Origin of the sequence: Streptomyces sp. NPDC058052, from assembly GCF_042885515.1 — a bacterium.
Taxonomy (GTDB): Bacteria; Actinomycetota; Actinomycetes; order Streptomycetales; family Streptomycetaceae; genus Streptomyces.
The window spans coordinates 1-56,505 of sequence record NZ_JBHVRX010000019.1 but is presented as its reverse complement, the minus strand read 5'-3'; the positions used below and the strand labels follow the sequence as shown (position 1 = coordinate 56,505).

At 72.6% G+C, this 56,505-nt stretch carries 51 protein-coding genes and 2 pseudogenes (1 of these 53 only partly in view); 35 read left to right on the top strand and 18 right to left on the bottom strand.

The features are described 5' to 3' along the window. On the top strand, positions 1–144 hold the 3' end of the coding sequence (locus ACFVU3_RS24815) for a demethylmenaquinone methyltransferase (RefSeq protein ID WP_390069389.1). The gene continues 552 nt to the left of window position 1, outside the view; 144 of the gene's 696 nt are visible here — the last part of the coding sequence; its start codon lies off the left edge, out of view; its stop codon occupies positions 142–144. A 194-nt stretch (positions 145–338) separates the two neighbouring features. Next, entirely contained in the window at positions 339–1,625 is a 1,287-nt protein-coding gene (locus ACFVU3_RS24810) for a geranylgeranyl reductase family protein (RefSeq protein WP_390069387.1), read from the top strand. A gap of 78 nt (positions 1,626–1,703) precedes the next feature. Here ACFVU3_RS24810 and ACFVU3_RS24805 read toward each other — a convergent pair whose 3' ends face one another. Then, on the bottom strand, positions 1,704–2,621 hold the full coding sequence (locus tag ACFVU3_RS24805; protein WP_390069385.1) for a C40 family peptidase: 918 nt from the start codon (positions 2,619–2,621) through the stop codon (positions 1,704–1,706). A gap of 691 nt (positions 2,622–3,312) precedes the next feature. On the opposite strand from ACFVU3_RS24805, the gene ACFVU3_RS24800 reads away from it, so the two are divergent. From ACFVU3_RS24800 to ACFVU3_RS24725, 16 genes are all read left to right on the top strand, one after another. Continuing rightward, entirely contained in the window at positions 3,313–3,672 is a 360-nt protein-coding gene (locus ACFVU3_RS24800) for an NADH-quinone oxidoreductase subunit A (RefSeq protein ID WP_030494815.1), read from the top strand. A 17-nt stretch (positions 3,673–3,689) separates the two neighbouring features. Further along, the gene (locus tag ACFVU3_RS24795) at positions 3,690–4,244 is read left to right on the top strand and encodes an NADH-quinone oxidoreductase subunit B family protein (protein WP_043227783.1); all 555 of its coding nucleotides are present in this window, start codon (positions 3,690–3,692) and stop codon (positions 4,242–4,244) included. Beyond that, entirely contained in the window at positions 4,241–4,972 is a 732-nt protein-coding gene (locus ACFVU3_RS24790) for an NADH-quinone oxidoreductase subunit C (RefSeq protein WP_390069383.1), read from the top strand. The genes ACFVU3_RS24795 and ACFVU3_RS24790 overlap by 4 nt, the downstream gene beginning before the upstream one ends. Further along, on the top strand, positions 4,969–6,288 hold the full coding sequence (locus ACFVU3_RS24785) for an NADH-quinone oxidoreductase subunit D (RefSeq protein WP_390069381.1): 1,320 nt from the start codon (positions 4,969–4,971) through the stop codon (positions 6,286–6,288). The genes ACFVU3_RS24790 and ACFVU3_RS24785 overlap by 4 nt, the downstream gene beginning before the upstream one ends. Then, positions 6,285–7,025, top strand: coding sequence for an NADH-quinone oxidoreductase subunit NuoE (gene nuoE / locus ACFVU3_RS24780; protein ID WP_390069379.1), 741 nt, complete (start codon positions 6,285–6,287; stop codon positions 7,023–7,025). Before ACFVU3_RS24785 ends, nuoE begins: the two co-directional genes overlap by 4 nt. Then, on the top strand, positions 7,025–8,374 hold the full coding sequence (gene nuoF / locus ACFVU3_RS24775; protein WP_390069524.1) for an NADH-quinone oxidoreductase subunit NuoF: 1,350 nt from the start codon (positions 7,025–7,027) through the stop codon (positions 8,372–8,374). Before nuoE ends, nuoF begins: the two co-directional genes overlap by 1 nt. Further along, complete coding sequence (locus tag ACFVU3_RS24770) at positions 8,371–10,851, top strand: NADH-quinone oxidoreductase subunit G (protein ID WP_390069377.1); 2,481 nt, start codon at positions 8,371–8,373, stop codon at positions 10,849–10,851. Before nuoF ends, ACFVU3_RS24770 begins: the two co-directional genes overlap by 4 nt. Before the next feature lie 29 nt (positions 10,852–10,880). Further along, a complete protein-coding gene (gene nuoH / locus ACFVU3_RS24765; RefSeq protein WP_390069523.1) occupies positions 10,881–12,209 on the top strand; it encodes an NADH-quinone oxidoreductase subunit NuoH in 1,329 nt (442 codons plus the stop codon). Continuing rightward, entirely contained in the window at positions 12,202–12,780 is a 579-nt protein-coding gene (gene nuoI / locus ACFVU3_RS24760; protein ID WP_390069375.1) for an NADH-quinone oxidoreductase subunit NuoI, read from the top strand. Before nuoH ends, nuoI begins: the two co-directional genes overlap by 8 nt. Further along, on the top strand, positions 12,777–13,610 hold the full coding sequence (locus tag ACFVU3_RS24755; RefSeq protein WP_390069374.1) for an NADH-quinone oxidoreductase subunit J: 834 nt from the start codon (positions 12,777–12,779) through the stop codon (positions 13,608–13,610). The genes nuoI and ACFVU3_RS24755 overlap by 4 nt, the downstream gene beginning before the upstream one ends. Further along, positions 13,607–13,906, top strand: coding sequence for an NADH-quinone oxidoreductase subunit NuoK (nuoK, locus tag ACFVU3_RS24750; RefSeq protein WP_390069372.1), 300 nt, complete (start codon positions 13,607–13,609; stop codon positions 13,904–13,906). The genes ACFVU3_RS24755 and nuoK overlap by 4 nt, the downstream gene beginning before the upstream one ends. Before the next feature lie 11 nt (positions 13,907–13,917). Further along, positions 13,918–15,813 (top strand): NADH-quinone oxidoreductase subunit L, encoded by a 1,896-nt coding sequence (gene nuoL / locus ACFVU3_RS24745; RefSeq protein WP_390069370.1) that lies wholly within the window; start codon positions 13,918–13,920, stop codon positions 15,811–15,813. Between the two features lie 5 nt (positions 15,814–15,818). After that, the gene (locus ACFVU3_RS24740) at positions 15,819–17,405 is read left to right on the top strand and encodes an NADH-quinone oxidoreductase subunit M (RefSeq protein ID WP_390069368.1); all 1,587 of its coding nucleotides are present in this window, start codon (positions 15,819–15,821) and stop codon (positions 17,403–17,405) included. Next, positions 17,402–19,051: an NADH-quinone oxidoreductase subunit NuoN gene (gene nuoN / locus ACFVU3_RS24735; protein ID WP_390069366.1), complete on the top strand. Its 1,650-nt coding sequence runs from the start codon at positions 17,402–17,404 to the stop codon at positions 19,049–19,051. The genes ACFVU3_RS24740 and nuoN overlap by 4 nt, the downstream gene beginning before the upstream one ends. A 210-nt stretch (positions 19,052–19,261) precedes the next feature. Further along, complete coding sequence (locus ACFVU3_RS24730; protein ID WP_390069364.1) at positions 19,262–20,179, top strand: helix-turn-helix domain-containing protein; 918 nt, start codon at positions 19,262–19,264, stop codon at positions 20,177–20,179. Between the two features lie 40 nt (positions 20,180–20,219). Further along, the gene (locus ACFVU3_RS24725) at positions 20,220–21,041 is read left to right on the top strand and encodes a carbohydrate-binding protein (RefSeq protein WP_390069362.1); all 822 of its coding nucleotides are present in this window, start codon (positions 20,220–20,222) and stop codon (positions 21,039–21,041) included. Here the strand turns inward: ACFVU3_RS24725 and fahA are convergent, their stop codons facing one another. Further along, complete coding sequence (gene fahA / locus ACFVU3_RS24720; RefSeq protein ID WP_390069360.1) at positions 21,042–22,271, bottom strand: fumarylacetoacetase; 1,230 nt, start codon at positions 22,269–22,271, stop codon at positions 21,042–21,044. Between the two features lie 283 nt (positions 22,272–22,554). On the opposite strand from fahA, the gene ACFVU3_RS24715 reads away from it, so the two are divergent. Next, positions 22,555–23,904 carry a hypothetical protein gene (locus ACFVU3_RS24715; RefSeq protein ID WP_390069359.1) on the top strand — a complete coding sequence of 450 codons (1,350 nt, stop codon included), beginning with the start codon at positions 22,555–22,557 and terminating at the stop codon, positions 23,902–23,904. A gap of 41 nt (positions 23,905–23,945) precedes the next feature. Here the strand turns inward: ACFVU3_RS24715 and ACFVU3_RS24710 are convergent, their stop codons facing one another. Both ACFVU3_RS24710 and ACFVU3_RS24705 read right to left on the bottom strand, forming a co-directional pair. Beyond that, positions 23,946–25,952: a CocE/NonD family hydrolase gene (locus tag ACFVU3_RS24710; protein ID WP_390069357.1), complete on the bottom strand. Its 2,007-nt coding sequence runs from the start codon at positions 25,950–25,952 to the stop codon at positions 23,946–23,948. A 27-nt stretch (positions 25,953–25,979) separates the two neighbouring features. Next, positions 25,980–27,494, bottom strand: a complete 1,515-nt coding sequence (locus tag ACFVU3_RS24705; RefSeq protein ID WP_390069355.1) for a peptide MFS transporter — start codon at positions 27,492–27,494, stop codon at positions 25,980–25,982. Positions 27,495–27,712: 218 nt separating this feature from the next. On the opposite strand from ACFVU3_RS24705, the gene ACFVU3_RS24700 reads away from it, so the two are divergent. Continuing rightward, positions 27,713–28,723: a polyprenyl synthetase family protein gene (locus ACFVU3_RS24700; protein WP_390069354.1), complete on the top strand. Its 1,011-nt coding sequence runs from the start codon at positions 27,713–27,715 to the stop codon at positions 28,721–28,723. A gap of 166 nt (positions 28,724–28,889) precedes the next feature. Continuing rightward, on the top strand, positions 28,890–30,074 hold the full coding sequence (locus ACFVU3_RS24695) for an outer membrane lipoprotein carrier protein LolA (protein WP_390069352.1): 1,185 nt from the start codon (positions 28,890–28,892) through the stop codon (positions 30,072–30,074). 64 nt (positions 30,075–30,138) lie between these two features. Here ACFVU3_RS24695 and ACFVU3_RS24690 read toward each other — a convergent pair whose 3' ends face one another. From ACFVU3_RS24690 to ACFVU3_RS24675, 4 genes are all read right to left on the bottom strand, one after another. Next, a complete protein-coding gene (locus ACFVU3_RS24690) occupies positions 30,139–31,440 on the bottom strand; it encodes a M28 family metallopeptidase (RefSeq protein ID WP_390069350.1) in 1,302 nt (433 codons plus the stop codon). Positions 31,441–31,720: 280 nt separating this feature from the next. Next, on the bottom strand, positions 31,721–32,530 hold the full coding sequence (locus ACFVU3_RS24685) for a MerR family transcriptional regulator (protein WP_390069348.1): 810 nt from the start codon (positions 32,528–32,530) through the stop codon (positions 31,721–31,723). After that, complete coding sequence (locus ACFVU3_RS24680) at positions 32,523–33,056, bottom strand: VOC family protein (protein ID WP_390069345.1); 534 nt, start codon at positions 33,054–33,056, stop codon at positions 32,523–32,525. The genes ACFVU3_RS24685 and ACFVU3_RS24680 overlap by 8 nt, the downstream gene beginning before the upstream one ends. A gap of 18 nt (positions 33,057–33,074) precedes the next feature. Then, positions 33,075–33,902 carry a helix-turn-helix domain-containing protein gene (locus ACFVU3_RS24675; RefSeq protein ID WP_390069343.1) on the bottom strand — a complete coding sequence of 276 codons (828 nt, stop codon included), beginning with the start codon at positions 33,900–33,902 and terminating at the stop codon, positions 33,075–33,077. Between the two features lie 401 nt (positions 33,903–34,303). Between ACFVU3_RS24675 and ACFVU3_RS24670 the strand changes: the two genes are divergently transcribed. Then, on the top strand, positions 34,304–35,680 hold the full coding sequence (locus tag ACFVU3_RS24670; RefSeq protein WP_390069341.1) for a PQQ-binding-like beta-propeller repeat protein: 1,377 nt from the start codon (positions 34,304–34,306) through the stop codon (positions 35,678–35,680). A gap of 84 nt (positions 35,681–35,764) precedes the next feature. Here the strand turns inward: ACFVU3_RS24670 and pyrF are convergent, their stop codons facing one another. The 4 genes from pyrF to ACFVU3_RS24650 form a co-directional block, all read right to left on the bottom strand. Next, on the bottom strand, positions 35,765–36,466 hold the full coding sequence (pyrF, locus tag ACFVU3_RS24665) for an orotidine-5'-phosphate decarboxylase (RefSeq protein ID WP_390069339.1): 702 nt from the start codon (positions 36,464–36,466) through the stop codon (positions 35,765–35,767). Positions 36,467–36,525: 59 nt separating this feature from the next. Then, positions 36,526–37,161 carry a signal peptidase I gene (gene lepB / locus ACFVU3_RS24660; protein ID WP_390069338.1) on the bottom strand — a complete coding sequence of 212 codons (636 nt, stop codon included), beginning with the start codon at positions 37,159–37,161 and terminating at the stop codon, positions 36,526–36,528. A 68-nt stretch (positions 37,162–37,229) separates the two neighbouring features. After that, positions 37,230–37,694, bottom strand: coding sequence for a MarR family transcriptional regulator (locus tag ACFVU3_RS24655; RefSeq protein WP_390069337.1), 465 nt, complete (start codon positions 37,692–37,694; stop codon positions 37,230–37,232). A 70-nt stretch (positions 37,695–37,764) separates the two neighbouring features. Continuing rightward, on the bottom strand, positions 37,765–38,748 hold the full coding sequence (locus ACFVU3_RS24650; RefSeq protein ID WP_390069336.1) for a TetR/AcrR family transcriptional regulator C-terminal domain-containing protein: 984 nt from the start codon (positions 38,746–38,748) through the stop codon (positions 37,765–37,767). A 165-nt stretch (positions 38,749–38,913) separates the two neighbouring features. Here ACFVU3_RS24650 and ACFVU3_RS24645 point away from each other — a divergent pair, with 165 nt between their 5' ends. The 8 genes and pseudogenes from ACFVU3_RS24645 to ACFVU3_RS24610 all read left to right on the top strand — a co-directional run bounded on the left by ACFVU3_RS24645 (position 38,914) and on the right by ACFVU3_RS24610 (position 45,282). After that, positions 38,914–40,023, top strand: coding sequence for an FAD-dependent monooxygenase (locus ACFVU3_RS24645; RefSeq protein ID WP_390069335.1), 1,110 nt, complete (start codon positions 38,914–38,916; stop codon positions 40,021–40,023). 89 nt (positions 40,024–40,112) lie between these two features. Beyond that, the gene (locus tag ACFVU3_RS24640; RefSeq protein ID WP_390069334.1) at positions 40,113–40,796 is read left to right on the top strand and encodes an alpha/beta fold hydrolase; all 684 of its coding nucleotides are present in this window, start codon (positions 40,113–40,115) and stop codon (positions 40,794–40,796) included. Between the two features lie 37 nt (positions 40,797–40,833). Then, the gene (locus ACFVU3_RS24635; protein WP_390069333.1) at positions 40,834–41,937 is read left to right on the top strand and encodes a hypothetical protein; all 1,104 of its coding nucleotides are present in this window, start codon (positions 40,834–40,836) and stop codon (positions 41,935–41,937) included. A gap of 44 nt (positions 41,938–41,981) precedes the next feature. Next, a pseudogene (locus ACFVU3_RS24630) lies at positions 41,982–42,362 on the top strand (VOC family protein); the annotation flags it as partial. 106 nt (positions 42,363–42,468) lie between these two features. Then, positions 42,469–43,632, top strand: a complete 1,164-nt coding sequence (locus ACFVU3_RS24625) for an esterase-like activity of phytase family protein (RefSeq protein WP_390069332.1) — start codon at positions 42,469–42,471, stop codon at positions 43,630–43,632. 146 nt (positions 43,633–43,778) lie between these two features. Next, positions 43,779–44,270 (top strand): DUF1203 domain-containing protein, encoded by a 492-nt coding sequence (locus ACFVU3_RS24620; protein ID WP_390069331.1) that lies wholly within the window; start codon positions 43,779–43,781, stop codon positions 44,268–44,270. Between the two features lie 237 nt (positions 44,271–44,507). Continuing rightward, on the top strand, positions 44,508–44,852 hold the full coding sequence (locus ACFVU3_RS24615; protein ID WP_390069330.1) for an RNHCP domain-containing protein: 345 nt from the start codon (positions 44,508–44,510) through the stop codon (positions 44,850–44,852). Position 44,853: 1 nt separating this feature from the next. After that, positions 44,854–45,282, top strand: a complete 429-nt coding sequence (locus tag ACFVU3_RS24610; protein WP_390069328.1) for an RNHCP domain-containing protein — start codon at positions 44,854–44,856, stop codon at positions 45,280–45,282. Positions 45,283–45,324: 42 nt separating this feature from the next. Here ACFVU3_RS24610 and ACFVU3_RS24605 read toward each other — a convergent pair whose 3' ends face one another. Continuing rightward, a complete protein-coding gene (locus ACFVU3_RS24605; protein WP_390069327.1) occupies positions 45,325–45,792 on the bottom strand; it encodes a VOC family protein in 468 nt (155 codons plus the stop codon). 49 nt (positions 45,793–45,841) lie between these two features. Then, positions 45,842–46,330 carry a VOC family protein gene (locus ACFVU3_RS24600; RefSeq protein WP_390069325.1) on the bottom strand — a complete coding sequence of 163 codons (489 nt, stop codon included), beginning with the start codon at positions 46,328–46,330 and terminating at the stop codon, positions 45,842–45,844. A 98-nt stretch (positions 46,331–46,428) separates the two neighbouring features. On the opposite strand from ACFVU3_RS24600, the gene ACFVU3_RS24595 reads away from it, so the two are divergent. Continuing rightward, complete coding sequence (locus ACFVU3_RS24595) at positions 46,429–47,010, top strand: TetR/AcrR family transcriptional regulator (protein WP_390069323.1); 582 nt, start codon at positions 46,429–46,431, stop codon at positions 47,008–47,010. Between the two features lie 3 nt (positions 47,011–47,013). On the opposite strand, the gene ACFVU3_RS24590 is transcribed toward ACFVU3_RS24595, so the two are convergent. From ACFVU3_RS24590 to ACFVU3_RS24580, 3 genes are all read right to left on the bottom strand, one after another. Next, positions 47,014–47,631 (bottom strand): DUF4291 domain-containing protein, encoded by a 618-nt coding sequence (locus ACFVU3_RS24590; RefSeq protein ID WP_390069321.1) that lies wholly within the window; start codon positions 47,629–47,631, stop codon positions 47,014–47,016. 62 nt (positions 47,632–47,693) lie between these two features. Further along, the gene (gene rarD, locus ACFVU3_RS24585; RefSeq protein WP_390069319.1) at positions 47,694–48,719 is read right to left on the bottom strand and encodes an EamA family transporter RarD; all 1,026 of its coding nucleotides are present in this window, start codon (positions 48,717–48,719) and stop codon (positions 47,694–47,696) included. Between the two features lie 103 nt (positions 48,720–48,822). Beyond that, on the bottom strand, positions 48,823–49,698 hold the full coding sequence (locus ACFVU3_RS24580; RefSeq protein ID WP_390069318.1) for an NmrA family NAD(P)-binding protein: 876 nt from the start codon (positions 49,696–49,698) through the stop codon (positions 48,823–48,825). Positions 49,699–49,816: 118 nt separating this feature from the next. Here ACFVU3_RS24580 and ACFVU3_RS24575 point away from each other — a divergent pair, with 118 nt between their 5' ends. The 4 genes from ACFVU3_RS24575 (at position 49,817) to ACFVU3_RS24560 (ending at position 55,943) form a co-directional block, all read left to right on the top strand. Then, positions 49,817–50,224, top strand: a complete 408-nt coding sequence (locus tag ACFVU3_RS24575; RefSeq protein WP_390069317.1) for a winged helix-turn-helix transcriptional regulator — start codon at positions 49,817–49,819, stop codon at positions 50,222–50,224. 290 nt (positions 50,225–50,514) lie between these two features. Beyond that, entirely contained in the window at positions 50,515–51,177 is a 663-nt protein-coding gene (locus tag ACFVU3_RS24570) for a hypothetical protein (protein WP_390069315.1), read from the top strand. A 332-nt stretch (positions 51,178–51,509) separates the two neighbouring features. Next, positions 51,510–53,684 (top strand): bifunctional serine/threonine-protein kinase/ABC transporter substrate-binding protein, encoded by a 2,175-nt coding sequence (locus tag ACFVU3_RS24565; protein WP_390069521.1) that lies wholly within the window; start codon positions 51,510–51,512, stop codon positions 53,682–53,684. A 3-nt stretch (positions 53,685–53,687) separates the two neighbouring features. Further along, the gene (locus tag ACFVU3_RS24560; protein WP_390069314.1) at positions 53,688–55,943 is read left to right on the top strand and encodes a bifunctional serine/threonine-protein kinase/ABC transporter substrate-binding protein; all 2,256 of its coding nucleotides are present in this window, start codon (positions 53,688–53,690) and stop codon (positions 55,941–55,943) included. Positions 55,944–56,022: 79 nt separating this feature from the next. Here ACFVU3_RS24560 and ACFVU3_RS24555 read toward each other — a convergent pair. Further along, a pseudogene (locus tag ACFVU3_RS24555) lies at positions 56,023–56,505 on the bottom strand (2-oxoacid:ferredoxin oxidoreductase subunit beta); the annotation flags it as partial.

The window sequence follows — 56,505 nt, the reverse complement described above, 5'->3', positions numbered from 1 at the left end:
GTCTACCTCGCCGAGTCCATCCAGTCCTGGCCGGACCAGCCCTCCCTCGCCGCGCTGCTCCAGAAGGCGGGCTGGTCCAAGGTCGCCTGGCGCAACCTGACCGGCGGCATCGTCGCCCTCCACCGAGGCTTCAAGCACCCGTAGGGCCCCGCCGTTTCGTCGGGGGCGGTCGTTCCGCGCCGCCGCGCCGTCGTGGGCCGTCGTTCCGCCGGGGCGGACGACGGCCCACACGGAGGCGCGAGGAGCGCACCGGCCCAGCCCCCGCCCCTCCGGTCCCGTCCGCGGTGGCCGTCCTAGACTTCCCTACGACCCTTCGCCGACCTTTCGGGAGATTCGCCGTGACCGAGAAGCCCCTCTCCGAGCACAGCGCTGATGTGATCGTCGTCGGGGCGGGCCCGGCCGGATCCACCACCGCGTACTACCTGGCCAAGGCCGGTCTCGACGTGCTGCTCCTGGAGAAGACCGCGTTCCCGCGCGAGAAGGTCTGCGGCGACGGCCTCACCCCGCGCGCCACCAAGCAGCTCGTCTCCATGGGCATCGACATCTCCGAAGAGGCCGGCTGGCTGCGCAACAAGGGCCTGCGGATCATCGGCGGTGGCGTCCGGCTCCAGCTGGACTGGCCCGACCTCGCCTCGTACCCGGACTACGGTCTGGTCCGCAAGCGCGACGACTTCGACGAGATGCTGGCCCGGCAGGCGCAGAAGGCCGGCGCCCGCCTGTACGAGCGCTGCAACGTCGGCGCCCCGATCGTCGACGACCGCACCGGCCGCATCACCGGCGTGCACGCCAAGCTGGGCGAGGAGAAGACCGAGGTCACCTTCCACGCCCCGCTGGTCGTCGCCGCCGACGGCAACTCGACCCGCCTCTCCCTCGCCATGGGCCTGCACCGGCGCGAGGACCGCCCGATGGGCGTGGCCGTCCGCACCTACTTCACGACGCCCCGGCACGACGACGACTACCTGGAGTCGTGGCTGGAGCTGTGGGACAAGCGCGGCGCCGAGGACCGTCTCCTCCCCGGCTACGGCTGGATCTTCGGCATGGGCGACGGCACCTCCAACGTCGGCCTCGGCATCCTCAACTCCTCGTCCGCCTTCCGCGAGCTGGACTGGCGCGAGGTGCTGAAGGCGTGGTGCGCCTCGATGCCGGAGGACTGGGGCTTCACCCCCGACAACATGACGACCCCGATCCGCGGCGCGGCCCTCCCGATGGCCTTCAACCGCCAGCCGCACTACACGAAGGGCCTGCTGCTCGTCGGCGACGCGGGCGGCCTCGTCAACCCGTTCAACGGCGAGGGCATCGCCTACGCGATGGAGTCCGGCCAGATCGCCGCCGACGTCATCGTCCAGGCCCATGCCCGCGCCACCCCCGCCCAGCGCGAGCTGGCCCTGCGCAACTACCCGCAGATCCTCAAGGACACCTACGGCGGCTACTACACGCTGGGCCGCGCGTTCGTGAAGCTCATCGGCAACCCGAGGGTCATGAAGATCGCGACCCAGCGCGGCCTGACCCACCCGGTCCTGATGAAGTTCACCCTCAAGATGCTGGCGAACCTCACGGACCCGACGGGCGGCGACGCGATGGACCGCATCATCAACGGCCTCTCGAAGGTGGCGCCGAAGGCTTGAGGCCGGGCCCGGGAAACCCCGAAGGGCCGTCGCTCCCCCGAGGAGTGACGGCCCTTCGTGCGTCTGGATCGCGGGCGATCAGAGGATGCGCACGGCGCCCGACGGCGTGTCCCAGTCCAGGGAGCGCTCGACGACACCGGTGGAGGGGTTCTGCGCGCCGACGTACTTGCCGCCGCCGACGTAGACGGCGACGTGGTACGAGCCGCTGCGGCTGCCCCAGTAGAGGATGTCGCCCGGCTGCAGGTTGCTCAGGGAGACGGAGGTGCCCATGGAGGACTGCGAGCCGGAGACGCGGGGCAGGTCGATGCCGGCGGCGGCGTAGGCGGCCTGGACGAGGCCGGAGCAGTCCCACGAGTTGGGGCCGGTGCCGCCCATGACGTACGCGTCGCCGATCTGGGCGCGCGCGAACGCGACGATGGCGGCGGCGGTGCCGGAGGGGGCCTGGACCGAGTCGGAGGAGGACGAGCCGCTGTCGCTCGACGAGTCCGAGGAGGACGACGACGAGGACGACGACGACGAGTCGGACGCCGAGGTGGAGGTCAGCTGGGTGCGGGCGCTGTCGCGGGAGGCGCGGGCCTGGGCCTCGGCACGGGCCTCGGCCTCGGCGCGCTCGCGCTCGGCCTTCGCCTCGGCCTCCTGGCGGGCCTTCTCGGCGCGCTCGGCCTCGGCCTTGCGGTCGGCCTCGGCCTTGGCCTTCTTGGCCTCCTTGGCGGCCTTCTCCAGGGCGGCGGCCTCCTGGGCCTCCAGGCTCTGGCCGAGGGCCTCCTGCTGGGACGCCTCGGCGGAGGCGGCCACGGCGCTGGAGAGGTCAGTGCCGAGCGATCCCAGCGTGGGCATCTCGATGGTCTCGGTCACCGGCTCGGCATTCGCCGGTCCGGCAGCACCGGCCACCGCGATGGTGCTGAGGACGCCACCGGCAACTCCGGCGCGGAGCGCGAGCTTCGAGGCGCTGCGGCGGGGCTTCCGGTGGCTGGGTATGTGAGCGGTGTGGGACATGGGTACAACCGCTATCAGGGCTTCACGGTTCCCTTCAAGAAACGTGGGTTGCGCCACAGTTACGACCGGAACCACGTAATCCGCTTCCTTGGCGCCCTTATTGACGCCGTAACGGGCAAAACGGGCACGGCTCATTGCGCCCTTGATCACGGGTTTTCAATGAGATGCCCGAATTGCCCTTCGCTTACCACCTCTTGAAGCCGATGGCCAAGCCCCGTTCTTTCCGGGCTCCGGTGACGTGACGCAGGTCACACTTCCGTCTCGTGAATGCGCGCACACGGAGTCGAGACGTCCACTTCCGTCCCGCCGGCCCCCCGGACGGGCGACGCCGATGCCTATATCACCCGGATGCGTCCACTGCCAATTTGCTTGCACGGTCCATCTCTTGATAGAGCGCCACCCGCTCCGACCAGCGTTTTCCGGTCCGAATGTCACACCTGGTGATCACCTGGGCGCTTCACGCGACAAGATCACCGCTCATCCGGCTTCATGATCCTTCGTCAGGTGGTGGAGATCACAAATCCGTTGGTGACCCCCGTGTCGCAGATCACAGAGGGGCGGGCTTAAGATACGCGGACGTCGGGCTTGTGAACTGCCTCACATGTCGGCGATCTTCCTGGAGGTCGCCGCGGGGCTCCGCGAGCCGACAGTGCGGTCCAACGGTCAAGGACGACTGGAAGGAGCGAGGAGCGTGAATGCGTACGCGCCCATCCTCGTGCTCGGTGCCCTGGGTGCGGGGTTTGCGATCTTCTCCGTGGTCATGGCCACGCTAATCGGGCCAAAGCGGTACAACAGGGCAAAACTTGAGGCGTACGAGTGCGGCATCGAACCGACGCCCACTCCCGCCGGGGGAGGCCGCTTCCCCATCAAGTACTACCTGACGGCGATGCTCTTCATCGTCTTCGACATCGAGATCGTCTTCCTCTACCCCTGGGCGGTCACCTTCGACGCCCTGGGGCTTTTCGGGCTCGTGGAGATGCTGCTCTTCGTGCTCACCGTCTTCGTCGCCTACGCCTATGTGTGGCGGCGCGGCGGCCTGGAATGGGACTGAGGGGCTGAGGAGCACCCATGGGACTCGAAGAGAAGCTGCCCAGCGGTTTCCTGCTGACCACTGTCGAGCAGGCCGCGGGCTGGGTCCGGAAGGCATCCGTCTTCCCCGCGACCTTCGGCCTCGCCTGCTGCGCCATCGAGATGATGACGACCGGCGCCGGCCGCTACGACCTCGCCCGCTTCGGCATGGAGGTCTTCCGCGGCTCCCCGCGCCAGGCCGACCTGATGATCGTCGCCGGCCGGGTCAGCCAGAAGATGGCGCCCGTCCTGCGGCAGGTCTACGACCAGATGCCCAACCCCAAGTGGGTGATCTCCATGGGCGTCTGCGCCTCCTCCGGCGGCATGTTCAACAACTACGCCATCGTGCAGGGCGTCGACCACATCGTGCCGGTCGACATCTACCTGCCCGGCTGCCCGCCGCGCCCCGAGATGCTGGTGGACGCGATCCTCAAGCTCCACCAGAAGATCCAGACCTCCAAGCTCGGCGTGAACGCCGAGGAGGCGGCCCGCGAGGCGGAGGAGGCGGCGCTCAAGGCGCTGCCGACCATCGAGATGAAGGGTCTGCTCCGTTGAGCGACGAAACCCCGAACCCCGAGAAGGAGCTGTCCGAGCAGAACCTGCCCGGGCAGCGCGGAGACCACGGGGAGGAGGTACGGCTCCAGCGCGGCATGTTCGGCGCGAACAACGGCGGCGACACCTCCGGCTACGGCGGCCTCGTCCGCTCCATCCGTCTCCCCGGCGCGGCCGCCCGCCCCTACGGCGGCTGGTTCGACGAGGTCGCGGACGAACTGGAGGGCGCCCTGGAGGAGCAGGGGCTCGTCCCCGAGAACGCCATCGAGAAGACGGTCGTCGACCGGGGCGAGCTCACCTTCCACATCGAGCGCGAGCACCTCGTCCGCGTCGCCCGCACCCTGCGCGACGACCCGGCGCTCCGGTTCGAGCTCTGTACCGGCGTCTCCGGCGTCCACTACCCGGGCGACAAGGGCCGCGAGCTGCACGCCGTCTACCACCTGCGCTCGCTCACCCACGGACGGCTGGTCCGGCTGGAGGTCTCGGCCCCCGACCACGACCCGAGGATCCCCTCGCTCACCGCCGTCTACCCGACGAACGACTGGCACGAGCGCGAGACCTACGACTTCTTCGGAATCGTCTTCGAAGGCCACCCGGCCCTCACCCGGATCATGATGCCGGACGACTGGCAGGGCCACCCGCAGCGCAAGGACTATCCGCTCGGCGGCATCGCCGTCGAGTACAAGGGCGCCCAGATCCCGGCTCCGGACCAGCGGAGGTCGTACTCGTGAACACCGCATCAAGCCCCCGCGAAACGACCGAGGGCACCGTCTACACGGTCACCGGCGGCGACTGGGACGAGGTCGTCCGGTCCGCGGCCAAGGCCGACGACGAGCGGATCGTCGTCAACATGGGCCCCCAGCACCCGTCCACCCACGGCGTGCTCCGGCTCATCCTGGAGATCGACGGCGAGACCGTCACCGAGGCCCGCTGCGGCATCGGCTACCTCCACACCGGCATCGAGAAGAACCTCGAATACCGGACCTGGACGCAGGGCACCACCTTCGTCACGCGGATGGACTACCTGACTTCGTTCTACAACGAGACGGCGTACTGCCTCGGCGTGGAGAAGCTGCTCGGCATCACCGACCAGATCCCCGACCGGGCGAGCGTCATCCGGGTCCTCCTCATGGAGCTCAACCGGCTCTCCTCGCACCTGGTCTGCATCGCCACCGGCGGCATGGAGCTCGGCGCCACCACGATCATGATCTACGGCTTTCGGGACCGCGAGATGATCCTGGACCTGTACGAGCTGATCACCGGCCTGCGCATGAACCACGCCTACATCCGGCCCGGCGGCCTCGCCCAGGACCTCCCGCCCGGCGGCGTCGACGCCGTGCGCGAGTTCGTGAAGACCATGAAGAAGAACCTGCCGGAGTACGACAAGCTCGCCACCGGCAACCCCATCTTCAAGGCCCGCATGCAGGGCGTAGGCCACCTCGACCTCACCGGCTGCATGGCCCTCGGCGCCACCGGACCGATCCTCCGGTCGGCGGGCCTCCCGCACGACCTGCGGAAGACCGACCCGTACTGCGGCTACGAGGACTACGACTTCGAGGTCCCCACCGCCGACACCTGCGACTCCTACGGGCGCTTCCTCGTCCGCCTGGAGGAGATGCGCCAGTCGCTCCGGATCGTCGAGCAGTGCCTCGACCGCCTGGAGCCCGGCCCGGTCATGGTCGGCGACAAGAAGATCGCCTGGCCCGCCCAGCTCGCCCTCGGCCCCGACGGCCTCGGCAACTCCCTCGACCACATCAAGAAGATCATGGGCACCTCCATGGAGGCCCTGATCCACCACTTCAAGCTGGTCACCGAGGGCTTCCGGGTCCCGGCCGGCCAGGCGTACGCGGCGGTCGAGTCCCCCAAGGGCGAACTCGGCGTGCACGTCGTCTCCGACGGCGGCACCCGCCCCTTCCGGGTCCACTTCCGCGACCCGTCCTTCACCAACCTCCAGGCCATGGCCGCGATGTGCGAGGGCGGCCAGGTCGCCGACGTCATCGTCGCCGTCGCCTCCATCGACCCCGTGATGGGAGGCGTCGACCGATGACGGAGAACGTCAGCCTCGGGATGCCCCAGCTTCCCGCCCCCGCCTACCCGGACGACGTCCGGGCCCGGCTGGAGGAGGACGCCAGGGCGATCATCGACCGCTACCCCGGCTCCCGCTCCGCCCTCCTGCCGATGCTGCACCTCGTGCAGGCGGAGGAGGGCCACGTGACCCGTACCGGCATGGCCTTCTGCGCCGACATGCTCGGCCTGACCACCGCCGAGGTCACCGCGGTCGCCACCTTCTACACGATGTACCGCCGCAAGCCGTCCGGCGACTACCAGGTCGGCGTCTGCACCAACACGCTCTGCGCGGTCATGGGCGGCGACGCCATCTTCGAGGAGCTCAAGGAGCACCTCGGCGTCGGCAACAACGGCACCACCGACGACGGCAAGATCACGCTCGAACACATCGAGTGCAACGCGGCCTGCGACTTCGCCCCCGTCGTGATGGTCAACTGGGAGTTCTTCGACAACCAGACCCCCGAGTCGGCCAGGAAGATGGTCGACGACCTCCGCGAGGGCCGCACCGTCGAACCCACCCGCGGCGCCCCCCTCTGCACCTTCAAGGAGACCGCCCGGATCCTCGCCGGCTTCCCCGACGAGCGCCCCGGCGCCGTCGAGGCCACCGGCGGCGCCGGCCCCGCCTCCCTCGTCGGCCTCCGCCTGGCCAAGGGCGAGACCCCGCACACCCGAATCGTCCACCCGCGCGGCGAGGCAGCCGGTCAGGAGGGAGCGTGATGACGTTGGCGGCCGAGATCAACAGCAGCAGCCCCGAGAAGCTGCTCTCCCCGGTGCTCTCCGCCTTCTGGGACCAGCCGGACTCCTGGACCCTGGAGACGTACGAGCGCCACGACGGCTACCAGGGCCTGCGGCGCGCGCTCGCCATGAGCCCCGACGACCTCATCGCCTACGTGAAGGAATCCGGGCTCCGCGGACGCGGCGGCGCCGGCTTCCCCACCGGCATGAAGTGGCAGTTCATCCCGCAGGGCGACGGCAAGCCGCACTACCTCGTCGTCAACGCCGACGAGTCCGAGCCCGGCACCTGCAAGGACATCCCCCTCCTCTTCGCCAACCCGCACTCCCTCATCGAGGGCATCGTGATCGCCTGCTACGCGATCCGCTCCAGTCACGCCTTCATCTACCTGCGCGGCGAGGTCGTCCCCGTCCTGCGCCGCCTCCACGAGGCGGTCCGGGAGGCGTACCGGGCCGGCTACCTCGGCAAGGACGTCCTCGGCAGCGGGCTCGACGTCGAGCTCACCGTGCACGCCGGCGCCGGCGCGTACATCTGCGGCGAGGAGACCGCCCTCCTCGACTCGCTCGAAGGCCGCCGGGGCCAGCCCCGGCTGCGGCCCCCCTTCCCCGCGGTCGCCGGCCTCTACGCCTGCCCCACCGTGGTGAACAACGTCGAGTCCATCGCCTCCGTTCCCGCGATCCTCCACCGCGGCAAGGAATGGTTCACCTCGATGGGCAGCGAGAAGTCCCCCGGCTTCACGCTCTACTCGCTCAGCGGGCACGTCGCCTCGCCCGGCCAGTACGAGGCCCCCCTCGGCATCACCCTGCGCCAGCTCCTCGACATGAGCGGCGGGATGCGCCCCGGGCACCGGCTCAAGTTCTGGACCCCCGGCGGCTCCTCCACCCCCATGTTCACCGACGAGCACCTCGACGTGCCGCTCGACTACGAGGGCGTCGGCGCCGCCGGCTCCATGCTCGGCACCAAGGCCCTCCAGTGCTTCGACGAGACCACCTGCGTCGTCCGGGCCGTCACCCGCTGGACCGAGTTCTACGCCCACGAGTCCTGCGGCAAGTGCACCCCCTGCCGCGAGGGCACCTACTGGCTCGTCCAGCTCCTCCGCGACATCGAGGCCGGCGAAGGGGAGATGGCCGACCTCGACAAGCTCAACGACATCGCCGACAACATCAACGGCAAGTCGTTCTGCGCCCTCGGCGACGGCGCCGCCTCGCCGATCTTCTCCTCGCTGAAGTACTTCCGCGAGGAGTACGAGCAGCACATCACCGGCCGGGGCTGCCCCTTCGACCCGGCCAAGTCGACCGCCTGGGCGGACAATCACAAGGAGGTGACCGCATGACCGTCACCGCGTCCACCCCCGCGGGCGGCGGAAGCCCGGCCGTACCGCCGGAGGACCTCGTCACGCTGACGATCGACGGCGCCGAGATCTCCGTCCCCAAGGGGACCCTGGTCATCCGCGCCGCCGAACAGCTCGGCATCGAGATCCCCCGCTTCTGCGACCACCCCCTCCTCGACCCCGCCGGCGCCTGCCGCCAGTGCATCGTCGAGGTCGAGGGCCAGCGCAAGCCGATGGCCTCCTGCACCATCACCTGCACCGACGGCATGGTCGTCAGGTCGCAGCTGACGTCGCCGGTCGCCGAGAAGGCCCAGCACGGCGTGATGGAGCTGCTGCTCATCAACCACCCGCTGGACTGCCCGGTCTGCGACAAGGGCGGCGAGTGCCCCCTGCAGAACCAGGCCATGTCCCACGGACAGGCCGAGTCCCGCTTCGAAGGCGTCAAGCGCACCTACGAGAAGCCGGTCCCGATCTCCACCCAGGTGCTGCTCGACCGCGAACGCTGCGTGCTCTGCGCCCGCTGCACCCGCTTCTCGAACCAGATCGCCGGCGACCCGATGATCGAGCTCGTCGAGCGCGGCGCCCTCCAGCAGGTCGGCACCGGCGAGGGCGACCCCTTCGAGTCGTACTTCTCCGGCAACACCATCCAGATCTGCCCGGTCGGCGCCCTCACCTCCGCCGCCTACCGCTTCCGCTCCCGCCCCTTCGACCTCGTGTCGTCGCCGTCGGTGTGCGAGCACTGCGCCGGCGGCTGCGCCACCCGCACCGACCACCGGCGCGGCAAGGTCATGCGCCGCCTCGCGCAGAACGACCCCGAGGTCAACGAGGAGTGGATCTGCGACAAGGGCCGGTTCGCCTTCCGGTACGCGCAGCAGCGCGACCGGCTGACGACCCCCCTCGTGCGGAACGAGGACGGCGTCCTCGAACCGGCCTCCTGGCCCGAGGCCCTGGAGGCGGCCGCCCGCGGCCTCGTCCGCGGCCGCACCGGCGTCCTCGCCGGCGGCCGGCTGACCGTCGAGGACGCCTACGCCTACGCCAAGTTCGCCCGCGTCGCCCTCGACACCAACGACGTCGACTTCCGGGCCCGGGTCCACTCCGGCGAGGAGGCCGACTTCCTCGCCTCGTACGTCGCGGGCCGCGGACGCGACCTGGACGGGTCGGGGGTCACCTACACGACCCTCGAAGCCGCGCCGATGGTGCTGCTCGCCGGCCTGGAGTCCGAGGAGGAGGCTCCCGGCGTCTTCCTGCGGCTCCGCAAGGCATGGCGCAAGCACGGGCAGAAGACGTACGCGGTCGCCACCCACGCCACCCGCGGCCTGGAGAAGGCCGGCGGCACCCTGCTGCCCGCCGCCCCCGGAACCGAGACCGAGTGGCTCGACGCCCTCACCTCCCGGGTCGGCCTCGACTCCACCGGCTGGGCGGCCTCCGAGGCCCTCCGCCAGGAGGGCGCCGTCATCGCCGTCGGCGAGCGGCTCGCCGCGGTGCCCGGCGCGCTGACCGCCGCCCTCCGCGCCTCCGCCGCCACCGGCGCGAAGCTCGTGTGGATCCCGCGGCGCGCCGGCGAGCGCGGCGCGGTCGAGGCCGGCGCGCTGCCGAGCCTGCTGCCCGGCGGCCGGCCCGCGACCGACCCCCGCGCGCGGGAGGAGGTCGCCGCCGCCTGGGGCGTCCGCGAACTCCCGCACGGCTACGGCCGCGACACCGGCCAGATGATCGAGGCGGCCGCCTCCGGCGAACTCGCCGGACTCCTCGTCGGCGGCGTCGGCGTCGACGACCTGCCCGACCCGGCGCGCGCGCGGGAGGCCCTCGACGCGGCCTTCGTCGTCTCCCTCGAACTGCGCCCCGGCGCCGTCACCGAGCACGCCGACGTCGTCCTGCCGGTCGCCGCGGTCGCCGAGAAGGCCGGCACCTTCCTCAACTGGGAGGGCCGGGTCCGGATGTTCGAGGCCGCGCTCAAGCCCGAGCAGATGACCCGCCCGCTCGCCCCGGCCGACGCGCGCGTGCTCCACATGCTCGCCGACGCCATGGACGCCCACCTGGCCCTGCCCGACCTGAAGGCGGCCCGGCGCGAGCTGGACCGGCTCGGCCGCTGGACCGAGGAGCGGGCCTCCGAGCCCACCGCGCACGCCGTCCCGGCGCCCCGGCCCGGCGACGACGAGGCCGTCCTCGCCGGCCACCGGCTCCTGCTCGACCTGGGCCGCCTCCAGGAGGGCGACACGGCCCTGGCCGGCACCCGCCACGCGGCGGTCGCCCGGCTCTCCGCCGCCACCGCCGCCGACACCGGCGTCAAGGACGGCGACCTCCTTGAGGTGACCGGCCCCGCCGGCGCGGTCGCCTTCCCGCTCCAGGTCACCGAGATGCCCGACCGGGTCGTCTGGCTGCCGCTCAACTCGGCCGGCCACGGCGTCCTCGCCGACACCGGCGCCCGCCCCGGCGACCTGGTCCGCATCGGCCCGGCGACCCCGAAGGAGGCGCAGGCGTGAACACGCTCCTCGCAGCCGAAGACCTCTCCATGTTCGGGACGGACCCCTGGTGGCTCGTCCTGATCAAGGCCGTCTTCTGCTTCGCGTTCCTGATGGTGACCGTGCTCTTCTCCATCGTGTGGGAGCGCAAGGTCGTCGCCTGGATGCAGCTGCGCATCGGCCCCAACCGGCACGGCCCCTGGGGCCTCCTCCAGTCCCTCGCGGACGGCATCAAGCTGATGCTGAAGGAGGACGTGATCGTCAAGCGGGCCGACAAGGTCGTCTACGTCCTGGCCCCGATCGTCGCCGCCATCCCCGCCTTCATGGCCATCGCCGTGATCCCCTTCGGGCCGGCCGGCAACGAGGTGTCGATCTTCGGCCAGCGCACCACGATGCAGCTCACCGACCTTCCGATCGCGATGCTCTACATCCTCGCGGTCGCCTCCGTCGGCATCTACGGCATCGTGCTTGCCGGCTGGTCGTCCGGCTCCACGTACCCGCTCCTCGGCGGCCTCCGCTCCTGCGCGCAGATGATCTCGTACGAGATCGCCATGGGCGCCGCCTTCGCCTCCGTCTTCCTCTACTCGGGGTCGATGTCGACGTCGGCGATCGTCGAGGCCCAGCAGGACCGCTGGTTCGTGATCCTGCTGCCGGTGTCGTTCCTCATCTACATCGTGACGATGGTCGGCGAGACCAACCGCGCGCCCTTCGACATGCCGGAGTCCGAGGGCGACCTCGTCGGCGGCTTCAACACCGAGTACTCGTCCATCAAGTTCGCGATGTTCATGCTCGCCGAGTACGTGAACATGGTGACGGTCTCCGCGGTGTCGGTGACCCTCTTCCTGGGCGGCTGGCGGGCCCCGTACCCGGTCTCCACCTTCTGGGAGGGCGCCAACCACGGCTGGTGGCCGATGCTGTGGTTCGTCCTCAAGGTGCAGCTGCTGCTCTTCTTCTTCATCTGGCTCCGCGGCACCCTGCCCCGCGTCCGCTACGACCAGCTGATGAAGCTCGGCTGGAAGGTGCTCATCCCGGTCTCCGTGGTCTGGCTGATGCTGGTCGCCACCGTCCGGGCGCTGCGCAACGAGAACATCGCCTTCACCAACATCGTGCTCTACGTGGCCGGTGCCGTCCTGGTGGTGCTGCTGCTCTCCTTCCTCGCCGACTTCTACCGCGACCGGAAGAAGGAGGACCCGGCCGCCGGGACCGCCGGCCGGCCGTCCTTCGACCCGATGGCCGGCGGCTTCCCCGTACCGCCCAAGCCCGGACAGACCCTGCCGCCCGTGCCCCGGCGCAGGCCCCGACACCAGCGGGACCTCGTTGTCAGTGGTGGCCCCGATACCGCTACCGAGAGTGACGAAAGGGGGACGGATCGTGTCTGACTTCCAGAATCCGGTGGCCGGCTTCGGCGTGACCTTCAAGGCCATGTTCAAGAAGCGGCTGACCGAGCAGTACCCGGAGCAGCCGAAGACGACGGCACCCCGCTTCCACGGCCGGCACCAGCTCAACCGCCACCCGGACGGCCTGGAGAAGTGCGTCGGCTGCGAGCTGTGCGCCTGGGCCTGCCCCGCCGACGCCATCTACGTGGAGGGCGCGGACAACACCGACGAGGAGCGCTACTCGCCCGGCGAGCGGTACGGCCGCGTCTACCAGATCAACTACGCGCGCTGCATCCTGTGCGGCCTGTGCATCGAGGCGTGCCCCACCCGCGCGCTGACGATGACCAACGAGTTCGAGCTGGCCGACTCCTCCCGCGAGAACCTGATCTACACCAAGGAGCAGCTGCTCGCGGGCCTCGACGACCGCATGGTCGACACCCCGCACGCGATCTTCCCCGGCATGACCGAGCAGGACTACTACCGGGGCCTCGTCGTCGAGGCCGCTCCCGGGACGGTCCCGCAGGTCGCCGTGTCCAAGGGGGAGAAGCCGGAGCCGGAAGGGGCGGACGCATGACCCTCGCGGCCTACGCGACCTCCACCGGCGAGGCGTTCCAGTTCTGGGTGCTCGGCACCGTCGCCGTCATCGGCGCGCTCTGCACCATCCTCATGAAGAAGGCCGTGCACTCGGCCCTCTGCCTGGCCGGCACGATGATCGTCCTCGCGGTCTTCTACCTGGCCAACGGCGCGTACTTCCTCGGCATCGTGCAGATCGTCGTCTACACCGGCGCGATCATGATGCTCTTCCTCTTCGTCGTCATGCTGGTCGGTGTCACGGCCGCGGACTCGCTGAAGGAGACCATCAAGGGCCAGCGCTGGTGGGCCGCCGCCTGCGGCCTCGGCTTCGGCGTCCTGCTCTTCGCCGGGATCGGGAACGCGGCGCTGACCGAGTTCGCCGGCCTCGGCGCGGCGAACGCGGCCCACGGGGGGAACGTGGAGGGCCTGGCGGCCCTCATCTTCACCAAGTACGTCTTCGCCTTCGAGATCACCGGCGCCCTGCTGATCACCGCGTCCGTCGGCGCGATGCTCCTCACCCACCGGGAGCGCACCGAGCGGGCCCGGACCCAGCGCGAGCTGGCCGAGCAGCGCGTCCGCGAGGGCAAGCACCTGCCGCCGCTGCCCGCCCCCGGCGTCTACGCCCGGCACAACGCGGTGGACGTCCCGGGTCTGCTGCCCGACGGCACGCCGTCCGAGCTCACCGTCATCTCGACCCTGCGCAAGCGGGGCCAGGTGCGGGACGTGTCGTCGGAGGCGCTCGCCGATCTCAAGGCCCTGGAGCAGCGCTCCTCGGAGCGGCTCGGCCGCGACCGGGACGAGGCCCGTGACGGAGAGGAGGCCGCGCGGTGAACCCCGTCAACTACCTGTATCTCGCCGCCCTGTTGTTCACCATCGGTGCGGTCGGCGTGCTCATCCGGCGGAACGCGATCGTGGTCTTCATGTGCGTGGAGCTGATGCTCAACGCCTGCAACCTCGCGTTCGTCACCTTCTCCCGGATGCACGGCAATCTCGACGGCCAGATCGTCGCCTTCTTCACGATGGTCGTGGCCGCCGCGGAGGTCGTCGTCGGGCTCGCGATCATCGTGTCCGTCTTCCGATCCCGCCACTCGGCCTCGGTCGACGACGCCAGCCTGATGAAGCTGTGAGGGGCTGAACCGTGGACAACCTGATTGCGCTGCTCATCGCGGCGCCCCTGCTCGGAGCGGCCGTCCTGCTGTGCGGCGGCCGCCGGCTCGACAAGGCCGGGCACTGGCTCGGCACGCTCCTCGCGGCCTCGTCCTTCGTCATCGGCCTGGTGCTCTTCGCCGACATGCTCGGCCGGAGCGCCGACAACCGGGCGATGTACCAGCACCTCTTCTCCTGGATCCCCGTCGGGGGCTTCCAGGCGGACATCGCCTTCCAGCTGGACCAGCTGTCGATGACCTTCGTGCTGCTGATCACCGGCGTGGGCACGCTCATCCACGTCTACTCGATCGGGTACATGGAGCACGACGAGCGGCGCCGCCGCTTCTTCGGCTACCTGAACCTGTTCGTCGCGGCGATGCTGCTGCTGGTCCTCGCGGACAACTACCTGCTGCTGTACTTCGGCTGGGAGGGCGTCGGCCTCGCCTCGTACCTCCTCATCGGCTTCTGGCAGCACAAGCCCAGCGCGGCCACCGCCGCGAAGAAGGCGTTCCTGGTCAACCGGGTCGGCGACATCGGCCTGTCGATCGCGATCATGCTGATGTTCACCACCTTCGGCACCTTCGCCTTCGGGCCGGTGCTGGAGTCGGCGGGGGAGACCTCCGAGGGCAAGCTGACGGCGATCGGCCTGATGCTGCTCCTGGCGGCCTGCGGCAAGTCGGCCCAGGTGCCGCTGCAGTCCTGGCTCGGGGACGCGATGGAGGGCCCGACCCCGGTCTCGGCCCTCATCCACGCGGCCACCATGGTCACCGCCGGCGTCTACCTGATCGTCCGCTCCGCCGACATCTTCAACGCGGCGCCGGACGCGCAGCTCGTCGTCACCATCGTCGGCGCGGTCACGCTGCTCTTCGGTGCGATCGTCGGTTGCGCGAAGGACGACATCAAGAAGGCGCTCGCCGGCTCGACGATGTCGCAGATCGGCTACATGATCCTTGCGGCGGGCCTCGGCCCCATCGGCTACGCCTTCGCGATCATGCACCTGGTGACGCACGGCTTCTTCAAGGCCGGGCTCTTCCTCGGCGCCGGTTCGGTCATGCACGGCATGAACGACGAGGTCGACATGAGGAAGTACGGCGGCCTGCGGACGTACATGCCGGTCACCTTCGTCACCTTCGGCCTCGGCTACCTCGCCATCATCGGCTTCCCCGGCCTGTCCGGCTTCTTCTCCAAGGACAAGATCATCGAGGCGGCCTTCGCCAAGGGCGGCACCGAGGGCTGGATCCTCGGCGCGGTCACCCTGCTGGGCGCCGCCATCACCGCGTACTACATGACCCGCGTGATGCTGATGACCTTCTTCGGCGAGAAGCGCTGGCAGCCGGACGCCGAGGGCCACGAGCCGCACCCGCACGAGTCCCCGAAGTCCATGACGATCCCGATGGTCCTGCTGGCCTTCGGCTCGGTCTTCGCGGGCGGCGTCTTCGGCATCGGCGACCGGTTCGTGAACTGGCTGAAGCCCGTCACCGAGTTCGAGCACGGCCACCCGCCGATCAGCGCCGGGGCCATCACCTCGGCCACCGTCGCCGTCATGGTGATCGGCGTCGGCATCGCCTACCTCCAGTACGGGCGCCGGCCCGTGCCGGTGGTCGCCCCGCGCGGCTCGCTCCTCACCCGGGCGGCCCGCCGCGACCTGCTCCAGGACGACTTCAACCACGCCGTCTTCGTCACCGGCGGCACCCACCTGACCCGCTCGCTGGTCTACGTCGACCACACCCTCGTGGACGGCGTGGTCAACGGCACGGCGGCGGGCGTCGGCGGGCTCTCCGGCCGGCTGCGCAAGCTCCAGAACGGCTACGTCCGCTCGTACGCGGTCTCCATGTTCGGCGGTACGGCGGTCCTCATCGCCGCGACCCTGCTGATGAGGGCGGTGTAACTGTCATGTCCTTCCCGCTCCTGACGGCGACGGCAGCGGTCCCGGCGGTCGGTGCGATCCTCACCGCCGCCGTGCCCGCGGGCCGCCGCACCGCGGCCAAGTGGCTGGCGCTGGCCGTCTCCCTGGCCACGCTGGTGCTCGCCGGGATCGTCTTCGCCCGCTTCGAGCCGGGCGGCGACCGCTACCAGCTGGTCGAGTCCCACTCCTGGATCCGGGACTTCGGCGTCCGCTACGAGCTGGGCGTCGACGGCATCGGGGTGGCGCTGATCGCGCTGACCGCGCTGCTGATCCCCTTCATCGTGCTGGCCGGCTGGCACGACGCCGACCCGCTGGAGACCTCCTCGAAGAGGTGGCGGCCGACGCAGGGCTTCTTCGCCCTGATCCTCATGGTCGAGGCGATGGTGATCCTCTCCTTCGAGGCCACCGACGTCTTCCTCTTCTACATCCTCTTCGAAGCCATGCTCATCCCGATGTACTTCCTCATCGGCGGCTTCGGCGACCGCGCGCACAGCGGCTCCGACGAGAACGCGGCGGCGCAGCGCTCCTACGCGGCGGTCAAGTTCCTGCTCTACAACCTGGTCGGCGGCCTCATCATGCTGGCCGCCGTCATCGGCCTCTACACGGTCGCGGGGAACTTCTCGCTCACCGAGATCGCCGCGGCGCGGGCCGACGGCTCGCTGGAGATGGCGACCAGCACCGAGCGGTGGCTCTTCCTCGGCTTCTTCTTCGCCTTCGCGGTGAAGGCGCCGCTGTGGCCGCTGCACACCTGGCTGCCGAACGCGATGGGGGAGGCGACCGCCCCGGTCGCCGTCCTCATCACCGCGGTGGTCGACAAGGTCGGCACCTTCGCGATGCTCCGCTTCTGCCTCGGCCTCTTCCCCGAGGCGAGCACATGGGCCACCCCCGCGATCATCGTCCTCGCGCTCATCAGCATCGTGTACGGGGCGCTGGTCGCGGTCGGCCAGCGGGACATCAAGCGCCTGGTCGCCTACGCGTCGATCTCCCACTTCGGCTTCATCATCATGGGCATCTTCGCGATGACCACCCAGGGCCAGTCGGGCGCCACGCTCTACATGGTCAACCACGGCATCTCCACCGCCGCCCTGATGCTGGTCGCCGGCTTCCTCATCTCCCGGCGCGGCTCGCGGCTCATCGCCGACTACGGCGGTGTGCAGAAGGTCGCCCCGGTCCTCGCCGGCACCTTCCTCATCGGCGGTCTGGCGACGCTGTCGCTGCCCGGACTGGCGCCGTTCGTCAGTGAGTTCCTGGTCCTGGTGGGCACCTTCGCCCGCTACCCGGTGGCCGGGATCGTCGCCACCACCGGCATCGTCCTCGCCGCGCTCTACGTCCTCGTCCTCTACCAGCGGACGATGACCGGGCCGGTGAAGGAGGAGGTGCGGTCGATGCCGGACCTGCGGCCGCGCGAGCTGGCGGTGGTCGCCCCGCTCATCGCCGTCCTGCTCTTCCTCGGCGTCTTCCCGAAGCCGCTGACCGACGTGGTCGACCCGGCCGTCCGGCACACGATGTCGGACGTGCAGCGGACGGACCCCCAGCCCGAAGTTCCCGTCCAGAACGTGGAGGCGGCCAAGTGAACGCCCTCGCTGTCCACAGCCTGTGGACGACGGCCGCCGAGCCACTGAACAAGATCCCGGCGCCGAAGATCGAGTACACCCAGCTCGCCCCGGTGCTGATCGTGGTCGGCGCCGCGGTCGTCAGCGTCCTCGTCGAGGCATTCGTGCCCCGCAAGGGCCGCTACTTCAGCCAGCTCTTCCTCTCCGTCGCCGCCCTCGCGGCCTCGTTCGCCGCCGTCGTCGGCCTCGCGGCCGGCGGCTACGGCACCACCAAGGCCCGCATCGCGGCCATGGGCGCCATCGCCGTCGACGGCCCCGCCCTGTTCCTCCAGGGCACGATCCTGCTCGCCTCGATCGTCGCCGTCCTCACCTTCGCCGAGCGCCGGCTCGACCCGGCCGACCACGGCCACAAGGTCGACTCCTTCGCCGCCGAGGCCGCCGCCGTCCCGGGCGGCGACCACGAGAAGGCCGCGGTCAAGGCCGGGTTCACCACCACCGAGGTCTTCCCGCTCGCGCTCTTCGCGATCGCCGGCATGCTGGTCTTCCCGGCCGCCAACGACCTCCTGACCCTCTTCATCGCGCTGGAGGTCTTCTCCCTCCCGCTGTACCTGCTCTGCGCCCTCGCCCGCCGCAAGCGGCTGATGTCGCAGGAGGCGGCCGTCAAGTACTTCCTGCTCGGCGCCTTCTCCTCGGCCTTCCTGCTCTTCGGGATCGCCCTGCTCTACGGCTACGCGGGCTCCGTCTCGTACGCCGCCATCGCCGACGTCGTCGACGGCGCCGTCGCCTCCGTGAACCCGGCGCTCGCCGGCACCATGGGGAACGACGTGCTGCTGCTCATCGGCTTCGCGCTGGTCCTCATGGGCCTGCTCTTCAAGGTCGGCGCCGTCCCGTTCCACATGTGGACGCCGGACGTCTACCAGGGCGCCCCGACCCCGGTGACCGGCTTCATGGCCGCCGCCACCAAGGTCGCCGCCTTCGGCGCGCTGCTCCGCCTGCTGTACGTGGTGCTGCCCGGGCTCACCTGGGACTGGCGTCCGGTCATGTGGGGCGTCGCGATCGTCACGATGCTGGGCGGCGCGGTCGTCGCCATCACCCAGACCGACATCAAGCGCCTCCTGGCCTACTCGTCGATCGCGCACGCGGGCTTCCTGCTCGCGGGCGTCATCGCGGCCACGCCGAGCGGCATCTCGTCGGTCCTCTTCTACCTGGGCGCCTACTCCTTCGTGACGATCGGCGCGTTCGCCGTCGTCACGCTGGTGCGGGACGCGGGCGGCGAGGCCACCCACCTCTCCAAGTGGGCGGGTCTGGGCCGCCGTTCGCCGCTGGTCGCGGCGGTCTTCGCGGTCTTCCTGCTCGCCTTCGCCGGCATCCCGCTGACCTCCGGCTTCTCCGGCAAGTTCGCGGTCTTCAAGGCGGCGGCGGAGGGCGGCGCGGGCGTGCTCGTGGTGGTCGGCGTCATCGCCTCGGCGGTGGCGGCGTTCTTCTACATCCGGGTGATCGTGCTGATGTTCTTCAGCGAGCCGAAGGCGGACGGCCCCACGGTCGCCGTGCCCTCGGCCCTGACGACCCTCGCCATCACCGCGGGCGTGGTCGTCACGCTGGTGCTCGGCCTCGCGCCGCAGTACTTCCTGGACCTGGCGAGCCAGGCGAGCGTGTTCGTCCGCTGATCCACCGCGGAGAAGGGCCCGGCTCGGGGGCGAGCCGGGCCCTTGCGCGTGGAAGGGGGCCGGCGGGACGCCGTTCCGGTACGCGCGGCCGGTCGGCGGTCCGGACCCCGCGGCGGGGCGCGGGGAAGCCGTCCGCGGCCCTGACAGCGGACGGTTCCCGTGGGATCGTGGACGGGCCTAATGGTCTGTACCTGTGGGGGAGGGGATTCCGTGCGCGGGACGACGGTCTTACCCGGGGGGCCCTGTGCCGCGGCCCGGGACGGGGAGCCGCCGGTGCACCGGCTGGAGCTGCGGCTGCCCGAGCAGGTGCCCTTCGCCGCCGGGGGGTTCGACGCCATGGGGCCGATGTCCCGGGCCGACTATCCGCACCGGCACACCTTCTACGAGATCGTGCACGTCGTGGAGGGCAGCGGGGTGCACGTCCTCGACACCGAGCGCTATCCCCTGCGGCCGCCGCAGCTCGGGGTGATCCTCCCCGGGCAGGTGCACCGGTGGGAGGGGGTGCGGGGGCTCGAAGGGTCGCTCGTGCTCTTCACGCCCGAGTTCCTCGTCGACGGGCCCGACGACCCGCGGCTGCTGCGACGGCTCGGCGAGCGTCCCTGGGTGGACCTCGACGCCGCCGCGCACGAGCGGACCTCGCGGCTGATGGAGGAGCTCGCCGAGGAGTACCGGAGCGGGGACGACGGCTTCGCCGGGGTTCTGCGGTCGCTGCTGCACGTGCTGCTCGTGCGGGCCGCGCGGGTGCCGGGCGGACGGCCCGCGGCGCCGGCCCCGCGCGGGCTCGCCGAGGACTTCCTCGGGCTCACGGGGCGGGCCGCCGAGGGGCTCTCCGTACGGGAGTGCGCCGGGCGCCTCGGGGTGTCGCCCGGCCATCTGAACGAGGCCGTGCGGGCCGCCACCGGGCGGACGCCCGCCGCCCTCCTGCGGGAGGCCCGGGTGCGGGAGGCGCAGCGGCTGCTGGTGGCCACCTCGCTGTCGGTGCGGCAGGTGGCCGCGCGGGTGGGGTTCGAGGATCCCGCCTACTTCTGCCGGTTCTTCCGGCGGGAGGTCGGACGCAGCCCGGGGGACTTCCGAAAACACCACGACCGCCCTGTTCCGTCCATCGAAGCGGACTCCCCGCCCGCCTAGGTTCGTGCCGATCCCAGACCCCACCTGAGGAGCCAGGCACATGGACAGCGAGAGCAACACCAGTACCGGGCACGTCACCCGCAAGACGGTGCTGCGGGCCGCGCTCGCGGCCGGCATGGCCGCGCCCGCCGTGCTCATGGGCGTCCCCGCGCTCGCGCGGACCCTGACCGGCGACGAGACCGCCGCGCTCACGCCCACCTGCGACGACGGCGACGACCCCACCCCGCCGCAGATGGAGGGCCCCTACTTCAAGCCCAACTCGCCGCTGCGCAGCAGCCTTCCGGACGGTCCGGGGACGCGGCTGACGGTCAGCGGGTACGTGTTCGGGCGGGCCTGCCGGCCGATATCGGGGGTCCTGCTGGACTTCTGGCAGGCCGACAACAACGGTGCCTACGACAACACCGGCTTCAAGTTCCGCGGCCACCAGTTCACCGGCGCGGACGGCTCGTTCAAACTCACCGCGATCGTCCCCGGGCTCTACCCGGGCCGCACCCGCCACATCCACGTCAAGGTGCAGGCGCCCGGCCGTCCGGTGCTCACCACGCAGCTGTACTTCCCGAACGAGCCCCGGAACAACACCGACTCGCTCTTCGACCCGCGGCTGCTGATGAACGTCCGGGACGCGGGCGGCGGCCGCGAGGCCGCCTTCGACTTCGTCCTCGACGTGAAGCAGGACCCGGGGCCGACGCCGACCTCCACGCCGACGACCGCCCCGCCCGGCGGCACCTGGGCCGCCGGACGGACGTACACGGCGGGGGACCGGGTCACCTACGGCGGTGTGGGCTACGTGTGTCTCCAGGCCCACACCGCCATCGCCGGCTGGGAGCCGCCGAACGTCCCCGCGCTCTGGCGGGTCGGCTAGCTACGCGGCCGAGGGGGCGATCCGGCCCCGGACCTCGCCCAGGCCCACCCGGGTGCCGTCCGGGCCGGGCGCCCACGCGGTGAGGACGACCTCGTCGCCGTCCTCCAGGAACGTCCGCTTGCCACCGGCGAGTTCGATGGTGTCCCGGCCGTTCCAGGTCAGCTCCAGGAGCGAGCCGCGCTGGTCCACCTCGGGGCCGGAGACCGTGCCGGAGCCGTAGAGGTCGCCGGTGCGCAGGGAGGCGCCGTTCACCGTCATGTGGGCGAGCTGCTGCGCGGCCGTCCAGTACATGGTGGAGAACGGCGGCTCCGCCACCACCTCCCCGTTGATCTCCACGGAGATCCGCACGTCGAAGCCGCCCGGCTCCTCCTCCGCCGCGTCGTCCAGGTACGGCAGGAGGGGGAAGTCCCGGGCCGGCGGCGCGGTCCGGGCCGCGTCCAATGCCTCCAGGGGCGTCACCCACGCCGACACCGAGGTCTGGAAGGACTTGCCGAGGAACGGGCCCAGCGGCACGTACTCCCACGCCTGCACGTCCCGCGCCGACCAGTCGTTCAGCAGCGTCAGGCCGAAGACGTGGTCCCGGAAGGAGGCGAGCGGCACCGGGCGGCCCAGCTCCGACGGGGTGCCGACGAGGAAGCCGACCTCCGCCTCGATGTCCAGCTTCACCGACGGGCCGAAGACCGGCGCCGCGTCGGCGGGCGTCTTCCGCTGGCCCGAGGGGCGCACGACGTCGGTGCCGGAGACCACGACCGTCCCCGCCCGCCCGTGGTAACCGATCGGCAGGTGCTTCCAGTTGGGCGTCAGCGGCTCGCCGTCCGGGCGGAACATGCGGCCCACATTGGTGGCGTGGTGCTCGCTCGCGTAGAAGTCCACGTAGTCCGCGACCGTGTACGGCAGGTGCAGCGTCACGGCGTCCAGCGGGTGGAGCAGCGGCTCGATCTCGGCGCGGTGCGCCGGGACCGTCACCCAGGCGGTCAGCGCGCGGCGGACGTCCCGCCAGGCGGTCCGCCCGGCGGCGAGCAGCGGGTCGAGGCTCGGCTGCGCCAGGAGGGAGGCGTACGGGGAGCCGAGCGCGTGGGCCGCGGCACCCGCGTCCAGCACGTACCCGCCGATCCGGACGCCGAGCCGGCGGCGGCCCGGCTCGTCGGCGGTGGTGAAGACGCCGTACGGGAGGTTGTGCGGGCCGAAGGGGTCGCCCTCGGCCAGGTCGAGCGGGCTGTGCTCGGACATCGGTGCGTGCCTCGCTTTCGATGATGGGTGAGGGACACGTTACGGGTCGGGCCGCCGGGCGAGGATGACATGGATCACAGAGAAACCGGGGGCTCCGTGGGCAACTGTGACGGTTGGCTCGATATGTCCGTCCGGTGTCGCAGACTGTCCGCCCGAGCTGGGGAAACGCCTCTGCCGAGGGGCGTGTTCGGGCCATACGATCATGTCGGTGTCGCCCCCGCGTGAGGAGTCCGCGGGCGCGCACCGCTCTCTACTTCTTCCCTGACCAGGAAAAGGTCCCCACGTGAAGATCCGCCGTATCCTCGCGACCGCCGTGGCGGCCGCCGTCACGACGCCGGTCGTGTTCCTCTCCGCCGGCCAGGCCGTCGCGGACACCCCGAAGCCGCCGCAGAAGCAGACGGCGGGCGCCGCGGGCCACGAGGACGACGACGCCCCGACCATCGAGGAGCTGGAGGCGGCCGTCGAGGCCGCCCAGGCCAAGGTCGACGACCTGGAGGAGCGGCGCGCGAAGCTGCTCAAGCAGATCGACGAGAACGAGGTCGACGAGGCGCTGACCCTCGAACTGGCGGCCGCCACCGAGGCCGTCGAGACCGCGAAGACCGCGGTGAAGGACGCCGAGGCGAAGCTGACCGCGGCCCGGAAGGCCGTGGAGGAGCTGACCGACGAGGCCACCCCGGAGGAGCGGCAGGAGGCCGAGGAGGCCGTCACCGCCGCCGAGGAGGCCCTCACCGGCGCCCAGGCGGGTCTGAAGGCCGCCGAGACCCGGCAGAAGAACGCCCGGAAGGCGATCGCCGACGTGAGCGTGGAGCTCACCGAGGAGTACGACCGCCTCGGCGAGGAGCTCGAGACCGCCGAGGACGAGCTCGCCACGGCCGAGGACGACCTGGAGTTCTGGAAGACCGTCCAGGAGGGGTGCAAGGAGGACGCCTCGCTCTCCTTCTCCCTGACCGGTCCCGAGAAGATCGAGGCGGGCGGCAGCGGGATCTTCACGCTGTCCCTCTCCAACGTCTCGGACCGCGACCTGGACGAGGTCCAGGCGTTCCCGGGCGCCGCGCTCTTCGACGGCCTGGACGAGGACGGGAAGCCGCTGGACCGGGAGGACCTGGACGAGCCGCTCGACCACCCGCTGATCGAGTGGTCCTCCAAGGACGTCCTGGAGTGGACTCCGCTCACCGACGAGTTCGACGCCGCCGAGTTCGGCGGGATCGACAAGGGCCACACCTCCCAGGTCAAGCTGCGGATCACCGTGGACGGCGACACCCGGGCGAACCTGGGCACGCTGAACTCCGGGGCGATGTACTGGAACGAGGACGGTTCCTGCGGCATCAGCGACGAGGTCGCCGGCGCCTGGTTCGACGTCACCGGCGGCGAGAAGGCCGAGCCGACGCCGACGGAGAAGCCGACCGCAACGGCCACCCCGGAGCCGTCCCCGTCGACGGCCACGCCCGCCCCGGCGGCCACGTCGGACCACACCACCCAGCAGGGCGGCTCCTCGAACACCGCGGTCTCCGGCACCCTCGCCGAGACCGGCGCGGGCGACGCGATGCCGCGGCTCGCGGCCGCGGCCGGCGCGGCCGTCGCGCTCGGCGCGGGCGCGCTGTTCCTCGCCCGCCGCCGCAGGGCGAACGCCTAGTCACTCCCGGCACCACCGCGATCCCCCGTACGGCCCCGGGCTCAGCCCGCCGTGCGGGGGATCCGCTTCTCCCAGGTGCGGTGGAAGACGACCTCGCCGCCCTCCTTGCACACCACCTCGTCGGAGGTGTGGAAGGTGCCGGCGTCGCAGGTGATCTCCGAGCGGGTGTCGATCGTGACGTCCCAGGCGAGTTCCGGGCGGTGCAGCCGGACGTGCCACTCCGAGCGGGTGCGGGCGGACAGCGGGTCGTCCTCGGCGATCGTGTACGTCTCCACGGCGTCCTCGGTGAACTCCAGGCCGTCCGGGTACACGCGCGTGCCGCCGTACTTCGGGTCCACCTGGAGCGTCCACTCGCCCTTGGCGACGTCCCGGAGCACCAGCCGTTCGGGGCGGGTCTCCTCCAGCGTCTCCGGGGACGACACGCCGAGCGGCGCGGACTGCTCGGGTTCCTCGAAGGAGACCGTGTCGTCCGTACGGGCGCGGACCGGAAGGGTGAGGGAGGAGCCGGCCGGGTCGAGGGTGAAGCCGGCGGCGTCGGGCTGCGGCCAGATCCACGGCCAGTACGCGGACGAGATCGCGAGCCGGACGCGGTGGCCGGGCGGGAAGGTGTGCCCGATGCCGTTCAGCTCGAAGCGGTACGTCTCCCACTCGCCGGGCTGCGCGTCGACGGCCCGGTCGCGGCCGTAGCGGGCGGAGACGTTGAGCGCGCCGCGGGTGACCAGGGTGGAGGAGCCGTCGGGGGCGATGTCGCAGAGCCGGGCGACGATCTGCCCGGTGGGCGCCGGGGTCATCAGGTGCAGGGCGACGGACGGGCGGCCGAGGATCTCGATCGGGGCGCCTCCCTCGGACCCGGCGGGCACCGGGAAGTCGAAGCAGGCCGAGTGGGCGTCCTCGTCGCGCTGGTCGGGCGGCAGGTCGGCGTCGTTGCCGAAGGGGAAGAAGCGGCCCGCGTCGATGCCGGTCTGCTGCGGCGAGTCGACGACGACGTGCTCGCCCCGGAAGGCGTACGTCACCGGGGTGACGTGCGGTGAGGGCCAGGACGGGTCGGCGACCCAGCGGCCCGGCAGCTCCTCGTAGACGGTGGCCGGCGGGTGCGATCCGCTGATCCAGGAGCGCAGCAGCGGCTCGGCCATCACGTCGTTCCCCGTGCCCTTGAGGTGGTGGTCCCACCAGCGGAGGGTCTCCTGGAGGAAGCCGATGGCGGGGCCGGGCGGGAGGCCGCGGTCGGGGTACTGGTGGGACCAGGGGCCGATGATGCCGCGGACCCGGTCCTGGGGGAGGTGTTCGACCAGGCGGAGGACGGTGTCGCGGTACGGGTCGTGCCAGCCGCCGACGGCGAGGACGGCGGCCTTGACCGCGGGGTAGTCCTCGCAGACGCTGCCGTGCTTCCAGTAGTCGTCCCGGGTCTGGTGGGAGAGCCAGGTGTGGACGAAGGGCTCCACGGCCTCCAGGCGGCGCAGCCACAGTTCCCGCCACTCCTCGCCCGCGTACCGCGGGTCGGGCGGGCGGCAGACGAAGGCGAGCATGGTGGCGGCCCAGGCGTGCATGTCGACGCCGAGGACGGAGCCGCCCATGTAGTGGACGTCGTTGTCGTAGCGGTCGTCGGTGGAGCAGACGGTGACGACCGCCTTGAGCGGTTCGGGGGCGAGGGCGGCGATCTGGAGGCTGTTGAAGCCGCCCCAGGAGATGCCGAACATGCCGACCTTGCCGGTGCACCAGGGCTGCTCGGCGAGCCAGTTCACGACGGCGACGCCGTCGGCGAGCTCGGTGGCGTCGTACTCGTCGCCGGGCAGGCCCTCGCTGTTGCCGTGGCCGCGGACGTCGACCCGTACGGAGGCGTAGCCGTGGCCCGCGTACCAGGGGTGGCGCTGCCAGTCGCGGGGCGCGGTCCAGTCGGTGAGCCGGTAGGGGAGGTACTCCAGGAGGGCGGGGACGGGTTCGTCGGTGAGCGGCCGCCATACGCGCGCGTACAGCCGGGTGCCGTCCGGCATCGGGATGCGGACGTCCTCGTGGCGGGTCTCGTACGGGAAATCGGTGCGAATGCGCATGTCAGGACCTCGGTGACCTGGGTGACCTCAGTGGACGGGGTGCATGGTGCGGCGCAGCCAGGGGGCCAGGGCCATGACGGCGAGGCCGACGGCGACGGCGAGGGCGCCGTTGACGCCGAAGTAGGCGGGCTTGGAGACGTCGTCGTAGAGCTTCACGGTCTGTGCCTGGATGCCGTTGGCGAGCGCGAGGGAGAGGAACCAGAGCGACATGGTCTGGCTGGAGAACGCCTGGGGGGCGAGCTTGCTGGTGGCGGACATCCCGGAGGTCTCCAGGAGGACGTCGCCGAGGCCGAGCAGCAGGTAGGAGCCGACGATCCACCAGGCGGCCATCCGGTACGTGTCGTCGGCGTGGCCGGAGGTCGGCAGGACCATCAGGAGGAAGGAGAGGCCGCCGAGGATCACGCCGAGGGCGATCTTGTTGGAGGCGTGCGGCTGGCGGGGGCCCATGCGGGCCCAGGCGGCGGCCACCACGGGGGCCAGGAGGACCTCGAAGGCGCCGAGGGCGGAGGCGTACCAGCTCGCGGGGAAGTCGAAGCCGAGGATGGTGGTGCGGGCGTTGGTGGAGGCCAGCAGCATCATCGTGGAGTACGCCTGGAAGAGGATGAAGTTGAACGCCACCGAGGCCAGGAACAGCACGATGTACGGCTTGAGGCGGCCGCGCTCCTCGGCGGTGACCCGGGGGCTGGTGAACATCACCCAGAAGTAGACGACGGGCGCGATCACCGAGATCAGGGTCAGCAGGTCGACGAACCGGTCCATGGTGAGCCAGCCGGCCGCCGCGAGCCCGCCGGCCGTCGTGGCGACGGCGACGGCGCCCACGATCATGTACAGCACCGCGCGGCGGAGGGCGTCCGGGGCGAGCGGGTACTCGGCGGCGTGCCGCTTCCCGGCGAGGTGGCGGCGCCCGGCCACGTACTGGATCAGGCCGAAGGTCATGCCGATGGCGGCGGCGGAGAAGCCCCAGTGGTAGCCCTTGTGGTCGGCGAGCCAGCCGGTGATCAGCGGTCCGGCGAAGGCGCCGATGTTGATCGCCATGTAGTAGAGGGCGAAGCCGGCGTCGCGGCGGTCGTCGTCGGTGCGGTAGAGCTTGCCGACCATGGTGGCCACGTTCGGCTTGAGCAGGCCGGTGCCGGCGCTGATGAGGCCGAGGCCGGTCCAGGTCATGGCGGCGGTGGGCACCGCCATGGAGTAGTGGCCGCAGGCGATCAGAACGCCGCCCCACAGGACCGCCCGGTAGGAGCCGAGGACGCGGTCGGCGAGCCAGCCGCCGGCCACCGAGACCAGGTAGACGAGGGTGCCGTAGGCGGCGGAGACGGAGGCGGCGGTGCCGGCCGCCATGCCGAGGCCGCCGTCCGACACGCCGGCGGCGAAGTAGAGGACGAGGATCGCCTGCATGCCGAGGAACGAGAACCGCTCCCAGACCTCCAGGCCGGAGAGGGCGAGGAGGCCGCGCGGATGTCCCAGGAAGGCGCGGTCGTCCTCGGGGGGCGGCCGCTCCCCGTCTCCGCCCCTGTCGTCCTTGTCGATCGCTGTTCGGGACAATTCGCGCACTCCCTGTCGTATCAGCTGATCACGAACATACCGGGGGTGACGGGAAGGCGCCCACGGTGATCGAAACGTGACCGGATACGCTGGCTTGAGTGAATCCCAGCGACACATCGACAATCCGTGTGACCACGAACACCGTGTGATCACCACCCCAACCATGTGATCGTCGCCATGTGATCGTCAGCAGGCGTCAGCAGACAGGAGACCCCCTCGTGACCGTCGTCGGGCCGTTCGGTCTTAGCGTGCGGGACCAGGCTCTTGAGGCCGATGTCCAGACCGGGTTGGCGGCCGTCGAGGCCGGCCTCCTCGACGCCACCAAGAGCGAAGTCCCCTTCATCACCGAGGCCGCGCAGCACCTGGTGCTCGCCGGAGGCAAGCGGTTCCGCCCGCTGCTGGTGATGCTCGCCGCCCAGTTCGGTGACCCCTACGCGCCCGGCGTGGTGCCCGCGGCCGTCGTCGTGGAGCTCACCCACCTGGCCACGCTCTACCACGACGACGTCATGGACGAGGCGGCCGTCCGCCGGGGCGTGCCCAGCGCCAACAGCCGCTGGGGCAACTCGCTCGCCGTCCTCACGGGTGACTTCCTCTTCGCCCGCGCCTCGCACACCCTTGCGGACCTCGGCCCCGAGGCCGTTCGGATCCAGGCCGAGGCGTTCGAGCGGCTCGTCACCGGCCAGATCCTGGAGACCGCCGGGCCCGTCGACGGCCGCGACCCGGTCGACCACTACCTCGACGTCCTCGGCGGCAAGACCGGCTCCCTCGTCGCCGTCTCCTGCCGCTTCGGCGCCATGATGTCCGGCGCCGACGAGTCCGTCGTCGACACCCTCACCCAGTACGGCGAGCGGCTCGGCGTCGCCTTCCAGCTCGCCGACGACGTCCTCGACATCGCCTCCGAGGGCCACGAGTCCGGCAAGACCCCCGGCACCGACCTCCGCGAGGGCGTCCCGACCCTCCCCGTCCTCCGCCTCCGGGCCGCCGCGGCCGCCCACGGCCGCCCCGAGGACCTGGAGCTCGTCGCCCTCGTCGACGGCGACCTCACCGACGACGCCCGGCACGCCGAGGCGCTCCGCCGGCTCCGCGCCCACCCCGCCCTGGAGCAGGCCCGCCGGGACACCGTGCGGTACGCGGAGGAGGCCAGGGCCATGCTGGCGCCGCTCCCCGACGGCTACGCGAAGTCGGCCCTCCAGGAGCTGTGCGACGCCGTGGTGCACCGCGCGGGCTGACCCCCCGAAGGCGGGGCGGCCCTAGGGGTCCGTCATCCCGCAGGCGTACGCCAGGTTGATCCCGGGGACTGACGATTCCGGCTCCTTTCCTTGGTGAGATGGGTACATCGACCAGGCAGCCAGGAAGCCAGGCGGTCCACGCCAGGGCACGGAGGGATCACAGACCATGGCAGCACAGCGAAAGACGAGCCGGTACATCGTCCCGGTCGCGGTGGCCGGCATCGCCGCCGCGACCATCGGACTCGTCCCGGCACTCGCCGCGTCCGGCGACCCGGACCTGCCCGAGATCACGGCCCAGCAGCTCATCGAGAAGATCGCGGCCTCGGACACCCAGACCCTGTCCGGCACCTTCAAGATCTCCACCGACCTGGGTCTGCCGGCCTTCGACGGCCTGCTCGGCGGCATCGCCCAGGGGATGGGCGACGGCGCCTCCGGCGAGGGCCCCGGCTCCGCCGACCCGTCCGCCCAGCTCACCAAGCTGGTCTCCGGCACCCACACCCTGCGGATCGCCGCCGACGGCCCCGAGCGGCAGAAGCTGACGCTGCTCGACGGCAAGGAGGAGTACAGCCTCGTCCACAACGGCGACGAGGTGTGGGCGTACGACTCCCGCTCGAACGAGGTCTTCCACGAGAAGGGCGCCGGCGAGGGCGGCCCGGCCCCCGAGAAGGAGCTTCCGGCCAGCCCCAAGGAGCTCGCCGACGAGGTCCTGAAGGCCGCCGGGGACACCACCTCGATCACGGTCGACGGCACCGCGAAGGTGGCCGGCCGGGACGCGTACCGGCTGGTGATCGCGCCGAAGCAGAAGGGTTCGACCGTCGACTCGATCACCATCGCGGTGGACGCGGCCAACGGCACCCCGCTGAAGTTCACCCTCGCCTCCACCAGCGGCGGCAAGCCGGTCGTCGACGCGGGCTTCACCAAGGTCGACTTCGGGAAGCCGGCGGCCTCGGAGTTCGACTTCACCGTCCCGAAGGGCGCGAAGGTCACCGAGGGCGACGACGTCGAGGCGTCGCGGAAGGACGCGGAGAAGGACCTGGAGAAGGAGCTCGGCGGCCTCGGGGGCCTCGGGGGCCTCGACGGCTTCGGGGAGGGCGACGTCAACGTGATCGGCGAGGGCTGGACGGCCATCGCCCGCGTCGACTCGGGCGCGCCGGCCCCGAAGACGGAGGAGGCGCCCCAGGAGTTCCAGGGCTTCCTGGACTCGCTCGGCGACAAGGTCAGCGGGAAGTTCGGCTCCGGCACGGTCTTCAAGACCAAGATCGTCAACGCGCTGATGACGGACGACGGCAAGGTCTACGTCGGCGCGGTGACCCCGGAGGCACTGGTGGACGCGGCGAACGCGGCCAAGTAGCGCACACGGTGGTACCCCGGGTGGGTCGGGAGAAGGTCACCGGCCCACCCGGGTGGTCTTTCCCCTACGGGAAGGTCAGCTTGAACCCGTTGATGTAGCCGGTGTCGGCCGACGCGGTGTCCTGCGCCCGCAGCTTCCAGACGCCGTTGGCGACCTCGGAGGAGGCGTTCACGGTGAAGGTCTGCTGGATGTTGTCGGCGCTGCTGCCGGTCCGGTTGTGCAGGTTGTAGACCGAGCCGTCGGGGGCGATCAGGTCGACGACCAGGTCACCGCGCCAGGTGTGGACGATGTCCACGCCGACGGCGAGGGTGGCCGGGGCGTTGCCGGTGATCCCGGAGACGGTCACGGAGGAGGTCACCGCGGCGCCGTTGTCCGGGATGGCGACGTCGGCGGTGTTCTCGAAGACCGTGCCGGTGGGCGGGGTGCTGGTGCCCGACAGGTTCCAGATCGCGTGCGCGATGGCGTCGCTGTTGCGGTCCAGGGCCGTGTCGTTGATGTTCGACGTGGTGTCGCACGAGGAGTGGTAGCAGCGGTCGAAGGCCGTGGCCGTACCGCCCCACTTCGACACCTGGGCGCTGGTCTTGACCCGGCTGGCGCCGGTGAAGAGCCCGCCGACCGGGATGCCGACGTTCTTGAACGAGGCGTGGTCGGAGCGGCCGTCGCCCTCGGTCTCGATCTCGGTCGGGACCCCGATGCCCGAGAAGTAGTTCTTGAAGGTCTGCTCGATCGCCGGGTCGTCGTCGTAGACGAAGTAGCCCGGGTTCGGCGAGCCGATCATGTCGAAGTTGAGGTAGCCCTTCACCTTCGCGCGCTCGGCGGTGGGCAGGTTGTTCACGTAGTGCTTGGACCCGACGAGACCCAGCTCCTCCGCGCCCCACCAGCCGAAGCGCAGGTGCTTGGACGGCTGGTAGCCGGTGCGGGCGACGGTGAGCGCGGCCTCCAGGATGGCGGCGGAGCCCGAGCCGTTGTCGTTGATGCCCGGCCCCGAGGTGACCGAGTCGAGGTGCGAGCCGGCCATGACGACCTGGTTGGGGTCGCCGCCCGGCCAGTCGGCTATCAGGTTGTAGCCGGTCGTGCCGTTGTACGTGAACTGCTGGATGCTCGTGGTGAATCCGACCGCGTCCAGCTTCGCCTTCACGAAGTCGATGGACGCCTTGTAGCCGGTCCGGCCGTGCGCGCGGTTGCCGCCGTTGGCGGTGGCTATGGACTGCAGGTCGGTCAGGTGCTGCTTCACGTTGGCGACCGCGATGTCCGGCACGGCGGTGGCACCGGCGGGCGCTGCGGTCGCCGGCACGGCACCGGCGAGGGCGCCGACGACGAGGGCCGAGGAACCGGCCAGGGCGGCGAGTCTCACGGAGAGTTTCATGTGGGGGCTCCGGATTCCGAACGGGGATGGGACGGAACGTGCGAGCGCCTCGCACCGTGGGTGGCGCGAGGCGTTGGAGCTGTACAGGTGGCGCCCGCGGCGGGTGTGAAGGGGATCCCCGCGGTTGGTGCGCGCGTGCTGATGCTCAGTGACGTGACGATGTCCCGTCAAGACCTCAATCCGGTCAGTAGGGTTCGCTCAGCGGACGGCGGATCCGGCGGGGGCCGTTCCGGTGGGCGCCGGCCCGGTCGTCCGGACGCCACCGGCCGGCCGCCGGGCCCTACCGCCAGGCGGCCGTGCCGGGGTCGATCCCGTGGGCACGCGCGCTCGCGTCGACGGCGAGCCGGAACCACCGCGCCAGGCCCGGACGGATCGCGTCGTAGTGCGCGGCGAAGCCGGGATCCGTCTCGTACCTGCGGGCGAGCAGGACCTGCATCTCCCTGGTGAGGGGGAAGTACGCGGCGAAGACGGCGCGGTGCCGCTCGACGAGGCCGCCCGCCTCCGGCCCGTCCGGCGCCGCGCCGGCCTCCATCGCCGCCGCGAGGTCGCGGTCCAGGGCGGTCGTGGCGTCGGCGACGGCCCGCCACTCCTCGGAGGTCCGGCCGGCCGACCGCTCGGCGTACTGACGCCACTGCCGGGTGTCCCCGTAGAGGGCGCGCGCCTTCGCAGGGCCCTCCGGATCCCACGAGGGGCCGAAGACCGCGGCCTGCTCCCCGGCGGTCAGCAGCGGTCCGCGCTCGTGGGCCTCGATCATCCGGTCCAGTCCCGCGCCGAGCCGCTGGAGGCGCTCGATCCGCTCGGTGACCTGGGCGCGCTGCGCGTGCAGCGCGCCGGTCACGTCCGTGGCCGAGTCGTCCAGCACGGCCCGGATCCGCTCCAGGCCGAGTCCGAGCTCGCGGTAGACGACGACGCGGTGCAGCCGTTCCAGATCCGCGGCGGTGTAGAGCCGGTACCCGGCGCCCGTGCGGAGCGAGGGCCGCGCCAGGCCGATCTCGTCCCAGTGGTGCAGCGCGCGGACGGTCACGCCGAGCCGCGCCGCCGCCTGGCCGACGGTCAGCCCGTCCGCGTCCGGGTACTCGTCCTCAGGCATGGGCCCCATTGTCGGTGCCGCCGCCCGGCGGGCGGATCCCGATGGCCGCGAGGTTCCGCGCCTCCTGGCTCGCGGGGTCGAAGGGCTTCGCCGCGGTGAAGACGATCCGGGCGTTCTCGGGGGTGATCACCTCCACGTCCCGGGTGTTCCAGGGCGTGTCCCGGGGGCCGGAGACCGAGCCGGGCCGCAGCTCCCGGCAGGCCCCGGCGAGCGCCTCGACCTGCGAGAGCACGCCGGCGAAGCTGAAGCTCATGGCCGGGGGCCGCTCGGGGACCTCGCCGGCCGCGACGAGCAGCACGTCCTGGAAGGCCCACCGGCGCAGGTGCACCAGGGTGCCGGGGACGGTGAACAGCTCGAAGAAGCCGAGTCCCCGGACCCAGAAGTCCACGGACCCGGCGAGGTCGTTCGTGGGGACGGTGACGAAGGAGGGCATGCCGTAGATGCCGTGGAACGGCTCCGGCGGCACGGCGTCCGGCCCGGGGGCGGGCACGGGGCTCATCTCGAACGCGTCGTAGTGGTCGCTCATGCGGGCCACTGTTCAGCCTCACGCGGCGTGAGGGTCAAGTCCGATCGTCTCCGCTTCCTCCTGGCAGTCCCTGCACCGCCCCGAGGCCGTGACCGACGGCGGAAAGGGCCGCTCGCACCCGTCGCAGACGTGGCGGGGCGCCGGGACGGCCCGTACGGGCGCGGCCGGGAGCGGCGGCGGGAGGAGCACCTCCAGCCGGTGGGCCAGCAGCCCCACCGGGCTCGTGAGGTCGTGGGGGAGCGCGGCGCAGAGCGTCCGGGCCACGGCGTTGGGGAGCGCCCCGCGCTCCAGCCAGGCCGTCACCTCCGGCGCCAGCCGCCGTACGTCCCGCTCCGACAGCAGCATGCGGGGCTCGCGCGCCCGGAGTCCGCTGAGCAGGTCCGCGGCGGGGTGGTGGGCTTCGGGGAGCGGCGGCTCGACGGGCCGTTGCGGGGCGGGGTCCGGTGGCTCCTCCCGGGCCTTCCGGACCTTCCGCGGCGCCGGGGTCTCCCGTCCGGCGCCGGGGTCAGCCCCCGGCCGGTTGTACGAGACCGTACGCGGCACGAAGCGGCCGTCCGGCAGCCGCTCCCGGGTGCGCGCGAGGAAGCCGGCCGCCTCCAGCTCCCGCAGGGCCGCCGCGATCCTCATCTCGCTCATCCCCTTCGTGCGCGCGGCGAGCGCCTTGATCCCGACGGACGCACCGGCGGGCAGCGACTGGATGAAGACGGCGAGCCCGATCGCCGGGATCGTCAGATCGGGGTGCCGGGCGAGGTCGTTGCTGATGACGACGTACCGGGAGGTGAGCCGGACGTTGCGGTGAACGAGCCCGCGGGCATGCGGACGCACGTTAGGCTGAAGAGAAGCCATCGGGAAGAGCTACCTTCCTCGGTGGTCAGGCCCCCGATCGGGATTGCGAGTCCCGGCCGGGGGCCGACGCGTGTCTGGTGTGGTGAGCGGAGCATATGCCAGGCAACCCGCCCCGAATCCAGCCCAGTTCACGCAAGTCACCCGAGCGGGTGACGGGCGGTCCTGGGGAGGCCGGAGGGGTTGGGCAGGGGGTTTCCCCGGTCTTCTTCCTTTGCGTCGCGAGCCGCCGCGTCGTGGACGCCCGCGACGCGGTGAGGGCCTTCGGGGCGACGGGAGTTCGAGCCGGACGCGCTTCCGCGGGACCGGCGTTCCGGGCGCCCTGCGCGGGATCGGCATGATCATGACCGAAGTAAGCTGACCCGCTGGGCGTGAACACGCAAGAAGGAAAACGGGGACGCAAGTTGAATCGCAATCACCTACGTACGACGACGGCGGCGCTCGGTCTGGTCCTGTCCGCGGGTCTCGTGACCGGATGCTCCGGCGGCGGCACCGAGACCGGCGCCAAGGCCCCCGGCGGCACGGAGACCGCCACGGCCACGGCCACGGAATCGGCTTCCGCCGCGCCGAAGGAGCCCGTCTTCCAGGGCAAGCCGGTGCCCGGGCTCGCCGCGAAGCCGGCCTGGAGCCTGCCGGCCGGCGAGGCGGGGAACTGCGCGAGCGAGGCGTCCGAGGAGAGCACGGCGGACCGCGACGTCTGCACGGTCGGCGACGCCGTCGTCGTCACCGGCTACAGCGGCGAGGCGGACAAGCGCATGTACACCGCCCGGCTCCTCGACGCCAAGAGCGGCCAGGAGCGCAAGAAGTTCGAGCTCCCGGATCCGGACATCGAGGGGTCCACGTCCACCCCGACGAACGCCGTCGTGCAGGTCGGCGAGTGGACGGACGGCTCGCCCGCCCTGCTGGTGCGCCGGCGGGTCGACACCCCGGCGGACGGCCTGAAGAAGGCGTCCACCAAGACCGAGCTGACCATGTACGCGCCGTCCGGCGAGGAGCTGGGAAGCTCCTCCTTCGACGACGACACCCACATGTCCACGCCGCTGCGGAACGGCCACCTCGTGGACACCAGCGGCAGCGGCGTCACGTTCCTCCCGATCGGCGGCGGAGAGCCCCTGGAGAGCGAGATCTCGACCGTCGAGCTCAAGGACGCGGTCGGCCCCGGTCTCGGCTACTTCACGCAGCAGGACATCTCCTTCCAGCCCTACGCGGAGTGGCTGACCGCCAAGGACGTCCGGACCGGCGCCAAGGCGTGGAACACCAAGACCCTCGCCCCGCCGGCGGCGCTCGCCGGGAAGATCACGCCGGACAAGGCGACCAGCGCGCGGCTGATGCCGTTCCAGGGCGACAAGGCGCTGCTCGAATGGTCCCTGTACGGGGACTCGGAGGCGGTCATGACGCTGGTCGACCTCAAGAGCGGCCGCCGGCTCGCCGAGGGCCCGGCCGTCGACATCACCGTCACCCTCGACGACGACGGCGTCGCCATCGCCCCGGACGGCAAGAGCGCGGTGACGCAGTACGGCGGAGGAGCGGTCGCCTGGAACACGGAGACCGGCAAGGAGCTGTGGCGCCAGGCCGACGACGAGGTGTCGATCAGGCCGAACGCCCTCCCGGGCAACGGCGTCCTGTACGCGTACCTGGACGGCACCGGAGCCGCGCTGGGCGCCGCCGACAAGAAGCTCCTGGCCTCCGGCATCGAGGACATGCCCGAGTTCACGGCGGACGGCCATGCCGTCATCCGCACCAGCGAGGGCCTCTTCGTCTTCGCCACCCAGCCCGTCTGATCCCCCCGGCCCCGCCCGGCGGCGCGTACGGCTCCGCCGGTCGGGCCGGGTCGGTCGCGTACGGCTCCGGCGAGCGGGCCGGGCCTACCGCTCCAGGTCCGCGCGGACGAGGCGGAAGGCTGCGGCCGGGTCGTCGGAGCGGGTGACCGTCCTGCCGACGACGACGTGGGACGCGCCGGCGGCGACGGCGGCGCGCGGGGTGCCGGAGCGGGCGTGCCCGCCCGAGGACTCGCCGGGCAGCGTCACCCCCGGCGTGACGATCAGGGGATCGGGGCCCAGCGCGCCCCGCAGCCGCCCGGCTTCGCGCGGCGAGGCGATCACGCCGTGGCAGCCGGCGCCCCGGGCCAGGCGGGCGAGCCGTACGACCTGGTCCTCCGTCGAGGCCGCGCCCGTCACGCCGACGTCCGCGAGATCGGCGGCCGTCATGCTGGTCACGACGGTGAGCGCCAGCACCCGCAGGCCGGGGAAGTCGCGGGCCGCCTCGACGGCGGCGGACACGATGCCGGTGCCGCCCATGGCGTGCACGGTCACCATCGAGACGCCCAGGGAACCGGCGACGCGTACCGCTCCGGCGACGGAGTTCGGGATCTCGAAGAGCTTCAGGTCCAGGAAGACGTCCTTGCCCTGGCCCACCAGGCTCTCGATCAGGCCCGGTCCGGCCGCCGTGAGCAGCTCCAGGCCGACCTTGTAGAAGCGGCACTCCTCGCCGAGCCGGGCGACGAGGTCGTCCGCCGCCCGACGGTCGTCGAAGTCGAGGGCGACGATGATCCGGCTTGTTGCGTCCATGGCGACATTCTCCCCGGCGCGGAATCCGCCCCGGTCGGGCAGGCGCCGGAAGAAACGGTCTACGCCGGTGACGGAGCGGGGCGCCGGCCCCGGCGCCACGCGGCGAAGCCGACGCCGGCGCCGCCGAGGAGCAGTGCGGCGCCGAGGGCCTCGGCGGTGAGGAAGACCGGCGGCAGGCCCGCGTTGATGCGGCCGAGGACGCCGGAGGCCGGCGCGCTGCCCGCCTGGTCGTCGAGGAAGAAGCGGGAGTCGTTGGCGTTGCCCCGGTTGTCGCCCAGCAGGAACAGGCGCCCCTCCGGGACCCGTACGTCGTACGGCTTCAGCGTCACCGGCAGGCGTTCCGGCTTCACGTACGGCTCCGAGAGGGGCGTGCCGTTCACGGTGACGTGCTCGCCGTCGGAGACGACGTGGTCGCCGCCCTTCCCGATGACCCGCTGGACGACGGGCGCGCCCTGGTAGCGGCCGGGGACCTGGAGGAGGAGGACGTCGCCCCTGCGGATGTCGTCGGCGTCGACGTCCTGGACGACGACCGTCTGCCCCACCCGGTACGTGGGCTCCATCGACGCGCCCGCGACGGTGATCCCCCGGTGGGTCGTGAAGAAGTACACGATCCCGCCCAGGACCAGGGCCAGTCCGAGCGGCACCATGATCCACGCGGCGATCCTCAGCCGCGTCCCCGCACCCCGCTGTCGCATGAACGTTCCTCCCCTTGAACCGCCCGGGCCCTTGCCCGGAGAGCGTCCGTCGGGAGGTTACCGCCGAGTCACTCGGGAAGGTCACCCTCGCCGCCCAGGTTGGCGACCATCCGGCGCAGGACGTCGACCGTCGTCGCGAAGTCGGCGTCGTCGACGCCCTGGTGGGCCCTTTCGCGCACGCGCGCGGTGCGCTCCCTCGCCCGCGCCCGGCCGGCCTGCCCCTCCCCGGTCAGGGTCATCCGCCCCGCGTCCTCCGTCATCCAGCCGCGGGCGACCAGCTCGTCGAAGACGGCCTCGAAGTCGGTCCCGCGGTCGTCCCAGGGCGTCAGCCGCTCGACCAGCGCCGCCCGGTCCCAGCCGCCCGGCCTCGCGGCGACGTGGTTCAGCGTCCACCAGTGCGGCTGGGTGAGGCCCTCCGCCGCCAGCTCCTCGCGGATCGCCCCGACCACCAGCCGGTACGCGAGACCGGTCCACGCCCCGACGGGCTGGGCCGCCAGCTCCTCCCGCGTGTACTCCCTGAGCGTCACGTCCATGGCTGCCTCCTGCTCGGATCCGGCGGAACACGCTCACGCTAGGACCTCGACCGCGCTTGAGATCAAGACGTCAGGCCGTCCCCGGCCGCCCCGTCCCGCCGGCGGCCCCGACGACCGGCGTCAGGCCGTCGAGGAGGGCCTTGAGGCCCCGCTCGAAAAGGTCGTCGAGGCGCAGGTCGTAGCCGCCCTCGAAGCTCCCGACCACCTTGGCGAAGGTCGGGAAGCGTCCGGACTCCGACAGTGCCCGGAGGTCGGGCCCGCGGCTGTCCATCCACTGGTCCTCGGACTGCCCGGTGGCGGCCTCGGCGTGCGCCTCCCGCTCCAGGTGGACGGCGAGGCCCTGGACGTGGCTGTAGATGAGCACGTGGATGTCGAACAGCTCGGTGGGGGAGAGCCCGTGGCCGTTGAGGGCGCCCAGGATCCACTCGCCGTGGACGAGGAGGCGGGGGACGAGCAGCGGACGGCTGAGCGAGCCGAGCTGCGCCAGCCAGGGGTGCCTGCGGTACAGGCGCCACATGGTGCGGGCGCCCAGCTCGACGCGGGACCGCCAGTCCTCCGGGGCGTCCGCCGGATAGGACTCCTCGCCGAACGCGGCGTCGGCCATGTGGAGGACGAGTTCCTCCTTGCTCGGCACGTACCGGTAGGTCGACATCGGGGCGACCCCGAGACGGGCCGCGACGCCGCGCATGGAGAGCGCCGTCAGCCCCTCGGCGTCGGCGATCTCGACGGCGGTGCGGACGATCCGGTCCAGGCTCAGCTCCTGCTCGGCGTCCGGGGGCGACGGACGCCGGTGGGCCGGGGCGGCGGAGGCCGCCGGGGCGGCGCCGGCGACGACCGTGCCGATCCGGGGGCGGGCCTCCACCAGCCCCTCCAGGCGGAGGGTGGTCAGGGCCTTGGTGGCGGTGGCCAGGGCCACGCCCCACTCCTCGGCGATCCGCCGGGTCGAGGGGATCCGGTCCCCGGGGGCGAGTTCGCCGGCCGTGATGCGCCGCCGGATCTCGCCGACGATGCGCAGATAGGGCGGGTCGCCCGCCGCTCGTGTGACCTGCGTCACGTTCGATCGCCTCCCTTGTCTGTACTAGGGCAGAGGGTAGCAGCGGCGATGGCGTCGTGGGCCGATCTGGCCTAGTACAGAGCGCCTGTTAGCCCTGTTGAAGAGCCTGCGCGTACGGCGTACGTTCAGTGGCGTACACCGTACGAATCGCCGAAGGAGCTCCTCATGAAGACCGTGCTCATCTCCGGTGGCGGCATCGCCGGCCCCGTCCTCGCCCACTGGCTGCGCCGCCGGGGCTTCGAGCCCACCGTCGTCGAGCGCGCCCCCGCCCCGCGCGCCGGCGGCCAGGCCGTGGACGTCCGCGGTGTCGCGCTCGACGTCATGGAGCGGACCGGACTGCTCGACCAGGCGCGCGGGGTGCGGACCCGGATGCGCGGCATGTCGGTCCTCGACCCGCTGGGGAACGAGGTCCACCGCTCCACGGAGGCGACCTTCAGCAGCGGCCGGCTCGACAGCGAGGACATCGAGGTCCTGCGCGACGACCTGGTGCGGATGGCGTACGCCCACACCCGGACCGACGTCGAGTACCTCTTCGGCGACAGCCTCACCGCACTGGAGGAGGACGCGACCGGCGTCCGCGCCGACTTCGCGCACGGCCCCTCCCGCCGCTTCGACCTCGTCGTCGGCGCGGACGGCCTCCACTCCACCGTCCGGCGCCTCGCCTTCGGCCCGGAGGAGGAGTACGCCCACCACCTCGGCAGCTACCTCTCGGTCTTCGGCGCGGAGAACTTCCTCGGCCTGGAGGACTGGCAGGTGTGGCTCCAGGACGAGGGCGTGGGCTTCGGCATCATGCCCGTCCGCGACAACACCGAACTGCGGGTCGCCTTCGGCTTCCGGTCCGACCCCCTCGCCCCCGGACGGCGCGGCGCCGACGCCCTGCGGCGCACGGTCGTGGAGAAGCTCGGCACCCTCGGCTGGGAAGGGGCCCGGCTCGCCGAAGCCGCCCGCGAGGCACCGGACTTCTACTGCGACGCCATGGCCCAGATCCGCATGGACCGGTGGTCCCGGGGGCGCGTGACCCTGCTCGGCGACGCCGGCTACTGCCCCTCCCCGCTCTCGGGCCAGGGCACCAGCCTCGCCCTCGTCGGCGCCTACGTCCTGGCCGACTGCCTCGCCCACGACCGCGGCGACCACCACGCCGCCCTCGCCCGCTACGAGGAGCGGATGCGCCCCTTCGTCGGCCTCAACCAGGCCCTCGCCACCGAGAACCCCGGCGGCCCGGCCTCCGAGGAGTCCGTCGAGCGCGCCAAGAACGCCATCGCCCTGGACGCCTGAGCGGACGGCGGGCGCCGCGACCCCTCGTTGTCGGTGTCCTCCGCTACCGTGCCCGGCGACCGGTACCGACACCTCTCGGGAGAAGCACCGTGGACATTCTGCTCATCGCCGGCCTCTGGCTCGACGGTTCCGCGTGGGACGACGTCGTGCCCGAACTCACCGCCCTCGGCCACCGCCCCGTGGCCGTCGCCCTCCCCGGCCAGGGCGACGGGAACACCGCCGCCACCCTGGCCGACCAGCTCGACGCCGTGCTCGCCGCCGTCGACGCGGCCCCCGGAAAGCCCCTGGTCGTCGGCCACTCCGCGGCGACCAGCCTGGCCTGGCTGGCCGCCGACGCCCGGCCGGAGAAGGTGGCCGCGGTCGCGCTCGTCGGCGGCTTCCCGGCCGAGGACGGGCGGGCCTACGCCGATTTCTTCGCCATCGAGGACGGCGTCATGCCCTTCCCCGGCTGGGCCCCCTTCGAAGGCCCGGACGCCGCCGACCTCGACGCGCCGGCCCGGGACCGCTTCGCCGCCGCCGCCGTCCCCGTCCCGGAGGCGGTCGCCCGGGGCGTCGTCCGGCTGACCGACGAGCGCCGCTTCGGCGTCCCCGCCGTGCTCGTCTGCCCCGAGTTCACCCCCGCCCAGGCGAAGGAGTGGATCGCCGGCGGCGACAGCCCCGAACTCGCCCGCGCCCGCAGCCTCACGTACGTCGACGTCGACTCGGGCCACTGGCCGATGACCACCAGCCCCCGCGCCCTCGCGCACGCCCTCGCCGAGGCCGCGGCCGCCTGACGGACGGTAGGGATCATGACAACCTAGGCTGCTGCGCGTGGACATAGACCTCGGCAACGGAATCCTCGGCGCCATCCTCGGCGTCGTCTTCGCGACGCTGTTCCAGCAGGGGACGCAGGACCTGTGGTTCAAGGTGCGGCGGCGCGCGGCCGGGAAGATGCGCAGCCTGACGTACCGGCCGGGGGAGGGCGGCGCCTGGGGGACCTTCTCCCTCGGGCCGCTGCACACCTCGGCGCTGATCGTGGAAGGCGACGGGAACCGGCCGATCGCCCCCGAGTCCGTGCACGTGCAGGTGCTGGACGGGGAGATCGAGCTGCCCGCCGAACTGGCGCCCTGGCGGGCGGAGATCGAGGCCGAGGAGGCCCGGGCCGAGGCGGCCGGCGACCGGCGGCCGGTCTGGAACGGGGAGCGGTACGCGGTCGAGTCCGTCGAGGTGACCCGTACCCCCCTCGACGAGGCCCCCGAGGTGCACCTGAGGCTCCGGCCCACCGACTACTACACCTTCCTCGCCGCCCAGCAGCTCGACCGGCGGCTCCCCGACGGCACGACCCCGCGCGGCCGCTGGCTCGACCCGGACGCGCCGCTGACCGCCCCCGCCTTCCTCCAGTGCAGCTTCGGTGTGAACGTCGCCGTCGTCACCGCCGACGACCTGCTGGTGATCAGCCGGCGCGGGGACCGGGTCCGGATGGCGCCCGGGCTGTGGAACTCCTCCGTGAACGAGGGCCTGGCCCGGACCCTCGACTCCTCCGGCCGCCACGCCCCCGACCTGCACGCGGTCGCCCGCCGCGGAATGGCCGAGGAACTCGCCCTGGAGCCGCATGAGTTCACCCTCGCCCTCCTCGCGTTCGTCCTCGACGTCGAGAAGCGGATGTGGAGCGCCCACTTCTACGCCCGGCTGACCGGCCTCACCGGCGAGGAGCTGCGGGCCCGCACGAGCCGGGGCGTCCCGGACCGCTGGGAGCACAGCGCCATGGAGTACGTCCCCTTCCGCACGGCCGACGTCACCCGCCACCTGCTCTCGCCGGAGCGGCGCCACCGCTGGGCGCCCCTCGCCCCCGCCCTCTTCCACCTCGCCCTGGTCCACGTCCACGGCCGCGCCTCGGTCGAGCGGGCCGAGGCGGCGGTCGTGCGGCGCCTCTGAGGGAACGGGACGCCGGGCCGGAAGCGGTCCGTACGCTGTCCCGCATGGCATGCCGCATCAGTGAGCTGGTCCTCGAATGCGCCGACCCCGAACGCCTCGCCGTGTTCTGGAGCGAGGTCCTCGGTTACGTCGAGCTGAACCGGGAGGACGACGGGAGCATCGAGATCGGGCCGCCCGGCACCGGCTTCGGCGGCCCGCAGCCCACCCTCGTCCTCAGTCGGAACGACGCGCCCCGGAAGGGGAATCCGCGTCTCCACATCGACGTCAACGCGACCGACCGCGACCAGGACGCCGAGCTGGAGCGGCTGCTCGCGCTCGGCGCCGTCCCGGCGGACGTCGGCCAGACGGGCGAAGAGGACTGGCACGTCCTCGCCGACCCGGAGGGCAACGCGTTCTGCCTGCTCCGCCGCCGTATCGATCCCGTCGGCCGGAAGCGGCCGCACCGATCATCCGACGGTCGGACCGGGCACGGGGAGGAACACTCGCCTGGGTGACTGCGGGACGGGTGGGCACCGGGACATGATCATCGGCATGAGTGCCTCCCTGATCCGCCGCGCCTGCGCCGCGGCCCTGCTCGTCACCTCCACGCTCGCCCCCGCGGTGGCCGCCGCACCCGAACCCGGCGCCCCCGCGGCGGAGTCGAAGCGCGCGGTGCAGGCCCGCCTGCTCGGCGAGAAGATCGTCCCGCACAAGCTCGACTTCCAGGGCACCACGGTCGGCGGCCTCTCCGGCATCGACCGCGACCGGTGCACCGGCGCCTACGTCTTCATCAGCGACGACCGCTCCTTCCTCCAGCCCGCGCGCTTCTACACCGCCGCGCTCGACGTCGACGCCGCCGGCGTGCACTCCGTCGACTTCACCTCCACCCGCCCCCTCCTCCAGCCGGACGGATCCGTCTACCCGTCGCCCGCCCTCGGCGACGGCAAGGCCATCGACCCGGAGGAGATCCGCGTCGACCCGCTCCAGTGCCGCTACTGGTGGGGCCAGGAGGGCGACCGGCCCGCCGTCGCCGGCCCGCCGGTGATCCAGCCGTCCATCGAGATCTCCGCCCCCGACGGCAGCCACCGCGGCTCCCTGCGGCTGCCCGCGAACTACACGATCACGCCCGACCGCGGCCCCCGCCGCAACCAGGCCGTCGAAGCCCTCACCTTCGGCGCCCGCGGCACCGTCGTGACCAGCGCGATCGAAGGACCGCTCGTCCAGGACGGGCCGGTGCCGGACACCACGCACGGCGCGCTCGTCCGGGTCACCCGGCAGACCCGGGGCGGCGGGGTGCTCGGCCAGTTCGCGTACCCGATCGAGAAGATCTTCGCCGAGTCCGACCCGAACAGCCCCTGGGGCCCCGACACCGGCGTCCCGTCCCTCCTCGCCTTCCCGGACGACCCCGACCGCTACCTCGTGCTCGAACGCACCTGGGTCGCCGGCTCCGGCTACAAGATCCGCCTGTACGACGCCACCACGCGCGGCGCCACCGACGTGAAGGCCGTGGACTCCCTGGCCGGACAGGCCGTCGTGCCCATGCGGAAGAGGCTCGTCGCGGACTTCCACACCCTCGGCCTGTCCACCGTCGACAACACCGAGGGCATGACCTGGGGTCCCGTCCTGCCGTCCGGCGAGCGGACGCTGGTCCTCGTCAGCGACGACAACTTCGACAAGGACGCGGTCACCCAGATCGTCGCCCTCGCCCTGCGCTGATCCCCAGGGGGCCGCACGGCGTCGGTACGCCTCGCGGCGCGTACCGACGCCGGGGGGAGCCGGGACGGGACCCGTACGGACGGAGGCCCCACCGCGGGGTCCGAATTCCGCCAGCGGGGCGGGGGGTTCCGGCGGAGGCTGAGCCCATGAGCCACTTCACGCCACGGGCCGTCGAGCCCGCCGTCCTCGCCGCGCTCCGGACCACCGACGACGCCGGACGCCCCTGCGTCCCGTACACCGCCACGGAGGGCGGCGAGCCGCTGCGCTGCTGTCTGCGCGCCGCCCGCGCCGGGGAGCGGATCGCGCTCGTCTCGTACGCGCCGCTGCGCCGGTGGGCCGCGGCCGAGGGGGCCGCACCGGGGGCGTACGACGAGGTCGGGCCCGTCTTCGTGCACGCGGAGGAGTGCGGCGGGCCGGAGCGGCCCGAGGACGCGGAGGCGTACCCCTTCGAGCGGGCGGGCGCCCTGCGGACCGTCCGCCGCTACAGCGCGGACGGCCGCATCGTCGGCGGACGGCTGGTCGAACTCCCCGGCCTCGACGAGGCGTTCACCGAGGCGTTCGCCGATCCGGCCGTCGCCCTCGTGCACGTGCGGGCGGTCGAGTACGGCTGCTTCCACTTCGAGGTGCGCCGGCCCTGACGGCGCCCGCCGCGAAAAGCGGTGGCGGCGGGCGGGGAGCGGTGTCTACCGTCGGGGTGACTCCGATCCGTCCGCCGTACGTCCCGGGCCCCTGCCCGCAGAGAGGGTGTTGTATGACCCGGCCCGCGCCGAGCGCGCCTCAGCCCCCGGCCCCCGCCGCCTAGGCACTCCCCCCGCGCGAGGCCCGCTCGGCCGACTCCTGCTGCCAGTGACACCTTCTCGGCAAGGAGCCTCCGGGTGACCATCACCATCGACACCTTCACCTGCGTGTGGTGCGGACTCACCGTCCACGCCCACGCCGCCGGCGGACAGCGGCGCAACCACTGCCCGTCCTGCCTGCACTCCCGTCACGTCCACGACCACGTCGAGGGCGGGGCGAGCGACTGCGAGGCGCGGATGACACCGATCTCCCTCGCCGTCCCGCGGACCGGGGACTGGATGATCGTGCACCGGTGCGTGCGCTGCGACGAGCTGGCCTCCAGCCCCGTCGCCGAGGACGACAACCGGCTCATCCTGATGCGGATGGCGGTACGGCCGCTGGCCCAGCCGCCCTTCCCGCTCGAAGCGTTCGGGGACCTGTGACATGGCCCGCCGTACGCGAACCGGCGACCGCCGCCGCACCCAGCGGCGCAAGGACGTGCTGCACGAGCGGGGGAGCGGGCACCGGGAGCGGGACTTCCGGTGCGCCGGCTGCCGGCTCGTCGTGCCGCTGACCGCGCCGGGCACGGCGCACCGCAACCACTGCCCGACCTGTCTGACCAGCCTGCACGTGGACGGCCGGGTCCCCGGTGACCGGGCCGCCGCCTGCCGGGGCCGGATGGTGCCGCTCAGCGTCTCCGTCAGGACCGACGGGGAGTGGCTCCTCGTCCACGCGTGCGTGTCCTGCGGCGAACTGAGCGCCAACCGGATCGCCGGCGACGACAACGCCCTCGCCCTGATGCGGCTCGCCCTGCGGCCGCTGCGGGACCCGGGCGTGGCGGACGTGGCCCAGGGGGCGCTGTTCTCCCTGTGAGCCGGCGGCCGGCCCCGGGGGCGTACGGGTCCTCGCGTGCCCTCACTGCACGCAGAACTCGTTCCCCTCGGGGTCGGTCATCACCACCCACGCGCCGCCCTGCTCCGCCACCCGCCGCAGGACGGCCGCGCCCAGCCCCTCCAGGCGCTCCACCTCGGCGTCCCGGGTGCCGGGCGGGGCGTGGACGTCGAGGTGCAGCCGGTTCTTCACGGTCTTCGCCTCGGGCACCCGCTGGAAGAGGATCCGGCGGCCGAGCCCCGCGCCGTTCTCCTCCGACACCGGGTCCTCCGGATGCCGGGCGCCGGCGAGATCGCGCCACCCGAGCCGCTCCTCCGGCTTCCCGGCGTGCACGGTGACGGTCGCCTCGGCCGGTACGGCCCCGGCGGCGAGCAGCTTCCCCACGAGGCCGCTGTGGTCCTCCTCCGCGTACCGGAGGGCGGCCGCCCAGAAAGCGGCCTGGGCGTGCGGGTCGGCGCAGTCGACGACGAGCTTCCAGTGCAGTGGCTCCATCCTCCCGAGCCTCCTGCACCCGGGCCCCGGACGCCAGTGGAACGGCCGGTCAGGCGCCGCCGGTGTACTGGGCGGCGAACTCCCCGGTCGGCGGGACGACGGTGATGACGTCGATCAGCACGCCGTCGGGGGCGGCGACGATGAAGTGGCGCTGGCCGAACTCCTCCGTGCGCAGCGACAGCACCTCCGTCAGGCCGGCCCCGGCGACGAGCCGCCGGTGCTCGGCGTCGACGTCGTCCACCTCGAAGTTCAGCAGCAGACCGCCCCGGAGTGCGGCCCGGTGGCCCTCGGGGAGGGTCGGGTGGGTGTGGTCGAGCAGGGCCAGCTCGTACTGAGGGGCGTCGGTGCGGCGCAGGCTCACGTACCAGTCCGCCTCGAAGGTGGTCTCGAAGCCGAGGTGGCGGGTGTAGAAGTCGCGGGCGGCGGCCACGTCGCCGGTGGCGAGCACCGGGTAGAAGCCGCGGAGCGCGGTCGCGTCCGCCGCCGCTTCCGCCGCCGTGTCGTTCGTGGTCGGGTCCGTCACGGGTGCGTTCGTCATGGCGCTGTCCTCCGTGTCTCCGTTTCACATACCCCGGGTATGCGAATCATGGGGTTAGCATACCTCGGGTATGTGAAACGGGAAGGGCGGTGCGCGCGATGGCGGTCAACCGGGCGGAACAGCGGGCGGCCACACGGCGGGCCCTGCTGGACGAGGGACGGCGGCGGTTCGCCGCCGACGGCTACCACCACGTGGTGCTCGCCGAGGTGGCGCGGGCCGCCGGGGTCACCAAGGGCGCCGCCTACCACCACTTCGACAGCAAGGCGGGACTCTTCCGGGCCGTCGTCGCCGAGGTCCAGCGGGAGCTCGGCGAGCGGGTCGCGGCCGAGGCCGAACGGCACGAGGACCTCTGGGAGCAGCTCCGGGCCGGCTGCCGCGCCTTCCTGGACGCCGGGACCGACCCGGCGGTGCGGCGGATCCTCCTCGTCGACGCCCCGACCGTGCTCGGCTGGGACGAGTGGCGGGCCCTCGACGAGGAGTCCTCCGCCCGGCACCTGGCGGAGGCCCTGACGGCCCTCGCCGAGGCGGGGGTCATCGCGGACCAGCCGGTGGAACCGCTGGCCCGGCTCCTCTCCGGCGCCATGAACGAGGGCGCCCTCTGGATCGCCCGCGGCGGCGACCCCGGCGCCACGGTCCGCTCCCTGGACCGCCTCCTCACGGGCCTGCGCACCCCGGCCTGACGATCAGCGCCGGACGCGGTCCAGCAGCCCCGCCGTCTCCGGGTACGGGGTCTCCTCCGGCAGCAGCCCGGCCGCGCCCGGCAGATCGCCCGCGCGCACCAGGGCGTGGACCTCGTGGGCGAGCCCGGTCACGTCCCGCACGGAGACCGTCCACGCGTCCGCGTACCGCCCCGCCGCCTCGCCCGCGAGCCCCAGCTGGAGCGACCGGTACGGCAGCGGCGCGAGCCGCAGGTCCCGCTCCGGGTCCCACTGCACGCGCGCCGGCGCCCGGCGCAGCTCGCGCTGCCAGGCCGCCCGGTCGGAGTGGAAGCCGCGCTCGTAGTGGGAGAGGCAGGCGTGCCGCAGCGCCCACTCGAAGCCCTCGCGGGTGATCTCCACGGCGAGGACGGTCTCCTGGCCCTCTTTGGAGCCCCAGCCGGAGCGGTACATCATCCACAGGAACGACGGTTTGATCCACGTCATCCGGTCCCGCTTCCAGGCCGCCGGGAACCGGCCGTCCCGCGCGGCGGGCAGGCCGATCCCCGGCGGATACGCCTGGTAGACGGTGACCGTGGTGGGGGTGTGCAGCGCGCGGACGCGGCGCTCCGGCTCGTGGCCGGCCGGGGGCGGGAGCGGGGACATGGGGACAGCGTGGATCCCGGAGCGGCGCTCCGGCCAGTGGATTTCCGGCGGGGGGACGCGGCTCAGGCGCGGACGTCGTCCGTCGCCGGGCGGGGGGTGCCGGCCGTCTCCGTGAGGCGGCCGGCGGCCTCCTCGGCCGCCCGGGCCACCGCGGCGCGGCTGCGGCGGGCGGTGCGGAGGGCGTCCCAGGTGAGGATCGTGAGGGCGAGCCAGACCAGGGAGAAGCCGGCCCAGCGCTCGGGGGGCATGGCCTCGTGGAAGTACACGATGCCCAGGACGAACTGGAAGGTGGGGGCCAGGTACTGGAGGAGGCCCAGGGTCGAGAGCGGGACCCGGATCGCCGCCGCGCCGAAGCAGATCAGCGGGATCGCCGTGACGATGCCGGTCGAGGCGAGGAGCGCCATGTGGCCGACGCCCTCGGAGCCGAAGGCGAGGTCGGACCGCGAGCCGAGGAGGACCAGGTAGCCGAGGGCGGGCAGGAACTGGACGGCCGTCTCGGCCGCCAGCGACTCCAGGCCGCCGAGGTTGACCTGCTTCTTCACCAGGCCGTAGACGGCGAACGAGAAGGCCAGAGTGAGGGAGATCCACGGCGGGCGGCCGTAGCCGACCGCCAGGACCAGCACGGCCGCGAAGCCGATGCCGACCGCCGCCCACTGGGCCGGGCGGAGACGTTCCTTCAGGACGAGGACGCCGAGCGCGATCGTCACCAGGGGGTTGATGAAGTACCCCAGGGACGACTCGACGACGTGGCCGTTGTTGACCGACCAGATGTACAGGCCCCAGTTCACGGTGATGACGGTCGCGGCGATCGTCAGCAGCCCCAGCTTGCGCGGGCTGGCCGCCAGCTCCCGGACCCAGCCCCAGCGGCGCAGCACCAGCAGGGCGAGGCCGACGAAGACGAACGACCACACCATCCGGTGGGCCAGGATCTCGCCGGCGCTCGCGGGCTTCAGGAGCGGCCAGTAGAGCGGGACCAGGCCCCACATGGCGTACGCGGCGATGCCGTAGAGCAGTCCGGCCCGGCTCTCGGTCTCCCCGCCCCCGACCGCACCCGTCGTGCCGGTCCCGACCGTGCCTCTTCCGCCCATGAAAGCCTCCCGCCCTGCGCCGCGCTGTTCCGACGAAGGTAGCGCCGCACAGGGCAGGCTGTCATGTGTGTACCGCTATACGGTCATGACCTTGAGGGGGTGGTCACTCCGCCGCGGCCAGCGCCTCGCCGATCGTGGTGCCGATCGGCGTGGTCGGGCGGCCGATCAGCCGCGCCAGGTCGCCGGTCCGCACCGCCAGCGAGCCCCGCTCGATCGCCTCGTCCACGTCGACCAGGATCGCCGCGAAGAACTCCGGCACCCCGGCGCCGGTCAGGATCTCCCGGTGCGCCGCGGCCGGCACGTTCGTGTACGCGATCTCCCGGCCGCTGCGGGCCGCGACCTCCGCCGCGTACTCGGCCAGCGACCACGCCTCGTCGCCGCTCAGCTCGTACGCCTTGCCCAGGTGCTCCCCGGCCGGGCCGGACAGCACCGCCGCCGCGGCGGCCGCGTAGTCGGCGCGGGTGGCGGAGGCGACCCGGCCGTCGCCCGCGTTGGCGACGACGGCGCCGTGGGCGAGGACGGGGGCGAGGTTCGCCGTGTAGTTCTCGCTGTACCAGCCGTTGCGGAGGAAGGTGTACGGCAGCCCCGAGGCGAGGATCAGCGCCTCGGTCTCCTTGTGCTCCGCCGCCAGGTCGAAGTCGGCGTCCGGACCGCCCAGGACGCCGGTGTACGCGAGCTGGGCCACGCCCGCCGCCCTGGCCGCGTCGATCACGGCGGCGTGCTGGGGCACCCGCTGCCCGACCTCGCTGCCGGAGATCAGCAGCACCCGGTCGCCCGCCCGGAAGGCGCCGGCCAGCGTCTCGGGGCGGCTGTAGTCGGCGATCCGCAGCTCGACCCCGCGGTCCGCGAGGCCGGCGGCCTTCTCCTCGTTCCGCACGACGGCGGCGACGGATCCGGCGGGGACGGCCGGGTCGGCGAGGAGGGCGTCGACGACGAGACGGCCGAGCTGTCCGGTGGCTCCGGTGACGACGATGCTCATGGTGCTTCCTTCGCGATGGGGTGCGGGTGGGGCGGCGCGGGGCGCGCTCCGGCGACACACTCACCGTACGAGGTGCGCTAACCAATCGAAAGTACCCACTTTGAAGTAAGGTACTGTCATGGAGGTAAGTACCGAAACGCCCGCGGCGACGCCCACCGCCCCCCTGCTCGCCGACGTCGACGGCACCCTGTGCCCGTCGCGCCTCGTCCTGGAGCACGTCACCAGCCGCTGGGGCGTCCTCGTCCTGATCGCCCTCCTGGAGCGCTCGTACCGCTTCAGCGAACTGCGCCGGCGGATCGGCGGCGTCAGCGAGAAGATGCTCACCCAGACCCTCCAGACCCTGGAACGCGACGGCTTCGTCCACCGCGACGCCAAGCCCGTCATCCCGCCCCGGGTCGACTACACCCTCACCCCGCTCGGCGACGAGGCCGCCCTCCGCGTCAGGGAACTCGCCCTCTGGACCGAGTCCCGCGTCCCCGCCGTCGAGGCCGCCCGCACCCGCTACGACGAGGCCCGGGACCAATGACCTTGTAGTGGACCGGAGTTGGCCCTTCCGCGCATACGATCGTGACCCCTGGGGGAATCGTGTGAGCGGGGGGTGGGGGAATCGTGTCCTGCGTACGGCTGTCGCGTTCCTGCTGTGCCGTGGTGGCGGGCGTCGTCCTGCTGACGGGGTGCTCGGGGGGAGGGGGCGGGAGCGGCGGCCCGAAGCCCTCGACGTCCGCCCCGGCCTCGCCGTCCGCGTCCGGGTCGCCGTCCACCTCCGGGTCGCCGTCCGCGAGCGGGTCCCCGTCCACGCCGGCGACGCCCGACCCCGTGGCCACGCCCACGGCCCTGAGCTTCACCTTCGACCCTTCCCGCGCCCCGAAGAACAGGGCCGACGCCAAGCGGCTCTCCCTCGCCGTCCTCGCCGAGCCCGACACCTGGGGACCCGGCTTCACCGAGCGGAACCCGTACCTGAGCTCCGAGGACTACTGGCCCGTGCTGCCCACCACCTGCCGGTGGGAGGCCGGGACCGTGCCGTCCACCGTCCTGCACAGCGTCACCGGCTACAGCCAGGTCCCCGCCAAGGGGACCAAGGGCCTGCTCCAGGTCGCCGCCACCGTCACCGTCCACACCACGGTCGACGAGGCGGACTGGGAGATGGCGCAGACCCTGGAGGAGGCCCTCCGCTGCCCCGACCAGATCCTGCGTGCCGGGGAGAAGGTCACGGGGCTCTTCTCCATCGGCAACCCCTTCGGCGTCAACGGCAACTTCACCGCCGCGGACTCGCTCAGCGAGCGCGGGAAGTACGTCAAGGACGGCGTGAAGGGCGAGCACTTCTACGGATGGTCCCAGTCGCGGGTGGGGCCGGTGACGCTCGCCGTCTCGGCCAAGGGATCGGCCGGCCACACCGAGGACGAGGTCAGTACGGCGATGATCCGGGCGCTCGTCACCATGCTCAACCGCACCCAGGCCGAGCTGGAGGTCAAGCAGTGAGCCCCGTGAGCCCGGACGACCGCGAGCCGTCCCCGGACGCCCCCCAGCACCGGCCTCCGGCCGCCGACCGCTCCGGGGACGTACCGCCCGTCGACGGGCGTCCCCGGGTCCGGCCGCCCGGCGGCGAGCGACGGATCCCCGACCCCCGGATCGTCCCCCCGGCGCCCGCCGCCCCACCCGGTGCCGAGGCCGACGCCGCCGTACCCGAAGCCGTACCCGAAGCCGATGCCGAAGCCGATGCCGGGTCCTCGCCGGAGCCGGAGTCCGCTTCCACCGCGGGGCCCGCGCCCGTCCCCACCCGTCCCGCGCCCGCCGCGGGCGACCTCGCCCCGCTGCTGCCCGCGGACCCCTCCTCCCTCGCCGGGTACCGCCTCCTCGGGCGGCTCGGGGCCGGCGGCATGGGCGTCGTCTACCTGGGCCGTACGGAGACGGGCGAGCTGGCCGCCGTGAAGGTCACGCTCTCCGACCGGGCCGAACGGGCCGACTTCCGCGCCCGGTTCCGGCGCGAGGTCGAGGCCGCCCGGCGGGTCGTGTCCCCGTGGGCCGTCCCGGTCCTCGGCGCCGACCCCGACGCCCCCGAACCGTGGCTCGCCACCGCCTTCGTGCCCGGCCCCTCCCTCGGCGAGGCGATCGCCGCCCACGGACCCCTGCCCGGCCGCAGCCTCCGCATCCTCGGCGGCGCCGTCGCCCGCGGGCTCGCCGCCGTCCACGCCGCCGGCCTCGTCCACCGCGACGTGAAGCCCGCCAACGTCCTCCTCGCCGTCGACGGGCCCCGGCTCATCGACTTCGGCATCGCCCGCGCCGCCGACCCCGACGGGGAGACCGCGCTCACCGGCACCGACATGGTCGTCGGCACCCCCGGCTTCCTCGCGCCGGAACAGGCGGAGGCCCGTACCGGCGACATCGGCCCCGCCTCCGACGTCTTCGCCTTCGGCTGCCTCCTCGCCTACGCCGCCACCGGACGCCCGCCCTTCGGCACCGGCGCCGTCGACGCCCTCATGTACCGGACCGTGCACGACGAGCCCGACCTCGCCGGCGTACCGGCCGGGCTGCTGCCCCTCCTGCGGGACTGCCTCGCCAAGGACCCGGCCGCCCGGCCCACCGCCGAACAGCTCGCCGGACGGCTCGTCGTGGACACCCCCGGCACCGCCGCCGACTGGCTGCCCGACCCCGTCGTCCGCACCATCGCCGAGCGCTCCGCCCGGATGCTCGCGCTCCCCGACATCGACCCGACGAACACGCCCGCCCCCGCCGCGCCCGCGACGTCCGGCCGCCGGCGGTTCCTCCTGCTCGCCGGCGGCGGCGCCGTCCTCGCCGCCGCCGGCGGCGGCACCTGGCTGGCCCTCCGCGGCGGCGACGGAGGGAGGACCGACGGCAAGCCCGCTCCGGCGCCGAGGACCCGCAAGTGGACCATCGGCGTCCAGGCCGACCTCAGCGGCCCCGGAAAGAAGATCGGCCAGGCCCAGGAGCAGGGTGTCCGGATCGCCGTCGACGCCTTCAACTCCCGCAAGGACAAGCCGTTCACGCTCGACGTGAAGGTCTCCGACGACCGGGGGGAGCAGTCGCGCGGGGCTGCCGCCGCCCGCGTCCTCACCTCCGACCCCGACGTCCTCGGCATCATCGGACCCAGCCACGACTACACCGGCTACGCGGCCCTCCCCGCCTACGACGAGGCACGCCTTCCCGTCCTCACGGTCTCCGCCGGCTACAACCTCCTCACCAACCCCGGTCTCGGCCAGGGCCTGACCGTCCTGCGGCTCTGCACCCGGCACAACTACGCGGCGCTCTACCTCGCCTACCACGTCCTGACGAAGAGCCCCCGGCCCGTCACCCGGCCCGGACTCCTCCAGGACCGCACCGACGACAACTACTCCTGGCAGTACACCGTCGGCGCCACCATCGGCTTCAAGGGGAGCGGCGTCCTCCCGCACCCCCGGGTCGTCCCCGCGGGCGCCAAACGCCTGGAACGGGTCCTCGGCGAGATGGTGGACGCGGGCATCGACGCGTATCTCCACGCCGGTCTCGCCCCCAGCGCCGTCCGCGCCGCCAAGACCCTCGACAAGCTCGGTTTCACCGGCATGCGGATCACCGGACAGCACGTCTTCGGCGACGAGTTCCTCCAGGGCGCGGGCGCCGCGGCCGAGGGCTGGGTCGTCGGCGCGCCCGTCGTCCCGCCCGGCAGCCGGAAGCAGGCCGCCGCCTTCACCGCCGCCCACCGCGCGCGGTTCGGCACCGACCCGGCCCCCTACGCGGGAGAGGCGTACGACGCCGTCACGATGCTCGCCGGCCAGGTCGAGAAGGCGTTCAAGGGAGGCCGGCGCCCCGACCGCACCGCCCTCCCGGGAATCCTCAGGAAGGCGACCTTCAAGGGCGTCATGGGCGACTACGGCTTCGTCGAGGACGGCAACCTGACCGGCGTCGGCACCTACCTGTACACCGTCGCGGACGGGCGGTACGAGCCCGTGGGCTGGGCCCCCGGCACTCCGCCCAAGCCCCAGGGGTCCTGACCCTTGCGCCCGCTCCACCGTTCCGACCCCTCCGCCATCGCCGGTCACCGCCTCCTCGGGCGGCTCGGCTCCGGCGGCATGGGCGTCGTCTACCTCGCCCGCACCCCCGGCGGCGCGCTCGCCGCGGTCAAGCTGATCCGCGCCGAGCACGCCGCCGACCCCGCCTTCCGCGAACGCTTCCGCCGCGAGGCCCGCACCGCCGAGCGGATCACCGGCCGCTGGGTGGTCCGCGTCCTCGGCGCCGACCCGGAGGCCCGCGAGCCCTGGCTCGCCACCGAGTACGTCCCCGGGCCCTCGCTCGCCGAGGCCGTCGCCCTCCACGGGCCCCTGCCCCGGCCGGCCGTCCGCGCCTTCGGCGCCCGGCTCGCCGACGCCCTCGCCGGACTCCACGCGGCCGGCCTCGTCCACCGGGACGTGAAGCCCGCCAACGTCCTCCTCGCCCTCGACGGGCCCCGGCTCATCGACTTCGGCATCGCCCGCACGGCCGGGGCGACCGCGCTCACCGCCACCGACGCCATGATCGGCACCCCCGGCTACCTCGCCCCCGAACAGGCCCGGGCCGCCGGATCAGGTGAAGTCGGACCGCCCGCCGACGTGTTCGCCCTCGGCTGCGTCCTCGCGTACGTCCTCACCGGCGAACGTCCCTTCGGCACCGGCACGGTGGCGGCGGTCGTCTACCGCACCGTCCACGAGGAACCCGAACTCGGCGCCGTACCCGCCTCCCTGAGGCCCCTGGTGGCGGCCTGCCTCGCCAAGGACCCGGCCGCCCGGCCCACCGCCGAGGCCGTCCGGGACGCGCTCGGCGGCACCGAGGGACCGGCCGGCGAACTCCTGCCGACGGGGCTGCCCGCCCTCATCGCCGAACGCTCCGCCCGCGTCCTCGACCTGCCCGTCCCCGAACCCACCGCGATGGTGCCCGCGGAGCCCGCCCGCGGACCGTCCCGGCGGGCCCTGCTCGTGGGCGGCTCGGCGGCCCTCGTCGTGACCGCCGGTGCCCTCGCGGCCCGGCTTGGCGGCCTGATCGGCGGCGGCACCGGGAACGGCGCCACCAGCGGCGCGGACGGCGGCGTGACCGGCAGCATGAGCGCCACCGCCGGCAACCTCCCCACGTACACGATCGGAGTCCAGACCGACCTCAGCGGCCCCCGCAAGGCCGACGGCCGCGCCCAGGAGCGGGGGATCCGGCTCGCCGTCGACCGGCACAACGCCCGCCCCGACCGCGCCTTCGGCCTCGCCGTCACGGTCCACGACGACGCCGGCGACCCCGCCCACGCGGCCCGTACCGCCACCGCCATCGGCAAGGACCCCGCCGTCCTCGCCGTCATCGGGGCGACCTCGCCGCAGGTCGTCGCCGCCGCGGCCGCGACCTACCAGAAGAACTCCCTCGTGTACGCCAGCGTCGCCACCGGCGTCGACTACACCGTGATGCCCGACCTCATGGGCGAGCCCGCCTACTTCGAGATGCGCACCCAGGCCGAACTCCTCCAGCTCGGCTTCTCGACCGTCGCCATCGCGCGCAAGCTGCGCAGGGTCGCGGTCGTCGAGGACGGGGCCGCCGGACAGATCGCCTGGGCCATGGGCACCTCGCTGGAGAGCAACCTCGCCGTCGCCGACGCCACCGTCAGCCGCCACCAGGTCGACGCCGAGTCCGACGACTTCGGCCCGTCGGCACGTGCCGCGAAGGCGGCGGACGCCGAGGGCGTCCTCTACGCCGGCCTGTCGCCCGCCCGGGCCGCCCGGTGCGCCCGCGCGCTGGCGGCGGCCGGCTTCACCGGCGTGTGCGGCGCCATCGAGAGCGTCCTCGAACCGGAGTTCCTGAGCGGCGCGGGAAGCGCCGCCGAGGGCTGGTACATCGGGACCTCGTACGTCGACCCCGGCGCCCTGGAGACCCCGGCCGCGAAGGAGTTCACCGCCGCCTTCCGGAAGCGCTGGGGGCGGGGTGCCGGGGACCCCGTCGAGCGGTACGCGGCGGAGGCGTACGACGTCACCCTCGCGCTCGCCGAGACCATGCGGGGCGTGGCGGCGAACGGGCTCGCCATGGAGCGGGGCGCGCTCACCCGGCGCCTGCGGGAGCTCACGTACGAGGGCGTGACGAAGAAGTACGGCTTCGACACCTCGAACAGCTTCCGCTTCCTGCACCAGGTGTACATCCACCGCGTCGAGGCGGGCGGGAAGGTCCGCTACCTCGGCCACTACGAGAAGGTCGGCGACGACGAGATCGCCGAACGGAAGAGACGCGAGCGGCAGAAGGCGCCCTGACCCGGAGGCCAGGGCGTCCCCGACACGGTGAGGGGCGCGACCGGTGCCGGCCGCGCCCCCGATGGTCCGTGACCGGCCGTCAGCCGACCACCGTCCAGGTGTCGTTGCCGGCGAGGAGCCGGGCGAGGTCGCCTTCGCCCTGGCGTTCTGTCGCGTGGTCGAGCTGCTCGGTCATGAGGGTGTCGTAGACCGGGCGTTCGACGGAGCGGAAGACGCCGATGGGGGTCTGGTGGAGGGTGTCGGGGTCGGCGAGGCGGGAGAGGGCGAAGGCGGTCGTGGGTGAGGCGGCGTGCGCGTCGTGGACGAGGATCCGGTGTTCGTTGTCCGGGGTGACCTCGACGACCTCCAGGTCGCCGGTGGCGGGGTCGCGGACGACGCCCCTGGCGAGGTCGGTGCCGAAGCGGATCGGCTGTCCGTGTTCGAGGCGGATGACGGCTTCCTTGGCCTGGTCCTTGTCCTTGAGGACCTCGAAGGCGCCGTCGTTGAAGATGTTGCAGTTCTGGTAGATCTCGACGAGGGCGGTGCCGTCGTGGTCGGCGGCCTGGCGCAGGACCTCGGTGAG

What these genes read in the sequence shown, in the direction of transcription:
- ACFVU3_RS24805 (WP_390069385.1), bottom strand. Translation starts at nt 2,621, where the DNA reads ATGTCCCACACCGCTCACATACCCAGCCACCGGAAGCCCCGCCGCAGC.
- ACFVU3_RS24795 (WP_043227783.1), top strand. Translation starts at nt 3,690, where the DNA reads ATGGGACTCGAAGAGAAGCTGCCCAGCGGTTTCCTGCTGACCACTGTC.
- nuoE (WP_390069379.1), top strand. Translation starts at nt 6,285, where the DNA reads ATGACGGAGAACGTCAGCCTCGGGATGCCCCAGCTTCCCGCCCCCGCC.
- nuoF (WP_390069524.1), top strand. Translation starts at nt 7,025, where the DNA reads ATGACGTTGGCGGCCGAGATCAACAGCAGCAGCCCCGAGAAGCTGCTC.
- ACFVU3_RS24770 (WP_390069377.1), top strand. Translation starts at nt 8,371, where the DNA reads ATGACCGTCACCGCGTCCACCCCCGCGGGCGGCGGAAGCCCGGCCGTA.
- nuoH (WP_390069523.1), top strand. Translation starts at nt 10,881, where the DNA reads ATGTTCGGGACGGACCCCTGGTGGCTCGTCCTGATCAAGGCCGTCTTC.
- ACFVU3_RS24755 (WP_390069374.1), top strand. Translation starts at nt 12,777, where the DNA reads ATGACCCTCGCGGCCTACGCGACCTCCACCGGCGAGGCGTTCCAGTTC.
- ACFVU3_RS24740 (WP_390069368.1), top strand. Translation starts at nt 15,819, where the DNA reads ATGTCCTTCCCGCTCCTGACGGCGACGGCAGCGGTCCCGGCGGTCGGT.
- ACFVU3_RS24725 (WP_390069362.1), top strand. Translation starts at nt 20,220, where the DNA reads ATGGACAGCGAGAGCAACACCAGTACCGGGCACGTCACCCGCAAGACG.
- fahA (WP_390069360.1), bottom strand. Translation starts at nt 22,271, where the DNA reads ATGTCCGAGCACAGCCCGCTCGACCTGGCCGAGGGCGACCCCTTCGGC.
- ACFVU3_RS24710 (WP_390069357.1), bottom strand. Translation starts at nt 25,952, where the DNA reads ATGCGCATTCGCACCGATTTCCCGTACGAGACCCGCCACGAGGACGTC.
- ACFVU3_RS24695 (WP_390069352.1), top strand. Translation starts at nt 28,890, where the DNA reads ATGGCAGCACAGCGAAAGACGAGCCGGTACATCGTCCCGGTCGCGGTG.
- ACFVU3_RS24690 (WP_390069350.1), bottom strand. Translation starts at nt 31,440, where the DNA reads ATGAAACTCTCCGTGAGACTCGCCGCCCTGGCCGGTTCCTCGGCCCTC.
- ACFVU3_RS24685 (WP_390069348.1), bottom strand. Translation starts at nt 32,530, where the DNA reads ATGCCTGAGGACGAGTACCCGGACGCGGACGGGCTGACCGTCGGCCAG.
- ACFVU3_RS24680 (WP_390069345.1), bottom strand. Translation starts at nt 33,056, where the DNA reads ATGAGCGACCACTACGACGCGTTCGAGATGAGCCCCGTGCCCGCCCCC.
- ACFVU3_RS24675 (WP_390069343.1), bottom strand. Translation starts at nt 33,902, where the DNA reads ATGGCTTCTCTTCAGCCTAACGTGCGTCCGCATGCCCGCGGGCTCGTT.
- pyrF (WP_390069339.1), bottom strand. Translation starts at nt 36,466, where the DNA reads ATGGACGCAACAAGCCGGATCATCGTCGCCCTCGACTTCGACGACCGT.
- lepB (WP_390069338.1), bottom strand. Translation starts at nt 37,161, where the DNA reads ATGCGACAGCGGGGTGCGGGGACGCGGCTGAGGATCGCCGCGTGGATC.
- ACFVU3_RS24655 (WP_390069337.1), bottom strand. Translation starts at nt 37,694, where the DNA reads ATGGACGTGACGCTCAGGGAGTACACGCGGGAGGAGCTGGCGGCCCAG.
- ACFVU3_RS24645 (WP_390069335.1), top strand. Translation starts at nt 38,914, where the DNA reads ATGAAGACCGTGCTCATCTCCGGTGGCGGCATCGCCGGCCCCGTCCTC.
- ACFVU3_RS24625 (WP_390069332.1), top strand. Translation starts at nt 42,469, where the DNA reads ATGAGTGCCTCCCTGATCCGCCGCGCCTGCGCCGCGGCCCTGCTCGTC.
- ACFVU3_RS24620 (WP_390069331.1), top strand. Translation starts at nt 43,779, where the DNA reads ATGAGCCACTTCACGCCACGGGCCGTCGAGCCCGCCGTCCTCGCCGCG.
- ACFVU3_RS24610 (WP_390069328.1), top strand. Translation starts at nt 44,854, where the DNA reads ATGGCCCGCCGTACGCGAACCGGCGACCGCCGCCGCACCCAGCGGCGC.
- ACFVU3_RS24605 (WP_390069327.1), bottom strand. Translation starts at nt 45,792, where the DNA reads ATGGAGCCACTGCACTGGAAGCTCGTCGTCGACTGCGCCGACCCGCAC.
- ACFVU3_RS24600 (WP_390069325.1), bottom strand. Translation starts at nt 46,330, where the DNA reads ATGACGAACGCACCCGTGACGGACCCGACCACGAACGACACGGCGGCG.
- ACFVU3_RS24595 (WP_390069323.1), top strand. Translation starts at nt 46,429, where the DNA reads ATGGCGGTCAACCGGGCGGAACAGCGGGCGGCCACACGGCGGGCCCTG.
- ACFVU3_RS24590 (WP_390069321.1), bottom strand. Translation starts at nt 47,631, where the DNA reads ATGTCCCCGCTCCCGCCCCCGGCCGGCCACGAGCCGGAGCGCCGCGTC.
- rarD (WP_390069319.1), bottom strand. Translation starts at nt 48,719, where the DNA reads ATGGGCGGAAGAGGCACGGTCGGGACCGGCACGACGGGTGCGGTCGGG.
- ACFVU3_RS24580 (WP_390069318.1), bottom strand. Translation starts at nt 49,698, where the DNA reads ATGAGCATCGTCGTCACCGGAGCCACCGGACAGCTCGGCCGTCTCGTC.
- ACFVU3_RS24575 (WP_390069317.1), top strand. Translation starts at nt 49,817, where the DNA reads ATGGAGGTAAGTACCGAAACGCCCGCGGCGACGCCCACCGCCCCCCTG.